Genomic DNA, 57,671 nt, shown 5'->3' on the forward strand with positions numbered 1-57,671 from the left:
TATTCAGTATGCTGGTGTACTGGAAACTGCCTCCTTGGATTGTTGTATTAGCAGGGGCCGTTGGCGGATGGATTTTATCAATCTTATAATGAAATGCCCGAAAACGCTGCCGAAAAGGCAGTGTTTTTTTATTAATTATGTTTTTGAAAAATAATTTTACATAAAAAAATGAATGGTTGCAAAAATACCATTTTCCATCTATAGTAAGTAAACGGTATTGGTTAAAATTAGAAATAAAAGCGGGAGGGTATGATTTATGGAAAATAAATTACCTCACACGTTTGAAGTCATTGATTTATGCTTGCGGGCAGGAAAAATCATGCTGCAGTGCGGCGCTGAGACCTATCGGGTGGAGGATACGATGACAAGAATAGCCGCATCGTTCGGCATTCCTCAATCACATAGTTACGTAACACCCACAGGAATTATTTTTTCGATTGATGGCACAGAGCCGGCAAAATTTATCCGAATATCTGAACGGACGACAGATCTCTATAAAGTAACATTGGTTAACAGCATCTCTAGAAAAATAGCAAGCGGGGATTTGAACGCTAAGGATGCATTAACTAGGCTCAAAGAAATTGAAGCAGCCAATTATGCTTTTCCAATATACCAGCAGATTCTGGCAGCAGCACTATCCAGCGGCTGTTTTTTATTGATGTTTATGGGCCTGTGGAATGATTTTATCCCTGCTGTTGTCACAGGGGGCTTAGGTTTTATCTGTTTTATCTATGTGCAGCAGGCAGTGAAAATTAAATTTTTCTCCGAATTCATCGCAGCCCTTGTCATTGGAATCAGTTCCTACCTTTTTGTCATGACAGGGATTGGTGCCCAGTTTGATAAAATTGTCATCGGTTCGGTGATGCCGCTTGTTCCGGGCCTCGTGATTACGAATGCTGTTAGAGATTTAGTGGCCGGACATTTAATAGCTGGCTTATCAAAGGGAGCAGAGGCTTTTTTAACAGCTTGCGCCATTGGAACTGGGGTTGCTGTTGTTGTTGCCTTTATGAGCTAAGGTTAACCAGCAGCTGGGTTTTATACGTTAATTTCATGCTATCGGGGGAAAAAACAAATGTTGGTACAATTAATCACTAGCTTTGTTGCTTCAGCCGCTTTTGCGCTGCTATTTAATGCGCCGAAAAAATCATTGTTGAAATGCGGGTTTGTTGGTATGGCTGGCTGGTTTGTCTATGTATGGCTAGTTGGCAAACATTATGATTCGGTGGTTGCTTCGTTTATTGCAGCGATAATCATAGCGATTATCAGCCAAATTTTTGCTAAGGTTTATAAGACACCTGTCATTATTTTCAGCATCTCTGGGATCATACCGCTCGTTCCGGGCGGTACAGCCTATGATGCAATGCGTAAATTCGTGGAAAATGACTATAATATGGCCATTCAGCTTGCGGCTAAAGCATTCATGATCTCTGGTGCCATTGCTGTTGGGCTAGTGATCTCTGAGGTTTTAAATCAGCTTCTTTTGAAGAAGAGATAATCAGACTAATAGAAAAAACGGCTGTTTATTCCCAACAGCCGTTTTTTCAATGTGTTCAGGAAGACATGACCTGCCCGCCGTTTACATGGATGGTTTGCCCTGTGACGAATCGTGAATCATCAGAGGCTAGATAAACATAAGCAGGTGCTAGTTCAAATGGCTGACCTTGACGTTTCATCGGGTTTCCTGCCTGTGTTACCTCATCGCTTGAAAAACTTGAAGGAATCAGAGGTGTCCAAACTCTGCCGGGAGCTACAGCGTTCACACGGATGCCTTTACCGACCAAATTGTTTGCTAAAGCACGGGTAAAGCCAATAATGGCTCCTTTTGTCGCTGTATAATCAATTAATTGTTCGTTTCCATAATAAGTAACAACAGAAGCTGTATTTATAATGGAGCTGCCGGCTTTTAAGTGGGGCAGTGCAGCACGGGTTGTATAAAAATGAGAATAAACATTTACTTTAAACGTTTGATCGAATTGTTCGTCGGTGATATCAAGCAAACTCAATTGCTGAAACTGGATCCCAGCATTATTACAAAGAACATCAAGACGTCCAAAAGTTTTAACAGTGTCTTCGACAATATCCTTGCAATGCTGTTTATCTCTTAAATCGCCTGGAAGCAATAAACAGCTCTGGCCAAGTTCTTCGATCCGTGTCTTTGTCCGGTTCGCATCTTCATGTTCGTCTAGGTAAGAAATCGCAACATGGCATCCTTCTTTTGCGAAAGCAATGGCAGCAGCTGCTCCAATTCCGCTGTCCCCGCCCGTTATCAATGCAGCCTTGCCGGCTAGTTTGCCAGAACCCTTGTAATTGGGGTTTTCAATTATTGGCCGGGGCACCATTAAGCTTTCTACACCAGGCTGACGGTACTGGCGCTGTTCCGGAACTGTAATAGGTACATCTTCATAACGTGTGATTTTTCCGTAATTAGGATACATCGGATAACCTTGAATCATGTTATCTTTGGGGTTATCTTTTGACATGTCCAATCCTCCTCAAAAAGTTCCATTTCCGGATACCATATGCACAAAAGTCCATTTGGTTCACGGGAGAATGGACAGGCTCTTTGCCGGCACATTTGAATATAGTAGGGTGAAAAATAAAATTTTTGAGGAGGAAAGCTGTGCAAAACTATTACTATGATCCTGAGGTAAAAATTCTATTAATAAATCAGTCTGATGAAAAAGTTCAAGTGCACTATAATGAAAGCTACACTTTTACATTGCCTTTCATTGGGATAAGACCGCCGTATTACATTCATCCGCGATATGAACCAGAATATCCGGTGATCTAGTAAAAGAAGCAGCTTGTGATTGCAAGCTGCTTCTTTTATGATTCTTACTAGAATAGCAATTGGCCACGACTGTATATTCTTAATAAAAATGCTCTCACAATTTGAATATAGAAAAAAGGTATTGTTATTTTTAGTAAATTCATTGATAATCATATATTGAGTTAAAAACTCACCTCTAGTATGAACCGAAATGGGGGATGATGATGAAAATTCGTGTTTCAGCTGTGCAGTATCATCTGCATACGATTGAATCATTTGAGGATTTTGCCAAGCAATGTGAACATTATATTAAAACCGCTCAGGAATTTGGATCTGAATTTATTTTGTTCCCTGAGTTTTTTACAACTCAGCTTCTGTCCATTGGAAATGGAAATGGACAAAGTCTATCCATAAATGAACTTCCAGATTTTACTGAACAATATAGAGAGCTATTTTCCAAGTTTGCTAGTGAGACAAACACCCATATCATTGCTGGTACGCATGTGCTAAAGAAAAATGGCCGCCTCTATAATGTGGCGCATTTATTTTATCCGGATGGCAGAATTGCCGAGCAGGCCAAGCTGCATATCACGCCAACTGAGGTGGAAGAGTGGAATATGTCGGCTGGCGAAGGGCTGCAGGTATTTGATACTGAAAAAGGCCGCATTGCTGTTTTGACATGCTATGATATCGAATTTCCTGAGATTGTCCGGATGGCAAAAGCAAAGGGAGCTGATGTTGTCTTCTGTCCATCTTGCACAGACGATCGCCACGGCTTCCACCGTGTTCGCTATACCTGTCATGCGCGTGCTATTGAAAATCAGGTATATGTGGTTGTAACAGGAACAGTCGGTTCATTGCCAACGGTTGATTTCATGCGCGGCAATTTTGGCCAGGCAGCTGTCATTTCTCCAAATGATGTTCCGTTCCCGCCAAAAGGGATTATGGTGGAAGGAGAAATCAACGATGACATGATCGTGACAGCGGATCTGGATCTTGACCTGCTATACGAGGTGCGAGAAAAGGGCTCAGTCACAACATGGCGTGATCGAAGAACAGATTTATATATTGATTGGGAAAAAGACGAGGCTTAAGTATGGCTTACCGGAATGAATTTTATGTATTTGATGATGGGAAGCCTGTACAAGCGGTTATTCGCAACTATACAAAAGATGATTTTCATGAATTGATTCAAATCCAGGCGGAATGTTTTCCGCCTCCTTTTCCATCTGAATTATGGTGGAACGAGGAGCAATTAACGAATCATGTAGCATTATTTCCAGAGGGTGCACTATGTATTGAGGTGGATGGCCAGTTGGCTGGATCGCTGACAGGTGTTTGTGTGGACTTTGATCCAAATCACCCGTCTCACCGCTGGGAAGATGCAACAGACAGCGGATATATCAGAAACCATAATCCTAAGGGAAATACCCTATACATTGTTGATATCAGTGTCCGTCCAAAGTTCCGCAAGCTTGGTCTTGGAAAACATATGATGCAGTCGATGTATCAGGTTGTTGTCCAGCTTGGCTTGGTGAGGCTGCTTGGCGGGGGAAGAATGCCTGGCTACCATAGGGCTGCAAACGACCTGGAGCCGTCGGAATATTTGGATAAGGTGGTGCAAGGTGAGCTGAAGGATCCGGTTATCACTTTTCTTTTACGTTGCGGAAGAACGCCTATTGCGATTGTTGAGAATTACTTAGACGATGAAGAATCGTTAAATCATGCTGTTTTAATGGAATGGAAAAATCCATTTAAATAAACGATGAAGGAGCAGTCACAGAGTGGAATATATCAGAATTACTAGTATTGAAGATCCATTGTTTACAAAAATGCATGATCTGATGAAGGAAGTTTTTCCTCCGGAAGAGGTATTAGAATTTGACTTATGGAAGGAACCGTTAGAGGATCCAGGCATCCGTGTCTTTGTGGCCGTTTTTGAGGATGAGGTTGTTGGAGCGACTGAGTATCGGTACTATCCTGACTGGAATATTGCCATGACTGATTTTACAATTGTTGGCCGTCAGGGTCTAAGCCTTGGACGCTTCCTAGCTAAAAACCGCGAAAACGATTTAAATGAATTGGCACGTGCCAACGGAAAAGAGCTTTTTGGCATGTTCGCAGAAATCTATGACCCATACCAAGTGGAAAACCATGAATTCGGCGGCGTAATGACAATGAATCCTTTTGTCCGCCGTGAAGTCCTGTCCCATCTTGGCTATAAGAGTTTGGATCTCAGCTATGTTCACCCATCATGGGAAAATAACGGAGAAGCCGTTAAAGGACTAAATTTCTGCTTTATGCCGACAGACGACGCTTTGACTGAAGTTTCGGCCAAGCTAGTCACAGACTTTTTAACAACCTACTACTCAGTGTTATCCAATAAACCGCAAGAATGGCTGGAAATGATTGAAGGTATTAAAAATAAGGAAACAATTCGTTTGCTTCCTTTGTAATAGGTTGATATAGGTAATATAGTTTAAGGGCCGTAATTTCGTTATGGCCCTTGTTTTATTTGATATTTTTAGGCAGTCAGAAAGAATGGGGTATTTAGACAGTTTTACAGAAAAATGAGTCTAGTCCAGTTAAAAAGAAGGGTCTATTCTGACAGCTTTTATAAAAAACGAGCAAGGCTAGTCAAAAAGAAGGGTCTATTCTGACAGAGTTAACTAAAAAACGAGCAAGCCTAGTCAAAAAGAAGGGTTGATTCTGACAGCTTTAACAGAAAACGAGTAAGCCCAGTCAAAATAAAAGGTCAATTCTGACAGCATCAACAGAAAACAAGAGAGTCCAGTCAGAACCTAACGTCTATTCTGACTGGTTAATCTAACTTTTTGCTCTTGCTGTCTATATCAACACATTTCGACCGATTACATTCTATGTACGCAGCAAATGATGAAGCAATCTGTCCTTATCATTAAAAAATTGCTTCATGATGCTATAATGATTGGTTTCTTCAAGTGTGGTTACTCTCGCCCCATCCTCTGTCATTTCAATAATTTTCGCATTCGGATAGGCCATAATAATCGGTGAGTGGGTGGCAATGATAAATTGTGAGTCTTGTTGGACTAACTCATGGATATGAGTTAGCATCGACAGCTGCCTTAAGGGAGATAAAGCCGCCTCAGGTTCATCAAGAAGATAAAGACCATTGCCGCGAAATCGATTTAGAAAAGTGGCCCAAAACGATTCTCCATGTGATTGCTCATGAAGGGAAACGCCGCCAAACGAATCAATAACCCGTGCACCAAATGCAGGCTCACTGTCAAGTTCCTCAATATTGGTGGCCACATTGTAAAAAGTCTCCGCACGAAGAAAAAATCCATCCCTTGGCTTTTGTACCCCTTTGATTAACCGAATATATTGATCCAGCGGTGAATGTGAATCATAGGTAGAAAATTGGAAATGATAGGATCCGCCTTCCGGGTTGAACCCTGCAGCAACGGCAATAGCTTCCAGCAAGGTTGATTTTCCCATGCCATTTTCCCCGACAAAATAGGTGACATTTGGATGCAGATGTAATTCGTCCAGAGTCTTAATGCTAGGCAAATGAAAGGGATAAGTGTTAAAGGAGGGTACCTTTTCACGCTCAAGCCGAACCCTTCTAATATATTGTGATTCATTAAATGTTTCCAACATGAACGCCTCCGTTCTTTCTGTTATTCTAATAATAAACTAATATTTGGAATAAATCCCATCTTGAAACTTTTTTTACTTCCCATTCGTTAATAAATTATAAAAGCAATTCCATTTGGGGGAATGTATGATTTTAAAGATGATTTTAGTGGCTCTGCTATCTTATTGCCTTGGAAGCATAAATGGTGCCTATTATATAACAAAATGGAAGACCAACATGGATATTCGGGAGCTTGGAAGCGGGAATGCTGGTGCCAGGAATGCTGGCAGACAGCTAGGGAAAAAGGGGTTTTTCTATACGCTGATTATTGATATCGTCAAGGTTATTGCTGCACTTTACATGACCGCTTTGATTTTTCCGAAAGATGAAATCATGCTTCAGGTTAGTGCATTCTTCTTACTAATCGGACATATTTGGCCGGTGCAGCTTGGGTTTAAAGGGGGAAAGGGCGTTGTTGTTTTTTTAGCCTCGACCCTTTATTTAGTGCCATTGGCTATTGTGGTCCTAGGAATATCCATGGGATTCTTTTATTTGCTTATTCGAAACTTTACGATTGCCGGGTTACTTTCAATGGTATCCATTCCTGTAACAGCCTATTTTTCAGGTGCACCGCAATACGCCATTGGACTTCTTATTTTGTTGATTATTGTAATCGTTTTGCATATTATAAGAAAATGATTTTTGCTAAGGAGGCAAAGTATGGAACGACATACTTTCACATACAAAATTGCATCAGAGCCTGAGGAAATGGAGCAAATTTATCAGTTAAATTATGAAACGTTTGTTGAGGAAATTCCGCAGCACCAGCAAAATGAAGACAGACGGCTGATTGATAAATTTGATCAGGAAAATTTATATATCATTGCAAAGAATAAGGAAGAGGTCATTGGGATGATTGCAGTGCGTGCGAATCGTCCTTTTTCACTTGATCAAAAGATTGCTAACTTAGATGATTATTTGCCGCAGAACGCAAATCCGTGTGAAATTCGGCTACTTTCCGTGAAAAAACAATACCGCAAGAGCTTGGTATTCTTCCAGCTGGTCAATATGCTTGTCAGCTATTGCTTGGAAAAAAACTATAATATGGCACTTATTTCAGGTACCGACCGGCAAATCAGGCTATATAAAAAGATCGGTTTTGAACCATTTGCCACGATGGTTGGAAAAGAGGGTGCCATGTATCAGCCAATGATTCTCACAAAAGAGAAATTTGCAGACACATCAAAGGCTTTTTCAAAAATAATGATAGAAAGAGATCACCAGCGAAAACCAATCCACCTTCTGCCTGGCCCCGTGGCCATACATAAAGAGGTAGAACAGGCATACAGCCAATCACCAATCTCTCATCGTTCCACTGATTTTATTGGAAAGGTTAAGAACGTTCAATCGAAGCTTTGCGAACTTGTCAATGCAAATCATGTACAAATCGCAGTTGGCACTGGAACGCTTGCGAATGATATCGTGGCAGCACAATTGAAATTGCTGCCTGGGAAAGGGCTTATTATTGCAAATGGGGAATTTGGCTACCGGCTAATTGATCATGCGAATAGGCAAGGTTTACAACACTATAAGCTGGAAAAACAATGGAATGAAAAAGTAGATGTAAATGAAGTTGAAAGTATAATTAAAACCTATCCTGACATAAGCTGGCTCTGGTGCGTTCACTGTGAGACGTCTACTGGCTATCTTTTTAATTTAAATAGAATTCTACCATTAACCAAAAAATATAATTTCAAATTATGTGTAGATGCATGCAGTTCTGTCGGAGTTGTCCCGGCAGATTTCAAAGATGTTTATTTAGCAAGCACCGTCAGCGGCAAAGGATTGGCATCCTATCCAGGATTGGCCATCGTTTTCCATCAAGAACCTGCTTCACCAAATAAGCAGATTCCGAGATATTTAGACTTAGGTCAGTATGCTGCGGCGGAAAGCGTTCCATATACGCATTCATCGAACCTCATTTTTGCCTTGGATGAAGCGATTCAAAGGTTGAATCTAGAACATAAGCCTATCCTTGCAAATAAAGTTAAGAACCTTCTGCGGGATGCGGGCTTTACAGTTTTGGGAAATGAAGAGTATTCTCCAGGTATTATGACAATACCGCTTCCAGAAAACGTTTCTTCAAAAATCATAGGGGATCAGCTGAAGGAAAAAGGAATTTTCATCAGTTATGAAAGTGACTATCTGCTCAATCGGAATTGGATCCAGATTGCACTGATGGGGAATCACACATTACAAGAGATTGAATTAGCCCTTTTAATTCTAAAACAAGTTTCGTCAGTGGATAATAATAATATTATGTAAACAAACATGAAAGCAGAGAACTCATTATATAATTGGCGCTTTACCCAAGGTGTGCTAAAATAATTTTAAGTGATAATAGAAGGGATGATGGGCGGACAATGGATAAATAATCTTATTTTTGCCATTTGAAATTGGATATTTCAAATCAAACGAAAATAGGATTAGTCTGCCCATTTTTCTATACCCGGTTGAGCTATTGGAGAAATAGCTTATTTGTGCACGACTAATCCTTCCAAATTCGGGAGGATTTTTTTATTCTCCCTTTAGTTAAGGGGATTGATTGTATGAAAGAACTGTTAAAATTGAAAAATATCAGTTATGAAATAAAGGATTTGCCTATTTTTAAGGATGTTCATGCGGATGTACAGGAAGGAGAGGTCATCGGTATCATAGGAAAAAATGGTGCTGGGAAATCGACGCTTCTCCAGCTAATCCATCATGATATCGTTCCGACAAACGGACAGATTCTTATGCTAAAAGATGGATTGAAAATCTCTTATGTGGAACAGGAAACTGATCATTATTCATTTGATGCGGTCACGTCAGCGGAAGAGGAACTGTTAAAAAAATGGCATGTGCCTATGAACGAATTTTCTCAACTGAGCGGTGGAGAAAAATTGAAAGCAAGGCTGGCAAGAGGACTTTCTGAGGATGCGGATCTGCTGTTGCTTGATGAACCAACCAATCATCTTGATGAACCAAGCATTGGGTTTCTTGTTGAACAGATCCATGCATATAAAGGCAGTATCATTTTGGTTTCGCATGATCGTTATTTTCTGGATGAAGTTGCCTCTAAGATTTGGTCACTTGAGGGGAAAAAGCTCATTGAGCACAAAGGCAACTATTCCAGCTATATGGAGTTTCGCCAGCGGATAAGACTTGCTCAGCTGCGTGAGTATGACAAACAGCAAAAAATGGCCGAGCGGATTGAAGCTCAAATCAATGAACTTTCTTCCTGGTCGCAAAAAGCACACGCTCAATCGACGAAAAAAGAGGGCTTTAAGGAATATCATCGCGTCAAGGCTAAGCGGATGGATGCTCAGGTAAAGTCGAAACGAAAACGACTGGAACAGGAGCTTGAAAAGGCAAAGGCCCAACGGGTGGAGCCAGATTATGAAGTTCATTTTATTATGAAAGCAAATGAAAAAGTTGGAAAACGATTCTTAGAGGTGAAAAAGCTGACGAAGTCCCTTGCAGGGCGCACACTGTTTAAGGACGTCAGTTTTACCATACAGCATGGGGAGAAAATTGCCCTCGTTGGTCCGAATGGCAGCGGAAAAACAACTTTATTGAAAATCATTATGGGTCAGGAAACAGCAGGTGGAGAGGTTTGGCTTTCTCCTTCTGCCAATATTGGCTACCTAACGCAGGAGGTATTTGATTTGCCGCTTGACCAAACACCTGAGCAATATTTTTACCGTGAGTCCTATGAAGCACGGGGGATGGTGCAGAATTTAATGAAACATTTAGGCTTCTCTGCATTCCAATGGAAGGCGCCTATTGGGCAGATGAGTATGGGGGAGCGGGTGAAATGCAAGCTGATGCTGTATATTTTAGAAGAAAAAGATGTCCTGATTCTGGATGAACCGACCAATCATCTTGATTTGCCATCAAGGGAGCAGCTTGAACATACGCTTTCCCAATATAATGGAACACTAATCATCGTATCCCATGATCGGTATTTTCTTGAAAAGACAACAAAACTTAAATTAGTTTTTGAAAAACAGCGCATCCAGAAGCAATGGGAAGAAGCACCACAGAAAAACGATGACGTGAAAGAATTGCGTCTTAAACTAGAAACGGAAAGACAAGAGGTTCTTGGGAAATTAAGTTTTATGACACCGAAAGACGTGGAGTATGCCCAGCTTGATCAAAGATTTAAAGAACTGACAAAACAAATAAAAGAGCTGTAACGGGACATTTTGTCCCGTCTTTTTTATATGATTATGGGAACTTTTTACATTATCTAACGTATATTTTATAGGGTAAAACTTTGTACTTCTCAAGGAAACTGTCGATATTATTCTAGGAGGTGGGTTATTTTTTGAGCAGATATATTGGAATTTTCCTCTCCATCATCGTTTTAAATATTGTGCTGTTTTTTGCTTTAGGGGCAGCAGGGATGCTGGATTATATTGATGGGATCGTTATGAGTGTAGGTATTCTATTAACCTTGCAGCTCGCTGTTGTCATTTGTCTATTAATTTATTTGATTGATCAGTTGAAAAGAAAAGGGTAGCATGGGACAATTGACCCGAAGGCAAAATTAAATAAAAGGTAAAGGGTGAACCTTTATGGTTATTAAAAGAAGCTTTCAGCAAAATTTATCCCTAATTTTACTTGTACTTGTTTTGGGCTCTAATGTAATGCTCTACCATACTGCTTTTGGAACAAGCATTCTTCCCGAGAATGCCAATGGTGTGGTGATTGGATCGATGATTGATTTGGCGCTCATTTCACCTGTGCTCTTTTTAGCATGGAAAAAAAGCTGGAACTGGAAAAGTCTAATCATTGGAATAGCCAGCGGTCTTATTTTAGTACGTATACTTATACCAATGGAATATTTAGCTCCGTTTGAAGCAATTACTTGGGCTGGCTTTGCTATTGAAGGGCTGCTGGTCTTAGCTGAATTGCTTTTTCTGGGAAGTTTAATGATATTTATGCCAAAAATTATTGCCACAGCGAAAAAAAGTTCCCTGCCAGTTTTATTCTCTTTTTCAAATGCCGTTGACAAGCATGTTAAACCAATTCCTATTATACGGATCATTTGTTCGGAAATGCTGATGTTTTATTATGCATTTGCGAGCTGGAGGAAAAAGTCGGTAATCGGCGTTAATATGTTTACCTTGCACCAAAAGTCCAGTTTAATTGCTTTTCAAATTATGATGATTCACGCCATTGTCATTGAAACGATTGGCATACATTGGTGGCTTCATGATAAATTTTTGATTCTTTCAATTATATTGCTAATACTTAATATTTACTCTGTGGTATTCTTTTTAGGTGATATTCAGGCTGTACGGCTTAATCCGCTTCAGGTTAGAGAGGAAGGGATTTATCTATCACTTGGTCTAGCAAAGCGGATGTTCATCAGATGGTCTGATATCGAAGAAGTAATCGATGAATCTGAAATTTTAAAACAAAAGCTTTCAAAAGACACCCTTGATTTCATTGCCCGAGATTTTGAAAGTGTTCAGCCGGATGTGATTTTTAAATTTAAAGAGCCAGTTGAAGCCTCATTAATCATGGGACTGAAAAAGAAGTTTAATAAAGTAGCGATAAAAGTTGACGATCCCTTAAAGTTTAAAGAAATAATAAAAGAATATATGTAAGATTTGGCGGGGTGGCTTTAATGACATTAGCTGTGAATAAAATGACTCGTGATTTTGCCATTGCAATATTGAATTGGAAATATGAACCGCCCTATGATTTTTATAATAACTCCGTTAATGATGAGGCTATTGAGGAACTAATGAATAATCCTTATTTAGCTGTTGTGAATGAACAAATGGAATTAGTTGGTTTTTTTTGCACAGGGGATTCAGCAAGAGTGCCATCAGGGTACGCTGCCGGAGCCTATCCAGGAAAGCAACTGGATATTGGAATTGGTATGAAGCCGGAGCTAACTGGTCAAGGGTTTGGGTCTGTCTTTTTTCCATTCATTCTGAATCATATTAAGGGAAACACTACACTGCCGCTTCGTTTGACCGTAGCAACCTTTAATAAACGAGCGATCCGCCTTTATGAGAGATTTGGCTTTGTAAAGAAATTGCAGTTTTCTCATAGGCAGACTGAATTTATGACGATGGTTAGGAACAATGAAGGTCAAATAGTAGATTAAACAGCCAGGGAATGGTCTTCAAAGCCCGAATTAGGCAAAACCAGGGTCCTTCATCAATCCAGTTCATGAAGGACCCCCAAACAGTCTACTCCTCATAAATCATTTTGATCGTCATCCCGCCATCAATGGTAAAATTCTGTCCAGTGATAAAGTCGTTTTCAGGCCTTGTCAGGAACAGGCAGGCTCTTGCGATGTCTTCGGGTTTTCCGACACGGCGGGCTGGGTGCTGGGCGTGATCCAACTCGCTTAGCTTCCTATAATCGCCAGTCTCGATCCAGCCTGGGGAAATGCAATTAACGTTAATGCCATCTGGTCCAAGCGAACGTGCCAATGCATGGGTGAGCGCAACAATGCCGCCTTTAGTGGAAGCGTAGCTTTCTGTGTTTGGCTCTGACATAAAGGCCCTCGTTGATGCCATGGAGACAATTCGCCCGCCGCCTTCGTTATTTTTCATATACTTTGCGGCTTCTCTGGAACAAAGAAAGACACTGCGCAAGTTTGTATTTATAATATCGTCCCACTCGTCTACTGTTGCATCATACGGAGAAACAGGAGCAAACTTTCCGGCATTATTAATTAAAATATCAATTTTCCCAAAACGTTCTGCCGCCTGCTGCATTAATGCAATGATTTGCTCCGGCTTTCGCACATCTGTTTCAACAAATATTGCCCGTTTGCCAATTTCATCAGCTGCTTTTTTGCCATCTGGATTCATATCGGCAACAACGACATTCGCTTGTTCTTTACCATACATCATGGCGACCGCTCGGCCAATTCCTTGTGCCGCCCCAGTAATCACAACGGTTTTTCCAGAAAACACAAATATCCCTCCTAAAAAGAATTCCACCTAAAAATTTTAAACGAAATGTTCTCCTAAGTAAAAAAAGACCGAGTAATATCACTCAGCCTCTGCTTTATAAAATAGAGTAAGCAAGAAAAATGCAATAAAGCTAATAAGCAAAGCTACACCGCCGGCGATATAGAAGATTAGCGTGAATCCTTGCGGCAGGTCAAATGGCTTGACCATGTAAAGCCACATTCCTAATGTTAAACCAGCCGATCCGATAATAGCTGTCCATACATGAATCTTGGTTAATATCGTCTGCTTTGTTTGGAAAACTTTATAAAAAACTGCCCAGGCAAATAGGCTTAACCAGCCAACAACTAGAATATGTGCATGAACAGGACGAAAAGCGTAGGATCCTGCACCAGCCATATGGGCGCCAAGAAAGGCACCAATCACGCCAAAAAGACCAGCAAATTTCAATAGGATTTGACTATTTTTGTTCATCAATCATTCTCCTCCGGGTTTTATCTATTTGTATATTGCTAATGTAAAAAACGAATATGAACGGAGGATGAACAACTGTTTACAAATTCTTCGCTAAAGGCATTTCAACGATGAAAGATGTCCCTTCGTTTTCTGTGCTTCTAACATGAATTTGCCCGCCATGTAATTTGACAATCACTGCCGCAATCGACAGACCTAATCCAGTGCCTTCAATCGAACGGGTACGGGCAGAATCTGCCCGATAAAAACGGTCAAATATTCTCTCAAGTTCTTCTGGTTTCATCCCGATTCCGGTATCCGAAAAACGGACAATCATATATTCCGCTTTTACATCAATCGAAAGATCAATGCTTCCTCCAGGATTTGTATACTTAATGGCATTGGTTAAAAGATTATCCCAAACTGTATTTAGCAGGGAAGGATCGCCAATGAATTCGATATCAGGCAAGGTATAGCTAAGCATAAGATCTTTTTCTTCGCCAAGTACCCATTGATACGTTCGTACCAAGTCTCTTAATTGCTGTCCAACATTAAAGCTCTTCTTCTTTAAAATATCCTCGTTGCGATCAAGCGAGGCGAGAAGGAGCATTTGTTTGGTTAAGCTTGACAGTCTGCTGATTTCATCATTAATGATGGAAATATACTGTGCTCTCATTTCAGGATTAGCATCTTCATTTTCCAATAGGTTGGTATAGCCTTTTATATTGGAGAGGGGTGACTGGATATCATGAGAGATGTTGGAAATAAATTCCTTCCTCATGTCATCAGCTTGTTCCAACTTTTTTGCCATTCGTAAAAAGCTTTTTGAAAGCTCGCCGATTTCATCGTGGCGGTATGTATCTAGCTCAACATCGTAACTGCCATTGGCCAGTAATTTGGTAGCTGCAGTTAATTTAGAAATTGGTTTCACTAAATACTTTGTACTAAATAGAACAAACAGGATACTTAATAGAATGGTTAAAGCAAGCAGCCACGCCAATAAAAGGTGCATTTCATTAAAGAGCAGCTTGATATCCGGACGGAGAAAAAGCGCATATTTCTTTCCATCATGAACCATTGGTACACCAATGGTATTCCTTAATTCATTAGCAAAGAATCCTGTAACAAACGTTTCTTGCGGGAAATGAAGAATGCCATGAAACGAAGTTCCATTTAATACATCCGATATTATGTTACTAGGAAGGGTTTTATCACGAAAAGGAGCGCCAAAAAACTTCCCTTTTCCTGATTGATCGACCAAGTAAAGCTGGTAGCCTATAGTGGATAGGTTTTCCATATATTCATCCAGGATCATGTCCGGATGAGCTGCAGTGAAACTTGTGATATTCAGCGCTATTTGCGTGTTCTTTTCATCGTTGAATGGTTTTAATTTTTGCTGATAATAGCTGTTAGAAATAATAAAGGCCGTAATACCGCTTAAAACCATAATCCCGATGGTTATAACGACAAACTTGACATATAGGGATTTCATCCGCGATTGGCCTCCAATAAATATCCAACACCGCGCACAGTTTTGATTTGAAAATCATTGGTTATTTTGGCAAACCGTTCCCGAAGTCTTTTAATATGAACGTCAACGGTACGTTCGTCGCCTTCATAGTCCAGTCCCCAAATTTGCTGGATAAGCTGGTCTCGTGAAAAAACTTGCATGGGACTGGATGCTAAAACATGAAGCAGCTCAAATTCTTTAAGCGGCAAAAGTACTATACGATCGCCTATTTGAACCTCATAGCTTTTTTTATTAATTATGGTGTTTCCAATCTTTATGGCTGAATCATCAGGCTCATTTTCATAGCGCCTCAGCAAAGCCTTAACGCGAAAAAGTAATTCTTTCGGTTCGAATGGCTTAACAAGATAGTCGTCTGTTCCAGATTCAAACCCTTTTTCTTTATCCTCAATTTCACTTTTGGCGGTTAAAAGAATGATTGGAATGTCATAAAGCCTGCGAATTTCTTTTGTCAGGGCAAAGCCATCCAGATAAGGCATCATTATATCAATAACCGCAAGATCGCATGGATTCTTTTTTAAGACATCTAATCCTTCGACCCCATCCCTAGCTTGGAATACCTTGAAGCCAGCATCGGTCAAGTGGATTGTGACCAGCTGTAATATATGGTTGTCATCGTCAGCAATTAAAATAGTTGTCATGATCGACTCTCCATTAATCAATGTATTTGCAGCATATATCGTACCATATCTTGGTGACAATAGTGGAAACTTAATTTTGAAAATTCCTTTATAGACTTGTATAATAGATATATACTCGATTGATTTAGGAGGTGCAATCTTGGAAAAAAGCAGTAAAAAGGAATTATACTCATGGATATGGTCATTAACACTTGCGATTGTAATCGCTTTTCTTTGTCGCACCTATATTTTCACGCCGACAACTGTTTATGGGGAATCAATGTCACCAACATTTGAAAATAAAGATCGGGTTTTAATCAGCAAGATTACGGATATCGAGCATTTTGATATGATCGTTTTTGCTGCGCCTGATTCGGATGAACACTATATTAAGAGAGTCATAGGCCTTCCGGGCGATAGCGTTGAAATGAGGGATGATGTCCTGTACATCAATGGTGAAAAGAAGGAGGAGCCATACTTAGAAAGCTCAAAAGAGGGCATCCTGTTTGGCAAATTGACAGGAGATTTTACCTTAGAGGAATTGACTGGCCACAAAACAGTGCCGGAAGGATCCCTGTTTGTCATGGGGGATAACCGGCTAATCAGCAAGGACAGCCGTTCTTTTGGGTTTGTGCCGATGGACTCTGTGGATGGGGAAGTTAAATTGCGAATCTATCCGTTGGGTGAGATCGGAATTCCTAAATAATAAATGAAAGAGCGGACCTTCAAACGGTCCGCTTTTTTTCATGATGATAAGGAAGAAAAGTACCATGCGATTTTTTTGCCTTGAAGGAAAAGACAGCTAAGTGGAGAAATAATAGCAATGACAATGCTGCAGGAAGAATGGAGCGGTAAATATGAGAATAGTTATTGCTGGAGGATCAGGTTTTATTGGCAGAAAGCTGACTGATCTGCTTTTGGAAGAAGGGCATGAAATCGTTATTTTAACAAGAAGAGAGGTCTCTTTTTCTAATCGTGTTTCATATGTAAAGTGGCTAGAGGATGGTATTTTGCCTGAAAAAGAAATAAAACATGCTGATGTGATCATTAATTTAGCGGGTGTATCGATAAATGACGGACGCTGGAATAACAGACATCAGAAGGAAATTTATGAAAGCCGGATGACTGCAACCGAAGAACTACTGCGAATCATCGGGGAAATGCCTGAAAAACCTTCAGTGCTGATCAATGCCAGTGCCATTGGAATTTATCCTGCATCTCTGGAGAGAACGTACACAGAGGAGGCGTCTGAAAGGGCCAATGATTTTCTTGGTAAAACTGTTAGGGATTGGGAAGCAAAAGCAAGTCAGGCGCAAAAGTTTGGCCTTCGCACAGTATTTATGAGGTTCGGAGTCGTACTTGGCAAAGAAGGCGGAGCACTGCCTCTGATGGCTTTGCCATATAAATTGTTTGCTGGGGGAACAGTCGGATCAGGAAAACAGTGGGTTTCTTGGGTACATGTGGAGGATGTCGCCCGTGCCATACTTTTTGCAATCAATAACGGCCATCTCCAGGGTCCAGTCAATGTTACATCGCCATCGCCATTGCATATGAAGGACTTTGGAAAATCCATAGGGCTTGTACTGAAACGGCCGCATTGGCTGCCGGTACCGGCTATTGCCATGAAATTGGCGCTTGGTCAAAAAAGTTCCCTAGTCCTTGAAGGTCAGCATGTCATTCCAAAGGTGTTATTGGAACAAGGATTTACATTCAAGTTTTCTAAGCTGACAAATGCTCTGGAAGACTTGCTAAAATAGAAATGGCTGGACAGGAAGGACTGTCTGCCATTTTTTTCTGCATTAACCCTTGCAATACGAGGTACATCGTATTACAATACAACCAGGAGATGGAAATGAGGTGAGTGTGGATGGATAAGGAAATGATGAAGGGAAGTGTGGATCTCTTGCTGCTATCACTGATTAAGCAGAGAGATTTATACGGATATGAAATGACGAAATTATTGAAACAGCTCAGTGATGATCAATATGAAATGAGCGAGGGGACACTATATCCTGCTTTAAAACGCTTGGAGCGAAAGAAATGGGTTGAATCCTATTGGTCAGAAACGCCGGCGGGAAGAAGGAAGTATTACAAAATGACGGAGGAAGGGTTAATGGAGCTGGAGAAAAAGCAAGCGGATTGGCAGAGGGTCAACCAATTAGTCCGCAAGAGCTCGGAGGGACATATATGAAATCAAAGCTCGAACAGTATGTTGAAAATATTGTCCGCCATACGGAGTGCTCGAAGCAAGAAAAAGAGGATTTGTATGAGGAGCTGCTGATTCATCTTGAGCTATCCCGCGATCAATTGATTGAAGACGGCATGACCTTAGAAGAAGCAGAGAAAAAAGCAATGCAGCTGTTCGGCAATGAGGGGGAAATCGGCAGCCAAATTCAGCAGTCTCTTTTTCCATATCGTAAGGAATTAATGCTGACGCTCGCTGTTTCATCGATTCTGTTTACCATCACAGTTTATTTAATAAACCTCTTTGTTGATGGTGATGCTCAAATTGGCTGGCTGACTATGTCTATGGCAATTGGGGCGATGCTTTTATTTTTGCCATTAAATCAATTTTTTCACTTGAATAAAAAACTTTGGCTAAACAGCCTGCTTATTATTCATGCACTGGCTGAACTTTATGGATGGCTGATTGTAAGCGGTTTAGATCATCCAGCAACAGTAGGCATGGTCATATGGGACTGGCTGAATATTGCTTTAACGATTGGACTTGTTTATCGGACCACGATTTATGACTACAGCCCGAATGAAAATTTTATGAAAATCCTTCACGGCTTAAATATTACGAGCGGCATAATTATTTCTGGCATAACCCTTTTTTTCTTAGTAGGAATGCTGATCATGATAGGCGAATTTCATCCTAGGATGCTCATTTTTATGAGTCCATTGGCTGTATGGATTGGCCTATATATTTTTCAATTAAAAATCGTAAACAAGAGCCGGAAAATGGCATTTTTACTAGGGCTTGTTCCTTTAATCATTATAGTTCTCCTATTTTTGTGGATATATTATCCGCAACTGGCTTACAGGTAAAAATCCTGTGAAGAAAGGAATGTATGATGAAGAAAAAAAATATCATAATTCTTATGCTATTCTTGCTGATCATCACAGCTGCATTGATTATCATAGGGTTTGTGTTTAACAAAACCGAAAATGAAAAACAAAATGGGCTTTCCAATCAATATGATGTCTCACCACAACACACGATTGCCTATGTATCATATCAAGAAGGAAAGCCTCAGCTGTTTTTGCAAAATGAAAACGAGACAACTGGCATTATGGCAGCAGAATTTGACGAGAATACGATGATTCTTGATCCATCATTCTCGAAAGATGGCGCAATTTTAGCATTTATTACTACAAATAAAGATAAAGAAACGAAACTGACAAGTACAGTTCATTTACTGGACTTACATACTAATGAAATCACAGAAGTATTCACGGATTCGTCAACGATTGCTGAGGTGGCGTTTCACCCACAAGGGTCATCCCTTTACTATTTGCGTGCAGGAACATTTGAAAATTATTCGCCAATTGCAGGAAAGCGGCCGCATGATTTTGATGTGTATGAGTTTCATTTACAGGATCAAACATTAAAGCGTCTGACTAACCTAAGTCAATACTCGATCCATTCCTTGTACGTTTCTTCAACCGGGGAGCGGGTATTCTTACAAAGGGATGATGATTCAAGTGTAGAGACACCTGAGGAGTCGTTCCAGGTAAAGGAAAGAATTTTTCAAATCCCATTAGACCGTCCGGAGAAGATGTCTGTCATATCCGATCCAAAACGAGAGGTCAGTGTTTTCAGCTTTACCATGACTCCATCAGAAAAAGAAATGATTTATCAATCGATCAGTAATCCTGATGAAGGCGGTACTTATAAATATGAGCTGTATAAATACAATGTGGAAACGAAAAAGGAAATACAGCTGACACATATAGGTGAATATGTTGGTGATCCTGTTGTAAGTGCCGATGGAAAAACGGTTTATTTCATGCTTGATAAAAAATTTGCCAAAGGCGCTCCCGAGTATCATCTATACAAAATGACCATAGATGGTGATAATATAGAAGAAATCAATTTATTTTCTTCATAGAAGGGAGCGGACGGGACAAGGGACCTGTCCCCTTGTCCGCTTTTTATGAACATTATTATAGTGATGGCAGGCGGTTTTGTCGGTGCCATTTTAAGGTATTTGGCTGGGACTTTGTTTACAGCAGGAAATGGGTTTCCGTTAGGGACATTTCTTGTTAATCTTGTAGGCTGCTTTGCTTTAGGCTGGCTGCTGACTTTTCTAATCAAAAGGAAGGATATCCGGCCTGAAATTTCGTTATTGTTTGGCACAGGTTTTCTTGGTTCTTTTACGACCTTTTCAACGTTTTCCGTTGAGACACTAGGATTGTTTCAGCAAGGATTGCCCATGCTAGCCATCGTGTACGTGCTCGCTAGTATCTTCCTTGGGTTATTATCATCTTTTTTGGGCTTCAAGCTGGCAAGTAAAAATGCAGGTAAAGTAGGTGAGTCCGCATGATTTGGCTGATTGGTTTTGGCGGTTCCATCGGTGCTTCTGTTAGGTATCTCCTGGCAGGATTTCTCAATAAAAAGTCACAGCAATTTCCATTAGGGACCTGGACAGTCAATATATTAGGTTCGTTAGTGCTGGGAATGCTGGCCCAATATCATCTGTCACACGGAATTAGTGATGGGCTTTGGTTTTTTTTAGGAGTTGGCTTTTGCGGAGCATTTACAACATTTTCTACTTTTGGCTTTGAAACAATCACTTTGCTTCAAACGAAAAGGATTAATAGTGCTGTAATGTACGTTTTGGCTTCAGTACTTATTAGCATTGCCGCGGCTGCCATTGGCTTTTACATCGTAAAATAAAAATAGCTTTAGGAGTGAAGTGTTTCTCCCAAAGCTATTTGCGTTTCTTAGATTTCCTGAACATATCTTTCGTCAGGGATTTCATTAAGCATGACATAAAGGCTGACATTGCCGCTACTTGTATTCTTGAATGCAAAATCATCTTCTCCGCTTGCACGGACAACCTCTTTTTCTGCTATTTCCGTTGGCTCTCCGTTAATCAGTAGTGTGCCATTTCCTTCAATAACCATTAAATACACTTCAGATCCAGGATGCTTATGGACGGGAAGCTCTTGACCAGGCATGAAATTAAGAACGAAGACGGTACTTTTTCCTTCGCGAAATAGTATCCTTTTTGTAAATTGTTTTTCATTGAATTCTTGAGCTGCAGAGATTGACTTTTTTTCCATTATGAAATCCTCCCCTATGTTTATCATGATTTTATTCTAGTCCTTTTTACATTTAAAATCCTTGATGCAGATCAATATTAACTGTCTTAGTATGGTCATTTGTAAAACTTTTACCAGCCATAAAGAGCAGGACTTTAGCAATACTATCAAATGTAAGGCAATTACTTGAAGAAAAGAGGGAGAAAACATGACAGTTGGAACACAAGTACAGCAAACAGTAGCAGGCTTAAAAAGTGCACAGGCAAGCTTTGAAGGCTTTGCATTACAAACTGAAAATAAACAAGCAAAACAACTGTATAAAGATGCTGCTCAAGCTACACAGGCGATCATTGATACAATATCCCCACGCTTGCAGCAAATCCAGAAAGAAGAACCACAATACAATTAGTAAATTGCCTTACCATGGCTGGCTTTTTTCAAAAAAAGCCAGTCATTTATTTTTCATATGGATTGTTTAAGCATTTTTACAAATACTATCATGTGAATAAAAAGGAGGGGGACAATGACAGTTATCTCCAATGTTAAGCAGTGCATGTCAACGATTAAAGGAATTGAAGCACAGCTGTCTATATTAGCATTAAATTCTCAAGATGATGAGGCACAGCGGGTTTTCCATGACATGATGAATGTAATGAATGAAGTAAAAAAAGATCTGCAGGTTCGTGTCAATGAGATCCTCTTTGAAGAACGGCAATATAAACAATCATAATGGGGTGATTTCATGTCAGAGTGGGCTCATATCTTTATCCGAGCCATTATTTTTATTACTGCGTTATTTTTCATGACAAAGATCCTTGGAAAAAAACAAATTTCTGAGATATCCTTCTTTGAATATGTATCCGGCATTACCATTGGAAGTATTGCTGGCGAAGTCATTATGGGACTTGAAAGCAATATAGGCCATGGAATTCTGGCAATCGGAATATTTGGCATAATAACTGTATTGATGGACTATTTATCCTTAAAGAGTAAGAATGTCAGGGATTTTATCGAGGGAAAAGGAACTATTCTTATTAAAGAAGGGAAAATCTTAGAGGATAATTTAAAAAATGAAAAATATACAACAGATGAACTAAGCTCAATGCTTCGGACCAAAAATGTGTTTAACTTTGCCGATGTGGAATTTGCTGTTTTAGAGCCAACAGGTGATTTATCCGTTCTTTTAAAGAGGGAGAATCGCCCGCTGACACCAAAAGATTTGAATATGAACATGCCGAAGGATAAGGTTCCGCAGACCGTGATTATGGACGGAAATATCATGAATGATCCGTTAGCTGCTTCAGGAAAAACCCGTGATTGGCTGCAAAATGAACTGGAAAAGATTGGTGTGACACTTGAAAATGTATTTTATGGCCAAGTCGATTCCTATGGCGAATTACATGTTGATATATATGACGATAAACTGAAGCAGCCAACACCGCAAACAAGACCATTATTAATGGCCATGCTAAAAAAATGCCAGGCAGATCTAGAGCTTTTCGAATTAGAAACACAAAACCAGGACGCCAAAAAAATGTACAAAAAAAATGCCCAAAAACTAGACCAAGCCATCCAAAAATTAGAACCATACCTCAATACATAGGGACAGGGGTAGGGACAGGGGGACAGGCACCTTGTCCCGGAACTCCCATCAAAAAAGACCAATCAGCAGATGATTGGACTTTTTCATAATTGATCAACAATTCTATGTGAATGGGAGTAAATATTAAAAGAATCACCGCGGACAAAGCCAATTGCAGTAATGTTAAGATCTTCTGCTAATTTAATGGCTAAATCAGTTGGAGCTGATTTTGAAAGAATAATACCGACACCAATTTTAGCTGCTTTTAATAGCACTTCAGAGGAGATTCTTCCGCTAAAGGCAATAATTTTGTCTTTTGCAGAAATTTTATTTTCTACACAATAACCTAAAATTTTATCGAGAGCATTATGGCGGCCAATATCCGTTCGGCAGACAATGATCTTGTCCCTAGAGAAAAGGGCTGCATTATGAACTCCGCCTGTATCTCTAAAAATAACACTTTGATCGTGAAGTTTCTTCATAATGGTTAGGCAGTTATCGGGAGTTAAGGTAATTTTAGATGTGGAGGTTTTCGCTGTCCGTGCATCATTGTGAAAATAAAATTGTCTGCTTTTTCCGCAGCATGACCCGATAAATCGCTTCGAATGGAACTCATGGCTAGCAGTGACTTTTACATGAAGGTCGACATGAGCAACCCCTTTATTTTCATCAATGATAATATCTTTAATCTCATCTTTTTGCCTAATAAAACCTTCAGAAGCCAGAAATCCAATCACGAGCTCATCTAAATGTTCTGGTGTACAGACCATGGTTGCGAATTCTTGTCCATTTAAAAAAATCGTAAGCGGACTTTCCCTCACAATTTCATCCTGCGTTTCCCGCAGTATACCGTTCTCATATTTAATTATCCGGCTATTTTGACTAATATTCTCCTCCATTTTTTCACCTGCCCAGTATTTCTCGATTAACAAAATAGTAGCACAATTTAAATGAATGGCAATAGTAATTAATATTGTCATAGTGATTAGTTGTAAAAAGGTTGTATATGAATGTTAAAAATGATAAAATTTAGAAAAGTGTATAAACTCAACATTTTGACACGTGACAGCGATCCTGTCAACGGTTAACAAATGTTACAATATGATATGAAAGATTTTCATTATTGGTGTATCGAAGTAAAAGGTAGTGGGTGCATGAATCGATTCGAAGCTGAATTTAGTAACCTAGTACGTTCCTTTCGTAAAAAACATATGGGTAAGGGACCTGGCAAAATTACAACCACCTTTTGCAAAAACTGGGCGATCTGTGAAATGGAAGGGAACCTGTCACCAGTTGAAAAATTTATTGCCAGCGCAGATGAAGGAAAACAAATGCTGCGTGCAGCCAGAACGGAAATGGTCAAGGAAATGTATAAAAAGAATCCCCCTGTGGAAATGGAAGAGTTTTTGCAGGTGAAATTTATTGATTTATTTGTTGATATTGATATTGAAAGAGATTTTGGTATGTCTATTTTTGTCTTTGATGAAGACATAGAGAAAAAATTCTCGCAAAAATAATAGTTGGCACTTGGCAGCGATCCTGCTAAAGACTAACCGCCAAACACTATGGAAGCATAGGCGTCGGGTGGTTTTTTTATTGGGAATTCGCGCCTTGAAGGACAACTGAAACAGGGGAAATGACCATCATCGAGGCTATGAAGGCCAAAGGGAAGCGATTTTCTAAGGGGAAAGTCCTTCATCGAGGCTATGAAGGCCAAAGGGAAGCGATTTTCCAAGGGGAAAGTCCTTCATCAAGGGTATGAAATACAAACTGAAGCAATTTTCCAAGGAAAATGTCCTTCATCATGGCAGCTAAAATATATTTTTGTAATAGGGTAAAAGCATTTAGTTAAAAAATAAAAAAGGGGCAGAGTGAATATGGGTTCAACTAAACATACAGGTCCAATTAAATTAGATACCTCATTAAAACCTTCACTTTGGGCGGGGAAATCGCCAATGGGGCTTGGCAAGGTAAAGCCTCACCATATAAGAGATACCATGAAGGTTGTCTGGGACAATAAAGATAATCTTCCCTATGCCTATCGGATTCTGACTCAAGGCGTGTGCGATGGCTGTGCACTTGGGGTTTCGGGCTTACAAGACCAAACGCTCACAGGTCCGCATCTTTGTACAACAAGACTGAATGTCCTTCGCCTAAATACCATGCCGGCGATTGATCCAAAGTGGCTGGAGAATATTGAAAAAATGCAGGAATTAGACAGTACCGAGCTTCGTAAGCTTGGAAGAATTCCCTATCCTTTATCAAGGAAAAAAGGAGAAAACAAGTTTACTAGAATCTCTTGGGATGAGGCATTGAACCGGATCGCCGCCAAAATTAAAAAAATTGATCCTAAACAGCTTGCCTTTTACCTAACCGCAAGAGGCATTACTAATGAAGTTTACTATACGGCTGCTAAAGTTGCCCGTTTCCTTGGCACAAATAACATCGATAACGCTTCTAGGATTTGCCACTCTCCTAGTAAAACGGCTTTAAAGCGTTCCCTAGGGATCGGTGCATCTAGCTGTAACTATAAGGATTGGATCGGTACGGATGTGCTGATTTTCTGGGGATCTGTTGCTGCAAACAACCAGCCTGTCTCTACCAAGTATATGTATGCAGCTAAAAAAGCTGGAACAAAAATTATCATGATCAACCCGTATCGCGAGCCGGCAATGGAAAATTATTGGATTCCATCCATTGCTGAAAGCGCTCTCTTCGGAACGAAGATTGTAGACGATGTCTACCAAGTTAATATTGGCGGTGATATTGCCTTCATGAATGGTGTGATGAAGCATTGGATAGAAATGGAGGAAAATGAGCCAGGTTCTGCGATTGATCATAAATTCGTTAATGAACACACGAATGGAATGGATGAGTTAAAGAAGCATTTGAAAAAACAGAATTGGGACCTCCTTGAAAAATCATCTGGCATGTCAAAAGAACGGATGCATGAATTTGCCGTACTATTAGCGAAAGCAAAATCTGGCGTCTTTGTTTGGAGCATGGGGTTAACCCAGCACCGCTTTGGCACGGATAATATTTCACAAGTTGCGAATCTTGCTATGCTGCGCGGTTTTGTTGGCAGAGAACATTGCGGAGTCATGCCAATTCGCGGTCATAGCGGGGTTCAAGGATCTGGTGAAATGGGTGCAGATCCGTTTGTCCTGCCGGGAAGCGACTTTGATGAAATCAATGCAAAGCGAATGGAGGAAATTTGGGGATTTTCTATCCCAAGTTGGCAGGGCGACACGGTTGGTCAAACGTTGGAAAATGTGCTGCTGCCAGATGATCATGAACGAAAGGTGAAGCTGTTCTTTACAAGTGGAGGAAACTTCCTTGAAACAATGCCGGATCCGGAATTTATTAAGGAAGTTCTTGAGAATGTAGAGCTCCGTGTCCATCAAGATATTATTTTTAATACCTCAACGCTTGTTGAAGCAAAGGAGGAGGTAATCGTTCTGCCGGCAATGACTCGCTATGAACAGCCAGGTGGCGGAACTTCTACCAGCACGGAGAGAATGGTCTATTATAGTCCGGAAATTAAAGGTCCTAGAATCGGCGAAGCCCGTCCAGAATGGGAAATCTATGTTGATTTGGCTTCAAGAGTGTATCCGGAGAAAAAGCATTTAATATATTTTAAAAAGGCCGAGGAAATCAGAGAGGAAATTGCTGTTGCCAACCGAAATTATGATGGGATACAGCATTTGAAAAATCGCGGCGATGTCTTTCAATGGGGTGGAGCTTGGCTTTGTGAAGGGGGCATTTGTCCAACGCCTGATGGAAAGGGCAACCTTCTAGCGATTGAAATCCCAGAGCTTCGCAAACCTGAAGGTCAATTTTATGTAACGACTCGCCGCGGCAAACAATTCAACTCGATGATCTATAGTGAGCAGGATCCATTCAACGCTGCAGACCGCTATGACATTATTATTAACCAAGAAGACGCAAAAAAATTAAATATCCGCAAGGGAGAGCCTATCGTAGCCTATAATAAATTCGGAACATTCCAGGGCAGAGCGAAATTCGAAAATGTAAAAACCGGAAACATTGCCGTATACTGGCCGGAGGGCAACGTCCTAATTCCAAAAGGCGTTTACGAAAAATATGCCGAAATTCCAGAATATAACACAGCAGTAATCATCGAAAAAGCTGAAACCTTCCACGCACAAAAAGACCAAAGATATGTAGAAAAGAGAATTGAAGAATTGGAAATGTCCATCGATTAACAAGTTTCTATTTTATATAAGAAGAGCTGATCATGACGATCAGCTTTTTTTGTTGTGATATGCTAATTTATAATTTTAATATTTTAACAAAAGATTAGTGAATCGCAGCCCCCTATGACGAAAATCAACCGGAATAGCAGCCAATTTGGTAATAGCTGGGACCATTTGAAATACTTTTGTAATATAACTAAAATCCCCCTGTTAAATAAGAATGCTATAATCGTCAGTGTAAACAAAGACACGAGATGACATAATTCTACAATCTTCTAATCTTAAAATGTACACAATCTTAAGTGATTATACATATGCCATGGAGGCAGCACGGTGATTTACATATGGAAGGCAGGCTGTAAAAATGAAAAAAAAACTAGTAATCTTAAATACGACATTCATGCTTGGACTAAGCAGTGCATTCGCAATCCCATCAGTTAAGGCGGATACTTTACATAGTCAGAACGCTCAAATCCAGCAGCAAAGAGCTGCACTTTCAACAAACCTATCAAAGGCTGAAAAAGAATTAAATGCCATTCTTGAAGAACAGGCAAGGCTAAATGAACAGATCAGCCGCGTAAATCAAGCAATTACAGATAATAATAATATGATTGTAAAGACTGAAAAAGATATTGTCAGCACTAAGGCTGAAGTTGAGCAATTAAAAAAGGAAATAGCAGTCATTCAAGAAAGAATTGATAAGCGTACTGAAATTTTAAAAGGCCGTGCGGTTTCATACCAAGAAAATGGCAATAGTCCAATTGGTTTCGTAGAGGTCCTTCTAGGGGCAACAGACTTTGGAGATTTCATTGAAAGAGTAGGGGCAGTTACAAAAATTGTCGAAGCAGATCAGGATATCTTAACACAGCATGATCAGGATAAAAAATTATTAGAAGAAAAACAATCTTCCGTTCAGAACAAATTAGCTGAATTAGAAGGAATGAAAACAGAGCTTCTAGGCATGAAGGCGCAAATGGAAGAGCAGAAGCAACAGACTGTTCAATTAAAAAATGAACTAAATGCTAAACAAGAAAAAGTAGCATCATTAAAAGCTGATCTAAAAATGCAGGACAGCACATTAGCTTCAAAGCAGGCAGAAATTCAAAACCGAATTGAGGCTAGCCGCAAAGCTCAGGCTGCAGCGGTGAAATCATCCTCATCCAGTAAACAAGCCAGCACTAGCAGCCGCGCGGCAATCAGCCAATCAAGCAGCCCTGCTATTAATATGGCTACACCGGCAGCTTCTGGAGATATTAATACAGTACTTAAAGCGGGCAATAAATATATCGGAAACTCTGTTTATGTTTTTGGTGCTGGAAGAAGTTCATATGATGTAGCAAATGGAAGATTCGATTGCTCAGGCTTTGTTTCTTGGGCATTTTCACAAGCGGGAGTAAGCCTGCCAGCTTATACAGGTGCTCTAACAGGCGTTGGAACACAAGTATCAGCAAGCTCAATGAGACCTGGGGATCTAGTATTCTTTGATACTTACAAAAGAGATGGTCATGTTGGCATCTATCTTGGCGGCGGTAAATTTATCGGTTCCCAAAGCTCAACAGGCGTTGCGGTTGCTAACATGAGCAGTGGCTACTGGAAGAGTAAATTTAATGGACGAGTAATAAGAGTCATGTAATAGAGAAGAGAGGACTTTCCTTTGGGGAAGTTCTTTTTTTTTGCAGTAAACTAGAATATTTTACCTTATATCATTTGTATATATTATGTTTTCTGTAAATTCTAAATACTCATTGAACTTTGCGGGTTTGAGTGGTTTAATAAAGGTAAACAACCACACACACGAAAAACTAAAAACGCTGTTTCTTATTACGAAACGAATAGGGGAGCTGGTAATGATTACAGCAGAATTATTAACGGAATTGACCTCAAAATTATCAGGTGTAAAGGCTGCAGCAGGAAAGGATACAGACCATCCGCTCGGTAATGGCGGAAATGTGACTCTATATCCTGCAACAGAGGAGGAAATATCCTCCATACTGGCATATGCCAATAAGTATAAGCTGACAGTTTCAATTATGGGTGCTGGGACAAAAAGAGGCTATGGCGGTCAAAGAGAAGCCTGTGATCTAATGCTGTCATTAGAGAATTACCGCGGGATTGTCGAACATACTGTTGGCGACATGACGATAACTGTAAAGTCTGGAACAACTATCCGGGAGCTCCAAGACCATCTGGCTCGATCAAACCAGCGGATATCCATTGATCCATTCTGGCCGGAAGACGCCACAATTGGCGGCGTGATTGCTGCCAATGACAGTGGTCCAAAGCGGCTGCGTTATGGTTCGGCTAGAGACGCTGTGATTGGCTTGCGCACGGTTTATCCCGATGGAACCGTCATTCGTTCTGGCGGTAAAGTGGTAAAGAATGTGGCTGGGTACGATATGAATAAACTATTCATTGGCTCGATGGGCACGCTTGGCGTCATATCTGAAGTGACAATGAAATTGCGTCCTCTAGCAAAATATGAATCGCTTGTACTGGTCCCATTTTCCGAGAATCAATTGAATGAAATCCGTCCTTACTCAGTTAAGGTGCTTGACTCATATGCTGAGCCAGTATGCATTGAACTGTTAAATCCAACCCTTGCTGAAAAATTAACCGGGGTTCACCAATTTACATTGGCAATCGCCTTTGAAGATGTGGAAACCTCTGTTCAATATCAGGAGGATATCCTAAAACAGCTTCTTCCGGCAAACACACAGTCGGTTATCTTGGCAAAAGAAGAAGCACATGAATTCTGGAACCAATTTTATCGGATTTGCCCGAATGGGAAAACAGCGGGAGCTGAAAATGAAGCATTGGCAGCAATTAAGATTGGCGTAGTCAATCTAGATATCATCCGGCTCTTGCAGGACATTAATAGTCTGCAAGATTTAAATAATGTGCAGATTTACGGACATGGCGGTTTAGGACATGGATTAGGCCAAATCATCATCAGGGGAGCTAAAGAAGATGTGACTTCGGTCATTCATCACATAAGATCATCAGCACAGCAATTAAACGGATACGCGGTTATAAAGCATCTGCCGCAAGAGCTGCGCAAAGAAATAAATGTCTGGGGGCAAAATCCAGCCTATTTTCGCCTTTTTGAGGGTATTAAAACGAAGATAGACCCTAATAGGATTTTGAATCCGAATCGTTTTGTGGGAGGGATCTAGTATTGAGTGTCAGGGAAAGTGATTTAAATCAAAACCTGCCATGTTCAGCGAATCTGGGAAATTATCTTTGGAAGGATCCTCCGGATGAGAATAAATGGGCAGATTGTGTACACTGCGGGATGTGTCTTGAATCGTGTCCAACCTATGAGCAAACGGGGCAGGAGCAGCATTCGCCAAGAGGGCGGGTATATTTAATCAAAGCAGTGGCTGAAGGAAAACTGGAGGTTAATGACCAGTTTTCTGATCCTGTATTTGCTTGTCTGGACTGCCGGGCCTGTACAACGGCATGTCCAGCAGACGTGGATGTCGGCGGTTTAATTGAAGAGGCGCGCGGGCAGATTCGTCAAGCGATGCCATTAGCAGGCTGGAAAGGGACAGTCAGCAAATTCTTCCTTCATGGGATGTTTCCAGATCACAATCGACTAAACAAATTAGGCAGTCTGGTGAGATTCTATCAAAAAAGCGGATTGCAAAGGGCGATCCGCAAAACAGGGCTAATCAATATCATGCCAGATCACTTGGTCGATATGGAATCCATCATGCCTGAAGTCAAAGAGCCTGTACGCAAAAGGTATAAAAACCAAAAAGTCATTAAAGCACAAGGGGAGACGAAACGGGAAGTAGCTTTTTTAACTGGCTGCATTATGGATGTCATGTTTAGCGATATTAACCAGTCTACCATCAATGTTCTTACCCGAAATGGGAATGATGTAACCATTCCAGATGCTCAAACATGTTGCGGGGCTTTACATGTACATGCTGGTGATCGTGAAATGGGCAGGAAGCTTGCTAAGCAAAATATTGAAGCGTTCGCAGATGCAGAACATATTGTCGTTAATGCAGCCGGCTGCGGATGCATGATGAAAGAATATGCTGAATTATTCCGCGAAGAGCCAGAATGGCGGGATCGTGCAGAAAAGTTTTCGGAAAAGGTTCAAGATATATCAAAGTTTCTTCATGACACAGGCTATGAAAAGCCAAAAGCAGAATTAAAGACAAGAATCACTTACCATGATGCTTGCCACCTTGCCCATGGCCAGGGGGTTCGCCAAGAGCCTAGGGAAATTCTTCTTGATATACCAGGGATTGAGATGGTCCATATGCCAAATGCTGACCGATGCTGCGGAAGTGCCGGAATTTATAATATTACGAATCCAGAAATGGCAGGTGCAGTTCTTGAGAGCAAAATGGAAAATGTCCCCGAAGATGTTGAAATGATCTCAATGGGCAATCCAGGCTGTATGCTGCAAATGGCTGTTGGCGTACAGAAATATGGAAGAAATCAAAAAATTGTTCATACCGTTCAGCTTCTAGATTGGGCCTATCAAAAAGAATTGGACGGGAAGGAGAGTGAGAGTGATGAAAACAAAATTTAAATCAAATGACAGACATATTCAACAGCTGGCAGATATCGTTGGCGGCGCAAAGTCCATCCTTTATCAAAAAGAGGATTTAATCGCCTATGATTGTGATGGTTTCACCCTTCACAAGCATTTGCCAAAGGCTGTTGTTTTTCCGAAAAATGCTGAAGAGGTTTCAGAAATCGTTAAGTATTGTGCAGAAAATAACCTTCCATATTTAGCACGCGGCGCTGGAACGGGCTTGAGCGGCGGAGCCATTCCGCTTAATGGAGAGGTCATAATTAGCCTGGTCAGGATGAAAAGGCTTATTAGTGTTGATCTTGAGAACCGTAAAGCAGTTGTTGAACCGGGGTTTGTTAATTTAAAGCTGACCAACTCGATTTCCGATAAAGGCTACTATTATGCTCCAGATCCATCAAGTCAATATTGCTGTACGATTGGCGGGAATGTTGCTGAAAATGCCGGAGGAGCCCATTGTCTAAAATATGGAGTAACAACCAACCACATTCTCGGGCTTGAAGTGGTTTTACCAGATGGTGAAATTATACAAATCGGCAATGACGGGATTTTGGATCAGCCAGGCTACGATCTCCTTGGCCTTTTAACAGGATCTGAAGGGACATTAGGGATTGTCACAAAAATAAGCGTCAGAATTTTGAAAAATCCAGAAGGCAAACAAACAGTTCTTGCCTATTTTGACAAGGTTGAAGATGGGAGCAGGGCTGTTTCGGAGATAATCTCTGCAGGGATTGTACCCGCAGCACTTGAAATGATGGATAAAATTGCCATAGAAGGAGTCGAAGCCGCTGCGTTCCCGGTAGGGCATCCGCTGGATATTGAAGCGGTCCTTCTCATTGAAGTTGATGGGATTGCCGCAGGAATTGATGAGCAAATCAATCAGATTCTTGATGTATGCCGGGCCTGTAATGTCCGCGAGGTAAGGGCAGCAAAGGATGAAAAAGAAAGAGAACGCTGGTGGGCGAATCGGAAGACAGGCTTCGGTGCTATGGGAGCCATTTCTCCAGATTACTTAGTTCAGGATGGTGTAATTCCAAGAAGTAAACTGCCGGAGGTTCTTAATCGGATTAATCAAATTAGCGAAGAGTCAGGACTGCGCATTGCCAATATATTTCACGCAGGGGATGGTAACCTCCATCCGCTGGTACTATTTGATGCAAGAAAGCAGGGTGAAATCGAAAAGGCCCTTGAAGCAGGAAGTGCCTGTTTAAAGGCATGTGCAGATGTTGGCGGAACAATCACTGGCGAGCATGGTGTAGGGATTGAAAAACGCGAGGAAATGCGCTTTGTTTTTAAAGATGAGGAAATCATTGCTCAGACCAATATTCGTGAGGTCTTTAATCCTGATAATTTGCTAAATGCCGGAAAGCTATTTCCGTCACCTGGCCGCTGTGCCGAAATAAAAAGAGAAATGAAAGAAGCGGCAATGAGCAAGTAGTTTTTTGAAAATTATTGAAATAGCATGATTTCATGTGCTATTCTTTTTCTAACGATAGAATGGAACAGTGTTTCGTAATAACAAACAAAGAGAAAGAAACATTGTGACAGAGGGGATCCTTTTTTAAAAAAAGGAGGATATAATCATGACAAATTACAAAAAGACTGGAAATTTACAGGTAGCTTCAGAGCTTTATGAATTTATTAATATGGAAGTTCTACCAGGAAGCGGCGTCAATCAGGAACAATTTTGGAATGGATTCGAGGGAATTGTTGATGATTTAACCCCAAAGAATCAAGAACTGCTTAAAGCAAGAAGTGAGATGCAGAAGAAAATTCACGCATGGCACCGCGAAAATCCATCAGGGGAATTTACCAGCTATAAAGCTTTTTTAGAGGGAATTGGCTATCTAGAAGATGAGAGTGAAGATTTCACTATCACTACGGAAAATGTTGACGATGAGGTCGCTGTTCAGGCAGGGCCCCAGCTTGTTGTACCAGTTAATAATGCCCGTTATGCGCTCAATGCTGCTAATGCCCGCTGGGGAAGTTTGTATGATGCCCTATATGGTACAGATGTCATCAGCGAGGAGAATGGCGCGCACAGAAGCGGCGGATACAATCCTGTCCGCGGCGAAAAGGTCATTGCTTTTGGAAGAGATTTTCTTGATCAAACTGTTCCATTGAAAGAAGGCTCGCATAAAGATGCAGCACAATATCAGGTTTCCAATGGGAAACTAGCAGTCGTCCTTTCCAATGGGAATGTAACAGGGCTTGCTGACGAAAAGAAATTTGCAGGACTTCAGGGAGACCCCGAAGATCCGTCTGCCGTTTTACTGGAAAATAATGGCCTTCATTTCGAAATTCAAATTGATAGAGCCCATCCAATTGGAAAAACAGATGCTGCTGGTGTTAAAGATATTCTTTTAGAAGCAGCACTATCGACGATTATGGATTGTGAGGATTCTGTCGCGGCTGTTGATGCAGAAGATAAGGTCGCAGTCTACCGGAACTGGCTAGGCTTAATGAAAGGAGACTTGACGGCCAGCTTCGAAAAGGGCGGCAAAACATTGACAAGAACAATGAATCCAGACCGCACCTACCAAGGCCCTGACGGAACAAGCTTCACGCTGCCTGGACGATCCCTTATGTTTGTCCGCAATGTCGGCCACTTAATGTCAATTAATGCTGTACTTGATAAAGATGGAGAAGAAATTCAAGAAGGCATCTTAGATGCAGTTGTAACTGGATTGATAGCCAAACATTCCTTGAACAGCAACGCAAAATATCAAAATTCAATAAAAGGGTCAATTTATATTGTTAAGCCAAAAATGCATGGTTCGAAGGAAGCGGGATTTGCCAATGAACTATTTAGCCGTGTTGAAGACCTCATTGGTTTAGAAAGAAATACGCTAAAAATTGGTCTGATGGATGAAGAACGAAGGACTTCTTTGAACTTAAAGGCGTGTATCCGTGAAGTTAAAGAACGGATTGCGTTTATTAATACTGGATTTCTTGACAGGACTGGCGATGAAATGCATACATCCATGGAAGCGGGTCCTATGATTCGTAAAAATGAGATGAAAGCATCTGCATGGCTTAATGCTTATGAAAAATCCAATGTAAATAACGGATTAGCTTCAGGCTTCCAGGGACGTGCGCAAATTGGCAAAGGTATGTGGGCAATGCCAGATATGATGGCAGACATGGTGAAGCAAAAAATTGGTCATGTTAAATCTGGAGCTAATACAGCATGGGTGCCATCACCAACGGCTGCAACGCTTCATGCTCTTCATTATCATCAAGTGAATGTATTCGAAGTGCAAAGAAATCTGCTTGATCAAATCAAGGATCTGCGCGATGAGATCCTTCAAATTCCAGTTGCAGAAAACCCAATATGGAATCCGGGTGAAATTCAGCAGGAGCTTGATAATAACGCACAAGGAATTCTTGGCTATGTAGTTAGATGGGTAGATCAGGGAATTGGCTGTTCAAAAGTGCCAGATATCAATAATATTGGACTGATGGAAGACCGGGCAACCTTAAGAATTTCCAGCCAGCATGTAGCAAACTGGCTGCATCATGGAATTGCCACCAAGGAACAAGTGATGGAAACACTAAAGAGAATGGCAAAGGTCGTTGATGAGCAGAATGCAGGGGACCCTGCCTATCGCCCTATGTCTGATGATTATGAGCAATCGGAATCCTTTCAGGCAGCCTGTGATCTCATTTTCAAAGGCTATGACCAGCCAAACGGCTACACAGAACCAATTCTCCACCATAGACGCCTGCAAGCAAAGGCAAAATATGCAATCCAACAATAAGCAAATGGGAGGTAATCGGTTTTTCCGATTACCTTTTACAATCCTTTTATGAAATAAGGTGAAGTACATGGAACGAGAAAACATGGTGAAATCCGTGAGCCGCGCACTCGATATAATGTTGCTAATCAGCATGAAAAAAAGCGGGCTCGGCGTAACAGAGATTGCCAGACAAATCGATATTAACAAGAGCTCCGTCTATCGTATTCTTTCAACTCTTGTTCAATACGGGTTCATTGAACAGGATAAAGAAACTGGACGGTACAAGCTCGGATATAAATTTCTTGAAGTCAGCTCAAGGCTTCTCGAGTCCATTGACCTGCGAGAAGAAGCACGGCCATTTCTAACCGAGCTGGAAAAAGAAACAAATGAGGTTATTCACCTGGTTGTCTATGATCAAGGGGAAGTTGTCTACATTGAAAAGTTAGACGGAAACGAAGCACTTAGAATGCATTCCAAGGTGGGAAAACGAGCTCCTATGCATTGCACTTCTGTAGGAAAAGCCATTCTTGCCTACTTACCTGCAAATATTGTTGCAGGCATACTTGAACGAAAGGGCATGCCAGTCCATACAGACAGGACAATTATTAATCAGGATGAATTCCTTAAAGAGCTTACACTAGTAAGAGAAAAGGGCTATGCCTTAGATGATGAAGAAAATGAATATGGCATTCGCTGTCTTGGTGTTCCGATATTCGATCATCTTGGCCAAGTTGCAGCTGCAATCAGTATCTCTGGCCCGACTATTAGAATGACGGATGAACGACTTCAGCAGCTTCAGCCGAAAATCCTCTCCATTGGAAAAAAAATCTCCAAAAGAATTGGTTATCTATAAATCAATCAAAAAAACGTCTCTTATTGAAGAAAGGGACCTTTTTTTTGCCTTTGTTTGTAATTTCCAATATTTTGAATAGTATTATAGATAAACACAATATTTAATTTTCAGAAGATTATTGATATTCTAATAAATGCTCGTATAATAAATCATAGGCATAATGTTTTAGAAAAACATTGTTTTGTCATAAGCAACAAATGTCATTATACGTCCATATTCAAAAAGAGAAAGGGGAAAAGACTTATGAGTACAGGTATGCTTGCATTATTATCGTTGCTTCCGATCATAGCCGTGGGAGTTTTTCTGGTAGGTCTAAGATGGCCGGCAAGCAAAGCGATGCCAATTTCTTATTTAGTTGCTGTTGGCTTGGCGCTTTGGATATGGAAAGTTCCATTTGCTAATGTAGCTGCGGCATCAGTTAATGGATTAGTAGTTGCTATTACATTATTGTACATTATTTTTGGTGCCATCCTGCTGTTAAACACTTTGCAGGAAAGCGGCGGTCTTAGTACAATCCGTCAAGGTTTCACAGATATTTCTGCCGACAGGCGTGTGCAAGTTATCATCATCGCCTGGTTATTTGGATCGTTTATCGAGGGCTCTTCTGGCTTTGGTACACCTGCAGCGGTAGCGGTTCCATTAATGGTTGGATTAGGATTTCCTGCCATGGCTGCAGTTGTCGCGGGGATGGTTATTCAAAGTACGCCTGTTTCCTTTGGTGCGGTGGGAACACCGATTCTTGTGGGTGTAGGAACAGGTTTGGGAGCTGATGCAAGCCTCGCGGATCAAATGGGGACTCTTCTCCCGCTAATTGGCGGCAAGGTAGCGATGCTGCATATGATCGCTGGAACACTTGTGCCATTGTTCGTTGTCTCCCTCATGACAAGGTTCTTTGGTAAAAATAAGTCATTCACAGAGGGAATTAAAGTATGGAAGTTCGCTCTTTTTGCTGCATTTGCAATGACAATCCCGTATGTCATTGTTGCAAATACACTGGGTCCTGAATTCCCATCAATGGTTGGAGGGTTAGTTGGTCTTGCAATTGTTGTGTTTGCAGCGAAAAAAGGTTTCCTTATGCCTCCAAAAGAAGAGACATGGGATTTTGAAGAAAAATCAAAGTGGGATCCGGAATGGAACGGAAAGCTTGAAATTACAAACGTTGTTCATAAAAGCGGCGGCATGTCAATGGTTAAAGCGTGGTCGCCTTATGTGCTTGTTGGGCTTTTCCTAGTGCTGTCAAGGTTAAAGTCATTGCCATTCGAGGGTTGGCTTAAGTCAGTAGTTATTAGAATTGAAAACATCTTTGGCTCTGGAATTACATCGAGTTTTGAAATTTTATTTTCACCGGGAACCATCTTTATTGTAGTTTCGATACTGACCTTCTTTATTCACGGAATGAATGGAAAAGCATACAAAAACGCGTGGGCACAATCAGGAAAAACGGCGATTGCTGCATCTACTGCGCTCATATTTACAGTTCCAATGGTTCAGGTATTTCTGAATACCGGAGGGGGTGCGGCAGGCTATGAAAGAATGCCAATTGAGCTTGCTAATGGAGTTGCTGCGCTTGCCGGCGAATATTGGCCGTTCTTCTCGACTTTTATTGGAGGACTTGGTGCATTTATTGCTGGCAGTAACACGGTAAGTAATATGATGTTTGCGCTTTTCCAGCACGATGTTGGTTTACAGATTGGCGTAGATGCAACATGGGTTGTTGCACTGCAGGCAGTTGGAGGTGCAGCCGGCAATATGATCTGTGTTCATAACGTTGTAGCTGCATCTGCGGTTGTAGGATTATACGGAAAAGAAGGAATAGTCATTAGAAAAACATTATTCCCATTTGCCTACTATGCCTTATTGGCAGGATCGGTTGGCTACTCAATCGTTTGGTATTCACAAAAAGGGATTTTCAATATCGGATCGATTATTGCTGTTCTTATCGCAGTTGCGGCCGTCTACATTATTGCAACTAATAATAGAAGAGCCAACTTGCTGATAACACCTGATTCATCGGTAAAATCTGATAAATAATATGTAAGTCATGGCCAGAGCAATCTGGCTTTTTCTTTTGTAATTCCCTATTAAATTGGCTATTTCGTATTGTATAATATAGGTATATTTTGAATATTCCGATAGATAAGGGGTATTCAAAATAGGGGGATGGTTTTATAAATTTATATAATGGGAGGTTGAAGAATGGGAGAGGCTGCGAAGATAAAAACTGTTTGCGGCTACTGCGGCACTGGCTGCGGGCTTGTTCTTGATGTACAGGACAATCGAATTGTCAAAATCCGGGGGGATAAGGATGCACCTGTCAACAAGGGACAAACCTGTGTAAAAGGTTCATTTGCCTATGAGTATGTCCACGCAAAAAGCCGGCTAACGTCACCGCTAATCCGCAAGGCTGGGGAGCTTGTGGAAGCGACATGGGAAGAGGCTTACGAATTTATCGCAGAAAACTTAAAAAAGATCAAATCAAACTTTGGCCCGGATGCCATCACGATGTTTGCTACGGCCAGAAGCACAAATGAAGTAAACTATGTGACGCAAAAGTTCATGCGTACGGTCATTGGAAGCAATAATATCGACGGATGCAACCGAACATGACACGCACCAAGTGTTGCCGGTCTGGCAACTGTGTTTGGCAGCGGGTTTCCTACAAACTCGCTGGAGGACTTTGAACAGGCTGAAGTGCTGCTTTTAATGGGTTCTAATACAACAGAAGCCCATCCAATCATTGCTAATCGCATAAAAAAAGCAGTGAAAAACGGTTTGAAAATCATTGTTATTGATCCAAGAAAAATTGATATGGTCAAGCGTGCCCATCGGCATTTGCAAATCCGTGTGGGAACAGATATTGCCTTAATGAACGCGCTAATTCATGTCATAATCAATGAAGAGCTATACCATCCAGCTTTTATTAATGAATGTACAGCTGGTTTTGATACATTAAAGGAACAGGTAAAAATGTACACACCTGAATATGCAGAAAAAATATGCGGGGTTTCGGCTCAAGCAATAGCTGATACAGCAAGGGAATACGCGAATGCAGGCAAAGCCATGATTGCCTATACACTGGGCATTACTGAGCATCACTGCGGTGTAAATAATGTATTTGATATTGCGAATCTTGCATTGCTCACTGGTCATATTGGGAAAGAAGGCAGCGGCATTATGCCATTGCGAGGTCAGAATAATGTTCAGGGTGCCGGAGATATGGGGTGCTTGCCGAACCAGCTGCCGGGAGGTGTCAGCATAACTAATGCTGAATACCGGGGCCGTTTCGAAAAAGCCTGGAACATTGACATCAACCCAATTGCCGGAGATACGCAGACAAGGGCGTTTGAAAGAATGGAATCCGGAAAAGTGAAAGCGCTTTATTGTATCGGAGAAAACCCGCTGATGGCAGATGTTCATTTAAATCACACAAAAAAACTGCTCGAAAAGCTTGATTTATTAGTTGTCCAGGATATTTTTCTCACAGAGACGGCAAAGCTGGCAGATGTTGTTTTGCCAGCGAGGTCATGGGGAGAAGTGGAAGGGACATACACAAACACAGACCGCAGAATTCAGCGTGTCAGGAAAGCAGTTAATGCCCATTATCAAACAAAGGACGACTGGGAAATTCTTTGCGAGCTTGCAACTCGGATGGGTTATCCCATGAACTATTCAAGCAGTGAAGAAATATGGGATGAACTTCGGACACTTGCATGGGAAATGTATGGGGGCATGTCATATGAAAGACTTGATAAGTTCTACAGCCTGCAGTACCCATGTCCAGAAGAATCCCATCCTGGAACTGCCATTCTTCATACTAGATTTCACGAAGAAAAAATGGAGAATATCAGACAATCGATGTTTGTGCCAGTAGACTACACAGATCCGATTGAAATGCCGGATGAGGAGTATCCTTATACATTGACGACCGGGAGGCGGCTAGAATCTTATAATACCCATACACAAACCCGTTACTATGCTGCTGGGGTAAAATTAAAGCAGACGGAAGAAAGTGCTGATATCCATCCAGATGATGCGGGGAAATTAGGAATTGAAACCGGCGATCTAATAGAAGTCAGCTCTAGACGGGGCAGTGTTCAAGTGAAGGCAAAGGTAACTGAACAGGTAGCACCAGGATTGATCTTTATGAGCTTCCACTTTAGCGAGGTGCCGACAAACGTGCTGACAATCAATGAATTTGACCCAATTTCCGGCACAGCCGAATTTAAAGCATGTGCAGTAAATATTAAACGGCTGAGCCGATGATAAAAAGGGAAGGTGACAAAATAGTCATCTTCCTTTTAATTTTTTACAGATTAAACCTCATTATGGATATATTTCTAATTTGATTGGAGCGGAAAATTAGAAAAGTGTAGGCGACTGTTCAACTTCGACAGACGTTGGAGAGCCAGCCTTGCAAATCCTGGTTTTGGATTTGTAGGGATGGATCGAAACGGCCGAGAAGTTAGGAGCCGCAGCTGGACAAATCAACGGCCAAATTTAACAGAGCAATAAAAAAATTACCAAAAAACCTCTTCCATTTTTTATACGCTTATAATATAATTCTATCTGTATTAACTGTACTATGTATCGTAGTACACTACATACAGTTAGGAGTGTCACAGTATGTTTGAGCTGGATGTGAGAAGCCGTAAGCCCATATATGAACAATTAGTCGAGCGGCTTAAAGAGCTGATAATAACAGAAATACTAAAACCAGATGAACAGCTGCCATCCGTGAGAACACTGGCTCAACAGCTGACAATCAATCCAAATACGATTCAAAAAGCTTATCGGGAGCTAGAGAATCAAGGATACATATATTCGATTAAAGGAAAAGGGAGCTATGTCAGTCCAGCAAGTCCTAAACCGAATCAGGAAAAGCTTAAACAGGTCAAGGATGAGCTTATCAAATTGATCTCTGAAGCGATGTATTTGGGAATGACGGCAGACGATCTATACCACATTATTAAGGATTTAGAAGCTTCTATTGGAGGAGGGGATGAAAAATGATCAAAATCAGTCATGTGCGTAAATCATTTGAGGACTTTGAGGCAGTAGAAAACGTAAGCATTGAGGTTAATAGAGGGTCTATTTATGGGCTGCTCGGATCGAACGGTGCTGGTAAAACGACATTGCTCAAGCTGCTGGCAGGGATTTATATACAGGATGAAGGGTCAATTTTGATTGACGAGCAGAACGTGTATGAAAATCCGGATATCAAAAATAGAGTTTTCTTTATCCAGGATATTCCTTTTTTTATTCCCCAATACTCTATTAAGCAGATGGCACAATTCTATGAAAATATCTATGCACATTGGGATAATGATCGTTTTGTAGAGCTTGCTGCTTCATTTGATTTAGATATACATAAGAAGATTCATAAATTCTCTAAAGGAATCCAAAGGCAGGCTGCCTTTGTTCTTGGCCTTTCTGCACATCCAGAAGTATTCATTCTAGATGAGCCGTTAGATGGGCTTGATCCGGTGATGAGGAAAAAAATCAAGGGCCTTATTATAGAAGATGTTGCCGAAAGAGAAATGACGGTTTTAATTTCCTCTCATAATCTTAGGGAAGTCGAGGATCTATGCGATCATATTGGCATTATGCATAAAGGCAAAATGATGATTGAAAAGGAACTGGATGATTTGAAATCAGATACACATAAAATTCAGCTGGCCTTTAAAGGGCCGATTCCTGAAACAATCTATCATCATATGAAGGTTCTTCATAAAGAAATACGGGGAAGTATAATGCTTTTGATTGCCAAAGGTAATGAAACGGTGATTACTAGACAAATAGAAAAGCATGAGCCAATCATATTCGATATCCTGCCGCTAACACTAGAAGAAATCTTTATTTATGAAATGGGGGATGTTGGCTATGCGGTCGAAAATATCCTTGGTTAACAAAGAAATAGGGAAAACAATCACAAGGAGCGCAGGCTGGGTATCCATTATTTATTTTCTCGGTCTGTTTATTACAGTGCCTTTGGAAATGATAATGACCCTATCTTCAGAACAATATCGAAAATATGTCCAAATTAAAAGTCTTTTTGATTTTAACGCGGAGATTCAAACCATTTTAGGACTGGCCATACCAGTGATTTCAGCTGTATTTGTTTTCCGCTTCCTGCAGGTGCGGTCTTACAGTGATTTTATCCATAGCCTGCCGATAAAAAGGGAAAGAATATTTTATCATTTCAGTTTATCAGGCTGTATGCTGCTTATTTTTCCGGTGGTGCTTAATGGTTTAATTATTTTCCTGCTCTACCAGCCTCTGGGCTTAGCAGATTTCTTTGCGGCCACAGCCATCTGGAAATGGATGGGAACAATAATTCTATTTAATCTGCTAATCTATATGGCTGGCGTATTTATCGGAATGCTGACAGGTCTGTCGGCCGTGCAGGCGGTTCTTGCCTATATTGTCTTGCTGCTCCCTGCTGGTTTGCTGATTTTGCTAGCTTTTAATTTGCCTTTTTACCTTTATGGTTTTCCCGATGAATATGTGACAGCGGGCGGGTTGGAATCTTTTTCTCCTTTAGTAGCCTTATCTTTCTTAAATCAAAGGATGATTACCCAGGCTGAAATATATATTTATATTGTGCTTACAATTCTATTATTCCCAGCTTCTTTATTGGTTTATAAACATAGAAAGCTGGAAGCAGTCTCGCAGGCACTCATTTTTCCGTTCTTGAAGCCTATCTTCAAATATGGTGTAACTTTTTGTTTTATGCTTTTTGGAGGTTTGTATTTAGGAAGAATGGAAACAGACCTGGTTTGGGTGTATGCAGGCTATCTTTTTGGCGCACTGTTAGGTTATTTTATTGCAGAAATGGTGCTGCAAAAGTCGTGGAGAATTGTTATTCATGTAAAAGGCTTACTTATATATGCATGTTTAATGGCATTGCTGGTCGTGCTCTTCCAATTTGACTTTTTGCGCTACGAAAATAATATCCCAATGGCCAGAGAAGTTGAAGCGGTTCATTTTAGTGATGGTTATTATCGCTATATGGACACAGAAGAAAAGCCATTTTATCTGAAGGAGCCAGAAAATATTGATCTAGTAACAATGCTGCATCATGATATTGTTAAAAATAAAACGGTAACAGAAAAAAGTGGGAAAGATCAAGCATTTTTCGTTTATGAATTAAAGAACGGCAAAAGGCTAGTGCGGCACTACCAAATCGAGAAAGCAAAGTTTTCCCAGTACTACAAGATGATCTACGAATCTGCTGAATATAAGAGAGTGTCTAATCAAATCTTTCAAATTAATGCTGAACAAATTGAAAAGATTACGATCCATCCTAGCGGACCTGCTAATAAAAAGGCGGTTATTATCAACCAATCTGATATACAGGATGCCGTGAAAGTCTTAAGAAATGAGATTAACCAGGCTTCATATGAGGAGATGGTTGACCGCCGGGAACCGAACGCCTATATCGAATTCAGAACAGGCTCAGAAGAAAATATGATTCATATGGAGTGGCCTGTAACCTATATGAAATTTGAAGAATGGCTTGAAGAAAAAGGTCTGCTTAATGATGCAAAGATTCATCCATCCGATGTTTCCGTTGCTTATATTGTCAGACAGGACCTGCTAAGCTCAAATTTATCACAGGGATTTTCCTATGAGGATTTATTTGAGGAAATGAAGAAGAATGTGAATGCACTTAAAGTAACAGATAAGGAAAAATTGAAAGAGTGCCTTGAAAATGATCTAGGATATTTCGATGAAAAGTATGTTATTGCCTATCAATACATGGATGGTTCAACTGATATTAAAAGCTTTGATGAAGAGTATGTTCCTGATTTTGCCAAAACATACTTTCAAAAATGATCATACGAGAGGAGGGGAAAGAGTGTGGATACCTGTTCGAAGGATATGAGAAAAATATGCGAAACATATAATAATCGCTTATTCCGTGTGGCCTATTGTATAACAAGGGACCATTACTTAGCCCAGGATGTTGTTCAGGAAACGTTCATCAAGGCCTACTTGAAAATGGATATGGTGGAAGATGAGGAGAAGCTTGGGGCATGGCTGAGTGCGATTGCGACAAGAACAGCAATTGATTTTATCAGGAAAGAAAAGAAAATAAACGAGCGGAGTGCCATGCTTGCTGATATTGAAAATACTGCAATAAAGATGGATCAAAATGTTGAACAGGAAGTAGAGATGAATCTGCTGAACGAAAAAATCGGGGACTTCATTGGCACTCTCTCCTCTGACCAAAAAAAGGTGTTTCTTCTCAAAATTAAGCATGGTTTAAAGGAGAAAGAAATTGCCGAACAGTTAAAAATAAATCAAAATACGGTAAAAACAAGGATATACCGTGTAAGAAAGCAGCTGAAGGAAGCTTTTGTGGAACAAGGATTAGCTTAATAAATGGATGGCCCTTCCAATAGTGGAGGGGCCTTTTTTTATTCAAGTAGGAACTCTATGACTATTTTAAAGGTATTTGATTCTGCGCTGGGAATATAATGTACAAAAGTTTGAATTAGGAAAGGATGCTTGCCTTGTTAGAAGGAGTGCGTATAATTGATTTCACGAATTATCTGCCTGGACCCTATGCGACAATGAGATTAGCGGACATGGGGGCAGAAGTCATTAAGATTGAATCTGTTAAAGGAGATCCGGCGAGAGAATTAGGGGTAAAAGTGAATGGAACGGGCACACTATTTCTTGCCTACAATCGCAAGAAGAAAAGTGTGGTCTTAAATCTAAAGGAAAAAGAGGGACGGGAAACTGCTGAACGATTAATCGCGTCTGCGGATGCGGTCATTGAAAGCTTTCGTCCAGGTGTCATGAAAAGGCTCGGTCTTGATTATGCTAGCGTTGTTAAGTATAAAGAGGATCTTGTCTACTGTTCCATTACAGGGTTTGGCGAATCTGGCTCCTTAAGCCGACTTGGAAGCCATGATTTGAATTACATGGGTATGAGCGGTATTCTTGCCCAAATAAAGGATTCTGCTGGAAAGCCAGTCCATCCAACCTTTCAATTTGCTGACTACATTGGCGGACTAGCAGCAAACGAAGCTGTTCTGGCAGGACTTATTTCTAAATGGAGGACAGGAATAGGGAGTTATCAGTGCATCTCGATACCTGAAGTGATGGTTTCCATGATGGGGAGCCACATGTTAATTAAAGGTGAAACTGGGGCTCCAGATGGCCTGAGCGAATTAAATGGCAGGTGTGTATGTTATGCTATTTATGAAACAAAAGATCAGCGGTATATCACCCTTGGTGCTCTTGAAAAAGGGTTCTGGAGAAATTTTTGTGAGGCGGTGGACCGGAAAGAATGGATCGATCAGCAGTTTTCAATAACAGAGAAAAACAACAAGATTTACAAGCAAATAAATGAACTATTTAAAAGCCGCACATTTAATCAGTGGATAGAATTCAGCCAAAAAGTCGACTGCTGCATGGCCCCTGTCTTAGAACCAGATGAGCTTGCTGATTATCCTTTTTACAAGGAGAGAGGATTGATTAATAAAAAGTGCAATGGAGAAATTCAAGTAAAAATAGCAGGAAGCGGTGCGAGTGAAATTCGAGAAGTACCGTTTTTAGGCGAACACACAAAAGAAATCTTGAAATAAGAAAAATGAAAGGGTACTATAAATTATGCATCTTATTCTTTGATATAAATAGGAGAGAGTTTCTTGCGAATAGCTAAAATGATTCCTAATGGGTTTACATTGGGAAATTTGTATTGTGGTTTTTTATCTATTGGTTTTGCTGCGAATGGTGAATATAAAAATGCAGCGATACTAATTTTAATCGGTATGATGCTTGATAGCATGGATGGCAGATTAGCAAGGATGCTGAATGTGGACAGTTCCCTAGGGAAAGAACTGGACTCCCTTGCCGATATTGTTACGTTTGGGGTTGCACCGTCGTTTTTAGTTTACTATACATATTTTTTTCAATTCGGCCTGTTAGGATTAGGGATTGCAGGCTTGTTCCCGCTATTTGGCGCATTCAGGCTAGCTAGGTTTAACATCAGCACTAATAAAACATCTTTGCATTATTTTGTTGGTGTACCAATTACGGCAGCCGGGGGAATCCTGGCGATTTTGACGCTTTTTGGTGATAAGATTCCACACCTTTTTACAAGTGTTGTTTTTACCGCATTATGTTTTCTAATGGTAAGCAAAATTAGAATTCCGAGTTTAAAAGAAGTACCACTTCCAAAATACGGTACAATTGTGACGATTTTTTTAGGCTGTTTGGTTTATCTTATTTATGTAAAAGGAACAAAGGGACAGTTTCCGTATTTAATTTATATAGCAGCCCCGCTTTATGTTGCTTATTTGGCATACCGATTTGTAAAGAAAAGCAAAAGAGAGTAGACGACAAAGCTCGCACTCTCTTTTTTTATATTTAAATAATAAAAATTCCTCGAGTTACACGGAAAACAATGGATGTTCCCCTATACTCTCTTGTGATTTCTCTATATTGAAATAACAACAAATTAAACGAAGTGACAAAATTCGAAAAAACAGAAAATTAGGTTATTGACTAATATCAATATTCGTATTAGTCTTATTAATATATTTTTATGACTGTATACCGTATACCGTCGACGAAGAGGTGTATATTCAAAAATGATTAAGAGAAGAAATACGCTGCTTGATCAGGTATATGAGTATTTACGAGACCAAATCATCTCAGGAGGGATTGAGCCAGGTCAAAGATTAATAGAAGAAAAGATAGCAGAAGAACTTGGGGTAAGCCGAAGTCCAGTCCGGGAAGCTATCCGCCGCTTAGAAAAAGATGGACTTGTTTCTGTTCAGCCTTTAGGCGGGGTTACTGTTTTCAATCCTACTATACAAGACTATCAGTACCTATTTGAATGCCGGTTTCACCTCGAACCATTAGCGGCAAAATACGCTGCCCAGAGGAGAACACAGCAGCAAATTGAAGATATGGAAATTATTTTACATAAAACAGCAATGGGGCTAAATGATCATGATCGGAAGATGATACATGAACTAAATCAAAGCTTTCATCAAATTATTGTAGAAGCATCGAGTAATCCTTTTTTAATCAAGATGATTACTGAATTAAGAGGGGTTATAAGCTTTTACAGGAGCAGCATTTTAGAAATTGATCCGCTGCGCAAGGATACAGTAGTCAGGGACCATTACGATATTTTTCAAGCGGTGAAGGAAAACGATACAAAAAAGGCAGAAAAAAGTATGAAAAAGCATCTTGAAGCAGATTATCAGCTATACCTAAAGACCATTCAAACATGAGAGGAGGATGCAGACATGACAAAGAAAATGCCGCTGGATGGAGTCAGAATATTGGAATTAGGCAATCTAGTCGCGGCGCCGTTTGCAGGTAAAATATTTGCTGAATTTGGTGCTGAGGTTATAAAGGTGGAAGAACCTAAAAATGGCGACCCGCTGAGGAAGTGGCGAGTTATGCATGGTGAAAATTCCGTTTGGTGGTATATCCAGTCCAGAAATAAAAAGTCTATTACGATTAATTTGCGTGATGAGGACGGCCAGGAAATTGTCAAAAAGCTTGCTAACGAAGTGGATGTAGTATTGGAAAACTTTCGTCCTGGAACATTGGAAAAATGGGGAATTGGCTATGAGCATTTAAAAGCAATCAACCCAAGCCTGATTATGACAAGAATTTCTGGATATGGACAAACTGGACCATACAGTCAAAAGCCTGGATTTGGCAGTGTTGCAGAAGCTTATGCAGGATTACGCTATCTAACGGGATATCCTGACAGGCCTCCAGTAAGGGTAGGGATTGCGATAGGTGATATCATCGCAGGCTTGTACGCTGTTATCGGAACCATCATGGCGATTAGAGCCCGTGATCATGACCCAGACAGAAAAGGTCAATTGATTGATGTTGCTTTATACGAGGCAGTCTTCAGTCTCATGGAGGGAATTCTTCCTGAATATGATTTGAAAGGCATCATCCGTGAAAGAACAGGAAGTACTTTGCCGGGGATTGCACCCTCTAACACCTATGTATGCGGGGATGGGAAATACCTAGTCATTGGAGCGAACGGAGACAGCATTTTTAAACGGCTGATGAGAGCAATCGGCCGAGAGGATTTAGCCAATGATCCCAAGCTGTCTGATAATCAAGGGCGTGCTGATCACTCAGACCTTATCGATGAAGTGATTGAAAGCTGGACCAAACAGCGTACATTAAAAGAAGCTCAAAAGCTATTAGATGAAGCTGCTGTTCCAGTTGGACCAATTTACAGTATTGAAGACATAGTTGAGGATGAGCAATACAAGGCTAGGGGCATGCTGGAACCTGTTGTTTTGCCGGATGGCAAGGAGGTCTTATCGCCGGGCATTGTTCCTAAACTATCAGAAACACCTGGCCAGCTGAAATGGGTTGGTCCTTCATTAGGCGAACATAATGAGGAAATTTATGAAAAGCTTATAAAAATGGCGCCAGAAAAAATAGCTGCCTTAAAAGATACAGGCATTATCTGAAGAAATGTCGAAAGATTTCTATATTTCTATTAGTCTTGCTGCTTTTAGCAGCATCTAATATATAAAAATTACACTTCACAAGAGTGAACCAACAATTTAAGGGGGATTAAAATGAAGAAAATAACAAGCAGCTTTTTAGCCATTATTCTTTTAATGGGCATATTAGCAGCATGCGGAGGCGGACAAGCTGCCAAGGAACCTGCAGAGCCTGCATCCACAAATGAAGGAAGTTCTGATCAAGCTAGCAGTGATGAATACGAAGAGGCAACGATCCGCTTAGCATACAATTTACCTCAAGACCACCATATCTCTATTGGTATTGAAGAATTTGCTAAACAAGTAACAGAAAAATCAGGCGGCAAAGTTAAAGTTCAAGTGTATCCGGCTGGCCAGCTTTTAAGCGATAAAGAAATGAACCAGTCTATTTTAACAGGCGGAGTAGAAATGGGTGTGAACTCTTCTACACTATGGGCGTCAACTGTCCCTGCAATGGGTATTTTTGACGTACCATATGTTTTTCCAAACTATGAAGTAACTGGACAAGCCCTTGCTGGTGAAATGGGTAATAAGTTAAAGACGGCAATGGAAGAAAAAGGTGCCAAAGTATTAATGTTTGCAGACTATGGTTATGTTCAATTCGCTAACAACAAAAGACCTCTAAAATCACCAGCTGATTTCGAAGGTTTAAAGATTAGAAGTATCGGTGATATCCCATCAGAATTGATTAAGGCTTATGGCGCCTCCCCTGTATTTATGGGCGGCGGAGAAGTTTACATGGCTTTACAGCGTGATACCGTTGATGGTGCAACTTCAGGTACTACAGCGATGCTTCAAAGAAAATATAATGAAGTGGTTAAATATTTAACGGTTAATAACTATGCATACCTTGAATTTTTATTAGCAGTGAACAAGCCATTCTGGGATAATCTTCCTGAGAAAACTCAAAAGCTTATTGAAGAAACGGCTGCTGAAACTGAAACTTGGATTCGTCAAAAAGCTGAGGAAGAAGATGCTAGAACAGCTAAAGAACTAGAAAAATTAGGAATGGAAGTTTACTATGTTCCTGAAGAAGAGCTTGGAGAATGGAAAGAAGCTGCAGCCCCTGTATACGATGTATACCTTAAACAAGCAGGAGATCTTGGCAAAGAGCTTCTTGATATCGCAGAAAGTATGAATAAGTAATAGATAAATGACCAATCACCTGGCGGGGGCCTCTTCCCACCAGGTGATTCACTACATAATGAGATGGACTACATAGAGTGGAGGCAAACATGAGTTTTCTTAAATTATTATATAGAAGTGTTGATAAAGTCATTAGTTTTGGGGGCATCATTTCCGGTATTTTCGTTTTAATTGCAACGGGTATGACTTTTTATGAAGTTGTTTCACGTTCATTCTTTAATAAACCGACGATTTTTGCAACCGAACTATCCATTTATGCGGTTATTGGCAGCTGTTTTATTGGTGCGGGATATGCTTTAAGAACATTTTCACATATTACAGTTGACCTTTTGACCAATGCTGTTCCGCCAAGGGTACAAAATGTTTTATCTATTATTTCAAATTTATTAGGTTTGCTATTTAGTGTGATTTTTACTTGGTATGGCATTCATCATGTGCAAGGAACCTATGCTTTGGGTATTACCTCATCTTCCTTATTAAGGGTTCCAATGTATTTGCCTGAGCTGCTTCTTCCGATAGGCGGTTTGGTATTATCACTTGCCTTCGTCCTGCAAATCATTGATTGCTTTAGCAAGAAAGGGGAGACACAATCATGAATCTATTCTTTCTCGGCGGTATGGGTACTCTCCTCTTAATTGGTTTGCCTGTTGCCTTTACACTTGGATTATTGTGTATTGGAGGAATGTATTTTTTTAATGGCGGAACTATTGCATTTAACCAAATACCAATTATATCCTATAAAGCGCTAGATTCTTTTGAGTTGACGGCTTTGCCGATGTATGTCTTAATGAGTCAGATATTGCTCGTTTGCGGTGTCGGAAAAGACCTTTATGAAATGGCTAGTAAATGGTTTAGGCATTTGCCTGGCGGACTTGCGATTGGAACCATTTTCTGCTGCGCAATTTTTGCTGCTATATCTGGATCTAGTGTCGCGACTGCCATAACTGTTGGTTCTGTTGCTATTCCAGAAATGGTTAAACGCGGCTATCCTAAAAAATATGTACTTGGACTTGTTGCTGCTGGCGGTACCCTTGGAATCCTTATCCCTCCAAGTGTTCCAATGATCATTTATGGAAATATCACTGGTGAATCTGTCGGTAAACTATTTATCGCAGGTATTGTTCCAGGTGTTTTGCTGACATTAATATTTATGGTGTTTGCTTCATGGCAAGCGAGACATATAAAAGATAAGCCAGCCACTTGGGCTGAAAGAATGGAAGCTTCAAAGAAAGCTGTTTGGGGATTAATTTTGCCAGTGATTGTCATTGGCGGTATTTATTCTGGTATTTTTACCCCTACAGAGGCGGCTGCGGTTGGGGTTGTCATCAGCTTTTTAATAGCTGGTTTGGCTTACCGAAATTTAACCCTGAAAAACTTGAAGGAAATCATCCTGTCAACTGTCCAAACAAATGCCATGATTCTATTTATCATTGTTGGTGCAATGCTTCTTGGCTTTATCCTTACAGTTCTTAGAATTCCGCAAAACATCACTGAAGCGGTTACTACGTGGGATGTATCGCCATGGGTTATCTTTATCCTAATCAATATTGTTTTGCTAGTATTAGGATGTTTCTTGGAGACTGTTTCAATTATCGTTATTACTGTGCCAATATTGTATCCAATTATTACTGCACTTGGCTTCGATCCAATTTGGTTTGCAATTATCATGGTGATCAACATGGAATTAGCGCTGATTACACCGCCGGTTGGTCTGAATTTATTCGTCCTTAAAGGTGTAGACAAGACAAGCTCGATGTCGGAAATTGTCAAAGGGGTATATCCATATGCGATTATTATGGTCTTGCTTATCGCTTTGTTAGCGTTTTTCCCAGAAATTGTAACATTCATGACTAATACTGGAAACATTAAATAATTTCCGTAAGACAATGCCGGCAATCCTAATCTGGATGCCGGTTTTGTACTTTTTTAAGCTGGCATGGATTAAATTTCATCCAAGCTGCATAGTAATTGTATAGTCCTATATTTCTATTAATATTATTTATAATATCAAGAAGGAGAAAAGTCATACCCGAAGAATATATTTAATATTCAAAATATTATGTAATGTAACCGATTACATGAAAATTGGGAGGAGATATCTGGGTGGGGATTTTAGAAATAAAGGATATTACATTGCGTTTTGGCGGGGTTGTTGCCCTGGACAATGTTTCCTATGAGGTTCAGGAAGGAGAAATCTTTTCTTTGATTGGTCCAAACGGCGCTGGAAAAACAAGTATGCTAAATTGTATCAGCGGTTTATATCGTCCTGCTTCTGGATCAATTTCATTTAAAGGGGAAAATATTACCCATTTAAAGCCTCATAAAAGGGCAAGCCTGGGCATTGCAAGAGCCTTTCAAAATATTGAACTGTTTCCTCATCTTTCTGTTTTGGATAATCTTATGCTCGGCCGGCATGTGCGCATGAAAACAGGCGTCCTATCTGGCGGCATCTATTGGGGAAAAGCTCAAAAGGAAGAGGTTGAGCATCGCAGAAAGGTTGAATATGTGATTGATTTTTTAGAAATCGAGCATATTCGAGATTTGCCGGTAGGCACCTTATCTTACGGCCTGCAAAAAAGGGTAGAGGTAGGCAGAGCCCTTGCTCTAGAACCTGAGATCCTCTTATTAGATGAGCCGATGGCAGGTATGAATACGGAGGAAAAAGAGGACATGGCCCGCTATATCATTGACATACATGAAGAAATGAAAACAACAATAATTCTGATTGAACACGATATGGGTGTGGTGATGGATTTATCTGATCATATTGCTGTTCTTGATTTCGGCAAGCTTATTGGCTATGGCACACCAGGAGAAATTCAAAATAATCCAAAAGTTATCGAAGCCTATTTGGGTGAGGAGCATGCAGGATAAACAAAAAATCGAAACGCCTGCAGATAGAAGTGCTGGATTATTTAAAGGGAGGCTGACAATTGCATGTCCAACTCGAACCAAACCTTTCCTCAAAGCTTAATTGAGTGGGCAAATAGGGCTGGGTCAAATGTTGCTTTAAGGGAAAAGGATTTCGGCATATGGAACGAAATCACCTATCAGGAATATTTGCAGGAGGTGAAATTCCTTAGTCTTGGATTATCACAATTAGGATTTAAACGGGGAGATAAACTCGCTATTCTTGGTGATAATCGCCCGGAGTGGGTCATTTCAGAGCTTGCTGCGCAATCTCTTGGCGGGGTGTCAGTCGGGATCTACCAGGAATCCCTGCCAAACGAAATTGCCTTTATACTTGATCATTGTGATGCTTCGATCGTTGTTGTTGAAGACCAGGAACAGGTTGATAAGCTTTTTGAAATAAAGGATCAAATTGAAAAGGTGAAGAAAATTATTTATTACGATCCTCGAGGGATGAGGAATTACAAGCATGAGGATTTACTTTACTTTAAGGATGTACAGGAACTTGGAAAAACATTTGATAAAGAAGATGAGGGATATTTTTTACAGGAAGTCAATCAAGGAAATGAAAATGATATAGCAATTTTTTCCTATACATCAGGTACAACAGGCAATCCAAAAGGAACAATGCTCACATACAAAAACCTTCTAGATATGGCAAAAAATCTTTCTGCCATAGATCCGCTAACAGAAAAAGATGAATACGTTTCATTTTTACCCCTGGCATGGATTGGAGAACAAATGATGTCAATGGCAATGGGATTTTACAATGGGTTAACCATTAATTTCCCTGAAGAGCCTTCCACAGTCTTACAAGATTTAAGAGAAATCGGACCTCAAGTGATGTTTTCACCGCCGCGAATATATGAAGATATGCTTTCAAAATTTCAAGTGAAAATCCAAGATGCAGGCTGGCTGAAAAGGAAAATTTATCATCTTTGCAAACCAATTGGTGAAAAGGTTGCTAAAGCCCATTTTCAAAATCAGCCGGTCTCATTTGGTACAAGGATGATGTATAAGTTCGCCGATTATTTTATGTTCAGTGCAATCAGAGACCATTTAGGCCTTTTAAAGATGAAGCGAGCCTATACCGGTGGAGCGCCATTAGGCCCAGATGTGTTTGAGTTTTTCCATAGTATCGGCGTAAATGTCAAAAGCATTTATGGTCAGACGGAAGTGTCCGGTATTGCCATTGTTCATCGTGATGGAGATATTAAACTGGACAGTGTTGGGATACCTTTGCCTGGCACCGAGGTGGAAATTTCTGATGAAGGAGAAATTCTCATTAAAAGCACAAGTACCTGTCTTGGTTATTACAAAAATGAAAAGTCTACCAGCGAAACGATTGTTAATGGCTGGCTGCGCACTGGTGATGCTGGTTCATTAGATGAAAAGGGGCATTTGTATGTTATAGACCGGATTAAGGATGTGATCCGCCTCGATTCGGGAGAAATGTTCTCCCCGCAATTTATAGAAAATAAGCTTAAGTTCAGTTCGTACATTCAAGAAGCGGTTGCTATTGGAAAAAATCGTCCATATGTCGTTGCCATGATCAATATTGATATGGAAAATGTCGGACGGTGGGCAGAGAAAAACCAAATAAGCTACACCACCTACACCGACCTTTCCTCAAAGCCGGAGGTATTGATGCTGATTCAAAAGCAGGTGAACGAAATTAATCAGACGCTTCCAGAAAAAGCACGTGTGAAGAAATTCGTCCTTCTTTATAAAGAACTTGATGCAGATGATGAGGAGCTGACAAGAACGAAAAAGGTCCGCAGGCAATTTGTGGCCAAAAAGTACGAGGATCTTATTGATGGATTGTATACAGAAGAAGAGCGGATCAATGTCGAAGGTAAAATTCGGTATCGCGATGGCAAGGAACAAACGATCCGCACGACACTTCAGGTGATCTTTATGGATGAAGGAGAGGGAGCTGCTTAATGGCGTTTTTTTTGCAAATGCTTGTCACTGGCATTGTGGTTGGAAGTGTATATGCCTTAGTTGCATTAGGGTTTGTGCTGATTTATAAATCCAGTGATGCCATCAACTTTGCCCAAGGTGAGTTCCTGCTTGTCGGGACCTATGTCTGTCTTACCTTAATAACTGCTTACAATATTCCTTTCATCGCAGCGCTTTTCATTGCCTTATTATTTAGTGCAGTGCTTGGCTTTGTCATTGAGAGAATTGTGTTAAGACCATTTATTGGTGAGCCGGTCATATCCATGATTATGGCAACGATTGGATTATCTAGCGTATTAGCTGGAATAGTTCATATTATTTGGGGACACGAAACACGTGTATTTCCGAAGATCTTTTCAGAAGCGCCTGTGCGTTTAGGTGAGGTCGTTGTGGCCCCGGTTTACTTATGGTCATTGTTGATTGTCGTGATTATGCTTGTGATCTTTACAGTCTTTTTCAAGTATTCAAAGCTTGGCATTGCTATGCGGGCGACAGCAGATGATCAGCAGGCTGCACTGTCAATGGGGATAAGCGTTAAAGCGATTTTTGCCGTTGCTTGGGCAATTGCTGCTGTTGTTTCAGCGGTCGGCGGGATATTGCTTGGAAATATAAACGGGGTTAATGCTTCCTTATCAGCTATTGGACTAAAGGTGCTTCCTGTTGCGATTTTAGGGGGATTGGACAGTATTCCAGGTGCCATCTTAGGCGGTTTAATCATCGGAGTAATTGAAAGCATGACAGGCGGTTATTTGGACCCGTTAGTCGGAGGAGGTTTAAAGGAAGTCATGCCGTTTGTTATCCTGGTGTTCATTTTAATGTTTAAGCCTTACGGTCTGTTCGGCAAAAAAGAAATTGAAAGGGTGTAATCGGATGAGAAATCCATTCGTCATGGACTGCGGGGAATTCCATGTCAATTATAAACAAGATATGGCCATATGGAAAATTACCCGTGTCAGAATGCGAGTTCTTATTTTGCTCGCATTGCTTGCAATCTTTCCGCTCGTTGCTTCCGATTACATCATTGGGCTTGCAACACTTTGTGGAATCGCTGCTATCGGTGCCATCGGGCTAAATATTTTAACAGGATTTACCGGGCAAATTTCAATTGGGGTTGGAGCCTTCCTGGGTGTCGGCGGCTATACTTCAGCAATCCTTACTGCAAAGCTGGGACTAAGCTTTTGGATTGCGATGCCTATTGCAGGACTTATTACAGCTATTGTAGGCGGATTATTCGGTTTGCCGTCTTTAAGACTAAAAGGTCTTTATTTGGCAATTGCTACTCTTGCTGCACAAGTGATCATCCTATTTGTCATTTCCCGCTGGGATTCGCTTACAGGCGGTACGGCAGGGATGGTACTTTCTCGGCCGGAAGTAGGCGGATTTGTTTTTTATAGCGAGCGAAGCTATTTCTATTTGATGTTTGTCATTTTAATAATCACAACGCTATTTTCCTTAAACCTATTTCGCTCAAGGGTCGGCCGGGCCTTTATCGCTGTCAGGGACCGTGATATTGCAGCAGAAGTAATAGGCATTGATTTATTTAAATATAAGGTACTTGCTTTTATTGTCAGCTCGTTCTTTGTCGGGATTGCCGGTGCATTGCTTGGCCACTATACGATGATTGTCAGTCCAGAGCTTTATAGCATTACTGTATCTATTGAATACTTGGCGATTATTCTTGTTGGCGGTCTCGGCAGTGTATTTGGCTCCATCTATGGCGCTGTGTTTATCACCCTTCTTCCCGTATTTCTCCGATCTGGTGTCGAGTTCCTAAGCGGGTATTTTCCAGGCTTATCCGAGTTATTTGCGGGGATGAAAGAAGTGATATTCGGTCTCGTCATTATTTTATTCCTCATCTATGAACCTCAAGGCTTAGCGAAAATTTGGAAAAATATTAAAGACTATTTTAGGCTTTGGCCATTTTCGTATTGAAAAAATAGTTTAATACCTTGGTAATGTTGAAAGTAATGCATGTCATTATTTTCAATAATTAATATTAATTTTTCAAATATAAGGGGGAGAAAAATGAAAAAGATTTGGGCCAGTTTCGCAGCGTTATTGTTAGTAATTGGTGTGCTCGCGGCATGCTCTGGAGGCAGTCAATCTTCTGGACAGCAGGAAAACTCAGGTACAAGCGGGTCTTCTGGTGAAAAAGAAAGCACTGGTGACAGTGAATCCGGCGGTGAGGCAAAAGGGACGATAAAAATTGGCGGAATCTTTGATCTTACCGGAGGTACAGGGGATGTTGGGACACCATATGCAGAAGGAGCAGAAGCATTTTTCGAATTCATTAAGGATGAGCAAATTAATGGTTACAATGTGGAGTTAATTGGCGATGACTATGCATATAAGATTCCAGAAGCACAAAAAATGTATCAAAAACTGAAATCAAAGGATAAAGTTGCTGCGATTCTTGGATGGGGAACAGGGGATACAGAAGCACTGCGTCAGCAAATTGCTGCTGATAAACTCCCATATATTTCCGCGTCCTACTCGGAGAACTTAAAAAACATTGAAGAAAGCCCATATAATTTCTTAGCAGCAGCCTCTTATTCTGACCAGGCAAGATCGGTTATTAAATGGATCAAGGAAAATCATACGGGCGGAACACCAACTTTAGCATTTCTCTATAATGATACAGCGTTTGGTAAATCGCCAATTGAAGACGCAAAAGAATTTGCAGCAGAAATGGGTGTTGAAGTAGTCGATGAACAAGTGGTAGATTTACAGGCACTGGATGCCACATCACAATTGTTAAACATGGAGAAGAAAAATCCTGACTATGCGATTATTCAGCAGACATGGGGTGCGACAGCTACGATCTTAAAGGATGCGAAGAAGCTTGGCATTGATACGCAATTTATCGGTTTGAACTGGGCTGCAGGTGAAGGCTTGCTTCCAGTTGCTGGTGATGCGGCAGAAGGCTTTATCGGTGTCATCACGCATGCATTCCCATATG

General features: G+C 40.6%; 57 protein-coding genes (2 of these 57 running past the window's edge). 49 read left to right on the forward strand and 8 right to left on the reverse strand.

What is annotated here, in order from left to right:
* The 3 genes from AC1Q59_RS05605 to AC1Q59_RS05615 form a co-directional block, all read left to right on the forward strand.
* On the forward strand, positions 1 to 89 hold the end of the coding sequence (locus AC1Q59_RS05605; RefSeq protein WP_492364808.1) for a chromate transporter. It extends 1,108 nt beyond the left edge of the window; only the last 89 of its 1,197 coding nucleotides appear in the window; its start codon lies off the left edge, out of view; its stop codon occupies positions 87 to 89.
* A 167-nt stretch (positions 90 to 256) separates the two neighbouring features.
* Positions 257 to 1,015, forward strand: a complete 759-nt coding sequence (locus AC1Q59_RS05610; protein ID WP_492364809.1) for a threonine/serine exporter family protein — start codon at positions 257 to 259, stop codon at positions 1,013 to 1,015.
* A 57-nt stretch (positions 1,016 to 1,072) separates the two neighbouring features.
* Entirely contained in the window at positions 1,073 to 1,495 is a 423-nt protein-coding gene (locus tag AC1Q59_RS05615) for a threonine/serine exporter family protein (RefSeq protein ID WP_492364810.1), read from the forward strand.
* Between the two features lie 55 nt (positions 1,496 to 1,550).
* On the opposite strand, the gene AC1Q59_RS05620 is transcribed toward AC1Q59_RS05615, so the two are convergent.
* Positions 1,551 to 2,480: an SDR family oxidoreductase gene (locus AC1Q59_RS05620; RefSeq protein WP_492364811.1), complete on the reverse strand. Its 930-nt coding sequence runs from the start codon at positions 2,478 to 2,480 to the stop codon at positions 1,551 to 1,553.
* A 140-nt stretch (positions 2,481 to 2,620) separates the two neighbouring features.
* Here AC1Q59_RS05620 and AC1Q59_RS05625 point away from each other — a divergent pair, with 140 nt between their 5' ends.
* The 4 genes from AC1Q59_RS05625 to AC1Q59_RS05640 all read left to right on the forward strand — a co-directional run bounded on the left by AC1Q59_RS05625 (position 2,621) and on the right by AC1Q59_RS05640 (position 5,226).
* Positions 2,621 to 2,791, forward strand: a complete 171-nt coding sequence (locus AC1Q59_RS05625) for a hypothetical protein (protein WP_492364812.1) — start codon at positions 2,621 to 2,623, stop codon at positions 2,789 to 2,791.
* Positions 2,792 to 2,994: 203 nt separating this feature from the next.
* Positions 2,995 to 3,864: a carbon-nitrogen hydrolase family protein gene (locus AC1Q59_RS05630; RefSeq protein WP_492364813.1), complete on the forward strand. Its 870-nt coding sequence runs from the start codon at positions 2,995 to 2,997 to the stop codon at positions 3,862 to 3,864.
* A gap of 2 nt (positions 3,865 to 3,866) precedes the next feature.
* Positions 3,867 to 4,532: a GNAT family N-acetyltransferase gene (locus AC1Q59_RS05635; protein ID WP_492364814.1), complete on the forward strand. Its 666-nt coding sequence runs from the start codon at positions 3,867 to 3,869 to the stop codon at positions 4,530 to 4,532.
* Positions 4,533 to 4,554: 22 nt separating this feature from the next.
* The gene (locus AC1Q59_RS05640; protein ID WP_492364815.1) at positions 4,555 to 5,226 is read left to right on the forward strand and encodes a GNAT family N-acetyltransferase; all 672 of its coding nucleotides are present in this window, start codon (positions 4,555 to 4,557) and stop codon (positions 5,224 to 5,226) included.
* 421 nt (positions 5,227 to 5,647) lie between these two features.
* Here AC1Q59_RS05640 and AC1Q59_RS05645 read toward each other — a convergent pair whose 3' ends face one another.
* Positions 5,648 to 6,409 (reverse strand): AAA family ATPase, encoded by a 762-nt coding sequence (locus AC1Q59_RS05645; RefSeq protein WP_492364816.1) that lies wholly within the window; start codon positions 6,407 to 6,409, stop codon positions 5,648 to 5,650.
* A gap of 124 nt (positions 6,410 to 6,533) precedes the next feature.
* On the opposite strand from AC1Q59_RS05645, the gene AC1Q59_RS05650 reads away from it, so the two are divergent.
* The 6 genes from AC1Q59_RS05650 (at position 6,534) to AC1Q59_RS05675 (ending at position 12,552) form a co-directional block, all read left to right on the forward strand.
* Entirely contained in the window at positions 6,534 to 7,085 is a 552-nt protein-coding gene (locus AC1Q59_RS05650; RefSeq protein ID WP_492364817.1) for a glycerol-3-phosphate acyltransferase, read from the forward strand.
* Positions 7,086 to 7,106: 21 nt separating this feature from the next.
* Entirely contained in the window at positions 7,107 to 8,711 is a 1,605-nt protein-coding gene (locus AC1Q59_RS05655; RefSeq protein WP_492364818.1) for an aminotransferase class V-fold PLP-dependent enzyme, read from the forward strand.
* Positions 8,712 to 8,995: 284 nt separating this feature from the next.
* Positions 8,996 to 10,624 (forward strand): ribosomal protection-like ABC-F family protein, encoded by a 1,629-nt coding sequence (abc-f, locus tag AC1Q59_RS05660; RefSeq protein ID WP_492364819.1) that lies wholly within the window; start codon positions 8,996 to 8,998, stop codon positions 10,622 to 10,624.
* A gap of 131 nt (positions 10,625 to 10,755) precedes the next feature.
* Positions 10,756 to 10,950 (forward strand): hypothetical protein, encoded by a 195-nt coding sequence (locus AC1Q59_RS05665; RefSeq protein WP_492364820.1) that lies wholly within the window; start codon positions 10,756 to 10,758, stop codon positions 10,948 to 10,950.
* A gap of 55 nt (positions 10,951 to 11,005) precedes the next feature.
* Positions 11,006 to 12,043, forward strand: a complete 1,038-nt coding sequence (locus AC1Q59_RS05670; RefSeq protein ID WP_492364821.1) for a beta-carotene 15,15'-monooxygenase — start codon at positions 11,006 to 11,008, stop codon at positions 12,041 to 12,043.
* A 20-nt stretch (positions 12,044 to 12,063) separates the two neighbouring features.
* Positions 12,064 to 12,552 (forward strand): GNAT family N-acetyltransferase, encoded by a 489-nt coding sequence (locus AC1Q59_RS05675; RefSeq protein ID WP_492364822.1) that lies wholly within the window; start codon positions 12,064 to 12,066, stop codon positions 12,550 to 12,552.
* An 85-nt stretch (positions 12,553 to 12,637) separates the two neighbouring features.
* On the opposite strand, the gene AC1Q59_RS05680 is transcribed toward AC1Q59_RS05675, so the two are convergent.
* The 4 genes from AC1Q59_RS05680 to AC1Q59_RS05695 form a co-directional block, all read right to left on the reverse strand.
* Positions 12,638 to 13,372 (reverse strand): SDR family NAD(P)-dependent oxidoreductase, encoded by a 735-nt coding sequence (locus AC1Q59_RS05680; RefSeq protein WP_492364823.1) that lies wholly within the window; start codon positions 13,370 to 13,372, stop codon positions 12,638 to 12,640.
* Positions 13,373 to 13,450: 78 nt separating this feature from the next.
* Positions 13,451 to 13,843 (reverse strand): hypothetical protein, encoded by a 393-nt coding sequence (locus tag AC1Q59_RS05685; protein ID WP_492364824.1) that lies wholly within the window; start codon positions 13,841 to 13,843, stop codon positions 13,451 to 13,453.
* Positions 13,844 to 13,922: 79 nt separating this feature from the next.
* The gene (locus tag AC1Q59_RS05690; RefSeq protein ID WP_492364825.1) at positions 13,923 to 15,314 is read right to left on the reverse strand and encodes a HAMP domain-containing sensor histidine kinase; all 1,392 of its coding nucleotides are present in this window, start codon (positions 15,312 to 15,314) and stop codon (positions 13,923 to 13,925) included.
* Positions 15,311 to 15,991 carry a response regulator transcription factor gene (locus AC1Q59_RS05695; RefSeq protein WP_492364826.1) on the reverse strand — a complete coding sequence of 227 codons (681 nt, stop codon included), beginning with the start codon at positions 15,989 to 15,991 and terminating at the stop codon, positions 15,311 to 15,313. The genes AC1Q59_RS05690 and AC1Q59_RS05695 overlap by 4 nt, the downstream gene beginning before the upstream one ends.
* Before the next feature lie 139 nt (positions 15,992 to 16,130).
* Between AC1Q59_RS05695 and lepB the strand changes: the two genes are divergently transcribed.
* The 7 genes from lepB to crcB (AC1Q59_RS05730) all read left to right on the forward strand — a co-directional run bounded on the left by lepB (position 16,131) and on the right by crcB (AC1Q59_RS05730) (position 20,873).
* On the forward strand, positions 16,131 to 16,676 hold the full coding sequence (gene lepB / locus AC1Q59_RS05700; RefSeq protein WP_492364827.1) for a signal peptidase I: 546 nt from the start codon (positions 16,131 to 16,133) through the stop codon (positions 16,674 to 16,676).
* Between the two features lie 151 nt (positions 16,677 to 16,827).
* Positions 16,828 to 17,727, forward strand: a complete 900-nt coding sequence (locus tag AC1Q59_RS05705) for a TIGR01777 family oxidoreductase (protein WP_492364828.1) — start codon at positions 16,828 to 16,830, stop codon at positions 17,725 to 17,727.
* 110 nt (positions 17,728 to 17,837) lie between these two features.
* Positions 17,838 to 18,161, forward strand: coding sequence for a PadR family transcriptional regulator (locus tag AC1Q59_RS05710; RefSeq protein ID WP_492364829.1), 324 nt, complete (start codon positions 17,838 to 17,840; stop codon positions 18,159 to 18,161).
* On the forward strand, positions 18,158 to 19,021 hold the full coding sequence (locus tag AC1Q59_RS05715; protein WP_492364830.1) for a permease prefix domain 1-containing protein: 864 nt from the start codon (positions 18,158 to 18,160) through the stop codon (positions 19,019 to 19,021). Before AC1Q59_RS05710 ends, AC1Q59_RS05715 begins: the two co-directional genes overlap by 4 nt.
* A gap of 23 nt (positions 19,022 to 19,044) precedes the next feature.
* Positions 19,045 to 20,085 carry a TolB family protein gene (locus AC1Q59_RS05720; RefSeq protein WP_492364831.1) on the forward strand — a complete coding sequence of 347 codons (1,041 nt, stop codon included), beginning with the start codon at positions 19,045 to 19,047 and terminating at the stop codon, positions 20,083 to 20,085.
* Positions 20,086 to 20,130: 45 nt separating this feature from the next.
* Complete coding sequence (crcB, locus tag AC1Q59_RS05725) at positions 20,131 to 20,520, forward strand: fluoride efflux transporter CrcB (protein WP_492364832.1); 390 nt, start codon at positions 20,131 to 20,133, stop codon at positions 20,518 to 20,520.
* Positions 20,517 to 20,873, forward strand: a complete 357-nt coding sequence (gene crcB / locus AC1Q59_RS05730) for a fluoride efflux transporter CrcB (RefSeq protein WP_492364833.1) — start codon at positions 20,517 to 20,519, stop codon at positions 20,871 to 20,873. Before crcB (AC1Q59_RS05725) ends, crcB (AC1Q59_RS05730) begins: the two co-directional genes overlap by 4 nt.
* 47 nt (positions 20,874 to 20,920) lie before the next feature.
* Here crcB (AC1Q59_RS05730) and AC1Q59_RS05735 read toward each other — a convergent pair whose 3' ends face one another.
* Positions 20,921 to 21,262: a cupin domain-containing protein gene (locus AC1Q59_RS05735; RefSeq protein ID WP_492364834.1), complete on the reverse strand. Its 342-nt coding sequence runs from the start codon at positions 21,260 to 21,262 to the stop codon at positions 20,921 to 20,923.
* A 187-nt stretch (positions 21,263 to 21,449) separates the two neighbouring features.
* Between AC1Q59_RS05735 and AC1Q59_RS05740 the strand changes: the two genes are divergently transcribed.
* The 3 genes from AC1Q59_RS05740 to AC1Q59_RS05750 all read left to right on the forward strand — a co-directional run bounded on the left by AC1Q59_RS05740 (position 21,450) and on the right by AC1Q59_RS05750 (position 22,844).
* Positions 21,450 to 21,650: a DUF1657 domain-containing protein gene (locus AC1Q59_RS05740; protein WP_492364835.1), complete on the forward strand. Its 201-nt coding sequence runs from the start codon at positions 21,450 to 21,452 to the stop codon at positions 21,648 to 21,650.
* 114 nt (positions 21,651 to 21,764) lie between these two features.
* Complete coding sequence (locus AC1Q59_RS05745; protein ID WP_492364836.1) at positions 21,765 to 21,971, forward strand: DUF1657 domain-containing protein; 207 nt, start codon at positions 21,765 to 21,767, stop codon at positions 21,969 to 21,971.
* Between the two features lie 12 nt (positions 21,972 to 21,983).
* Positions 21,984 to 22,844 carry a DUF421 domain-containing protein gene (locus AC1Q59_RS05750; protein ID WP_492364837.1) on the forward strand — a complete coding sequence of 287 codons (861 nt, stop codon included), beginning with the start codon at positions 21,984 to 21,986 and terminating at the stop codon, positions 22,842 to 22,844.
* A gap of 83 nt (positions 22,845 to 22,927) precedes the next feature.
* Here the strand turns inward: AC1Q59_RS05750 and fdhD are convergent, their stop codons facing one another.
* Positions 22,928 to 23,722 (reverse strand): formate dehydrogenase accessory sulfurtransferase FdhD, encoded by a 795-nt coding sequence (gene fdhD / locus AC1Q59_RS05755; protein WP_492364838.1) that lies wholly within the window; start codon positions 23,720 to 23,722, stop codon positions 22,928 to 22,930.
* A 255-nt stretch (positions 23,723 to 23,977) separates the two neighbouring features.
* On the opposite strand from fdhD, the gene AC1Q59_RS05760 reads away from it, so the two are divergent.
* The 26 genes from AC1Q59_RS05760 to AC1Q59_RS05885 form a co-directional block, all read left to right on the forward strand.
* Positions 23,978 to 24,340 (forward strand): Na-translocating system protein MpsC family protein, encoded by a 363-nt coding sequence (locus AC1Q59_RS05760; protein ID WP_492364839.1) that lies wholly within the window; start codon positions 23,978 to 23,980, stop codon positions 24,338 to 24,340.
* Positions 24,341 to 24,700: 360 nt separating this feature from the next.
* Positions 24,701 to 27,049, forward strand: coding sequence for an FdhF/YdeP family oxidoreductase (locus tag AC1Q59_RS05765; RefSeq protein WP_492364840.1), 2,349 nt, complete (start codon positions 24,701 to 24,703; stop codon positions 27,047 to 27,049).
* Positions 27,050 to 27,404: 355 nt separating this feature from the next.
* A complete protein-coding gene (locus AC1Q59_RS05770; RefSeq protein WP_492364841.1) occupies positions 27,405 to 28,673 on the forward strand; it encodes a coiled-coil domain-containing protein in 1,269 nt (422 codons plus the stop codon).
* 214 nt (positions 28,674 to 28,887) lie between these two features.
* On the forward strand, positions 28,888 to 30,213 hold the full coding sequence (locus tag AC1Q59_RS05775; protein WP_492364842.1) for an FAD-binding oxidoreductase: 1,326 nt from the start codon (positions 28,888 to 28,890) through the stop codon (positions 30,211 to 30,213).
* 2 nt (positions 30,214 to 30,215) lie between these two features.
* A complete protein-coding gene (locus AC1Q59_RS05780) occupies positions 30,216 to 31,589 on the forward strand; it encodes a (Fe-S)-binding protein (protein ID WP_492364843.1) in 1,374 nt (457 codons plus the stop codon).
* On the forward strand, positions 31,573 to 33,030 hold the full coding sequence (locus AC1Q59_RS05785) for an FAD-linked oxidase C-terminal domain-containing protein (RefSeq protein ID WP_492364844.1): 1,458 nt from the start codon (positions 31,573 to 31,575) through the stop codon (positions 33,028 to 33,030). Before AC1Q59_RS05780 ends, AC1Q59_RS05785 begins: the two co-directional genes overlap by 17 nt.
* Before the next feature lie 145 nt (positions 33,031 to 33,175).
* The gene (locus tag AC1Q59_RS05790; RefSeq protein ID WP_492364845.1) at positions 33,176 to 35,353 is read left to right on the forward strand and encodes a malate synthase G; all 2,178 of its coding nucleotides are present in this window, start codon (positions 33,176 to 33,178) and stop codon (positions 35,351 to 35,353) included.
* A gap of 67 nt (positions 35,354 to 35,420) precedes the next feature.
* Positions 35,421 to 36,185, forward strand: coding sequence for an IclR family transcriptional regulator (locus tag AC1Q59_RS05795; RefSeq protein ID WP_492364846.1), 765 nt, complete (start codon positions 35,421 to 35,423; stop codon positions 36,183 to 36,185).
* Between the two features lie 243 nt (positions 36,186 to 36,428).
* Positions 36,429 to 38,216 (forward strand): L-lactate permease, encoded by a 1,788-nt coding sequence (locus tag AC1Q59_RS05800; RefSeq protein WP_492364847.1) that lies wholly within the window; start codon positions 36,429 to 36,431, stop codon positions 38,214 to 38,216.
* Positions 38,217 to 38,381: 165 nt separating this feature from the next.
* On the forward strand, positions 38,382 to 40,448 hold the full coding sequence (gene fdhF, locus AC1Q59_RS05805; RefSeq protein ID WP_492364848.1) for a formate dehydrogenase subunit alpha: 2,067 nt from the start codon (positions 38,382 to 38,384) through the stop codon (positions 40,446 to 40,448).
* 360 nt (positions 40,449 to 40,808) lie between these two features.
* Positions 40,809 to 41,195 (forward strand): GntR family transcriptional regulator, encoded by a 387-nt coding sequence (locus tag AC1Q59_RS05810; RefSeq protein WP_492364849.1) that lies wholly within the window; start codon positions 40,809 to 40,811, stop codon positions 41,193 to 41,195.
* Positions 41,192 to 42,091 carry an ABC transporter ATP-binding protein gene (locus AC1Q59_RS05815; RefSeq protein ID WP_492364850.1) on the forward strand — a complete coding sequence of 300 codons (900 nt, stop codon included), beginning with the start codon at positions 41,192 to 41,194 and terminating at the stop codon, positions 42,089 to 42,091. Before AC1Q59_RS05810 ends, AC1Q59_RS05815 begins: the two co-directional genes overlap by 4 nt.
* On the forward strand, positions 42,066 to 44,021 hold the full coding sequence (locus AC1Q59_RS05820; RefSeq protein ID WP_492364851.1) for a DUF6449 domain-containing protein: 1,956 nt from the start codon (positions 42,066 to 42,068) through the stop codon (positions 44,019 to 44,021). The genes AC1Q59_RS05815 and AC1Q59_RS05820 overlap by 26 nt, the downstream gene beginning before the upstream one ends.
* 24 nt (positions 44,022 to 44,045) lie before the next feature.
* Positions 44,046 to 44,567 (forward strand): RNA polymerase sigma factor, encoded by a 522-nt coding sequence (locus AC1Q59_RS05825; protein ID WP_492364852.1) that lies wholly within the window; start codon positions 44,046 to 44,048, stop codon positions 44,565 to 44,567.
* Between the two features lie 125 nt (positions 44,568 to 44,692).
* Positions 44,693 to 45,781, forward strand: coding sequence for a CaiB/BaiF CoA transferase family protein (locus AC1Q59_RS05830; RefSeq protein WP_492364853.1), 1,089 nt, complete (start codon positions 44,693 to 44,695; stop codon positions 45,779 to 45,781).
* A gap of 63 nt (positions 45,782 to 45,844) precedes the next feature.
* Positions 45,845 to 46,534: a CDP-diacylglycerol--serine O-phosphatidyltransferase gene (gene pssA / locus AC1Q59_RS05835; protein ID WP_492364854.1), complete on the forward strand. Its 690-nt coding sequence runs from the start codon at positions 45,845 to 45,847 to the stop codon at positions 46,532 to 46,534.
* A 255-nt stretch (positions 46,535 to 46,789) separates the two neighbouring features.
* Positions 46,790 to 47,440, forward strand: a complete 651-nt coding sequence (locus tag AC1Q59_RS05840) for a GntR family transcriptional regulator (RefSeq protein WP_492364855.1) — start codon at positions 46,790 to 46,792, stop codon at positions 47,438 to 47,440.
* A gap of 15 nt (positions 47,441 to 47,455) precedes the next feature.
* On the forward strand, positions 47,456 to 48,658 hold the full coding sequence (locus tag AC1Q59_RS05845) for a CaiB/BaiF CoA transferase family protein (protein ID WP_492364856.1): 1,203 nt from the start codon (positions 47,456 to 47,458) through the stop codon (positions 48,656 to 48,658).
* Between the two features lie 105 nt (positions 48,659 to 48,763).
* Positions 48,764 to 49,840, forward strand: coding sequence for a TRAP transporter substrate-binding protein (locus AC1Q59_RS05850; protein ID WP_492364884.1), 1,077 nt, complete (start codon positions 48,764 to 48,766; stop codon positions 49,838 to 49,840).
* 89 nt (positions 49,841 to 49,929) lie between these two features.
* Entirely contained in the window at positions 49,930 to 50,436 is a 507-nt protein-coding gene (locus AC1Q59_RS05855) for a TRAP transporter small permease (RefSeq protein ID WP_492364857.1), read from the forward strand.
* On the forward strand, positions 50,433 to 51,713 hold the full coding sequence (locus AC1Q59_RS05860) for a TRAP transporter large permease (protein ID WP_492364858.1): 1,281 nt from the start codon (positions 50,433 to 50,435) through the stop codon (positions 51,711 to 51,713). Before AC1Q59_RS05855 ends, AC1Q59_RS05860 begins: the two co-directional genes overlap by 4 nt.
* A 230-nt stretch (positions 51,714 to 51,943) precedes the next feature.
* Positions 51,944 to 52,714: an ABC transporter ATP-binding protein gene (locus tag AC1Q59_RS05865; RefSeq protein WP_492364859.1), complete on the forward strand. Its 771-nt coding sequence runs from the start codon at positions 51,944 to 51,946 to the stop codon at positions 52,712 to 52,714.
* A gap of 63 nt (positions 52,715 to 52,777) precedes the next feature.
* Complete coding sequence (locus AC1Q59_RS05870; RefSeq protein ID WP_492364860.1) at positions 52,778 to 54,694, forward strand: AMP-binding protein; 1,917 nt, start codon at positions 52,778 to 52,780, stop codon at positions 54,692 to 54,694.
* Positions 54,694 to 55,578 carry a branched-chain amino acid ABC transporter permease gene (locus AC1Q59_RS05875; RefSeq protein WP_492364861.1) on the forward strand — a complete coding sequence of 295 codons (885 nt, stop codon included), beginning with the start codon at positions 54,694 to 54,696 and terminating at the stop codon, positions 55,576 to 55,578. The genes AC1Q59_RS05870 and AC1Q59_RS05875 overlap by 1 nt, the downstream gene beginning before the upstream one ends.
* 4 nt (positions 55,579 to 55,582) lie before the next feature.
* Positions 55,583 to 56,644, forward strand: coding sequence for a branched-chain amino acid ABC transporter permease (locus tag AC1Q59_RS05880; RefSeq protein ID WP_492364862.1), 1,062 nt, complete (start codon positions 55,583 to 55,585; stop codon positions 56,642 to 56,644).
* A gap of 93 nt (positions 56,645 to 56,737) precedes the next feature.
* Positions 56,738 to 57,671 carry the 5' portion of an ABC transporter substrate-binding protein gene (locus tag AC1Q59_RS05885; protein ID WP_492364863.1) on the forward strand. The gene runs 314 nt beyond the window's last position, so only the first 934 of its 1,248 coding nucleotides appear in the window; it begins with the start codon at positions 56,738 to 56,740; the stop codon falls past the right edge of the window.

The organism is Cytobacillus sp. MT66 (assembly GCF_058792595.1).

What these genes read in the sequence shown, in the direction of transcription:
- AC1Q59_RS05610 (WP_492364809.1), top strand. Translation starts at nt 257, where the DNA reads ATGGAAAATAAATTACCTCACACGTTTGAAGTCATTGATTTATGCTTG.
- AC1Q59_RS05615 (WP_492364810.1), top strand. Translation starts at nt 1,073, where the DNA reads ATGTTGGTACAATTAATCACTAGCTTTGTTGCTTCAGCCGCTTTTGCG.
- AC1Q59_RS05620 (WP_492364811.1), bottom strand. Translation starts at nt 2,480, where the DNA reads ATGTCAAAAGATAACCCCAAAGATAACATGATTCAAGGTTATCCGATG.
- AC1Q59_RS05630 (WP_492364813.1), top strand. Translation starts at nt 2,995, where the DNA reads ATGAAAATTCGTGTTTCAGCTGTGCAGTATCATCTGCATACGATTGAA.
- AC1Q59_RS05635 (WP_492364814.1), top strand. Translation starts at nt 3,867, where the DNA reads ATGGCTTACCGGAATGAATTTTATGTATTTGATGATGGGAAGCCTGTA.
- AC1Q59_RS05645 (WP_492364816.1), bottom strand. Translation starts at nt 6,409, where the DNA reads ATGTTGGAAACATTTAATGAATCACAATATATTAGAAGGGTTCGGCTT.
- AC1Q59_RS05650 (WP_492364817.1), top strand. Translation starts at nt 6,534, where the DNA reads ATGATTTTAAAGATGATTTTAGTGGCTCTGCTATCTTATTGCCTTGGA.
- AC1Q59_RS05655 (WP_492364818.1), top strand. Translation starts at nt 7,107, where the DNA reads ATGGAACGACATACTTTCACATACAAAATTGCATCAGAGCCTGAGGAA.
- abc-f (WP_492364819.1), top strand. Translation starts at nt 8,996, where the DNA reads ATGAAAGAACTGTTAAAATTGAAAAATATCAGTTATGAAATAAAGGAT.
- AC1Q59_RS05670 (WP_492364821.1), top strand. Translation starts at nt 11,006, where the DNA reads ATGGTTATTAAAAGAAGCTTTCAGCAAAATTTATCCCTAATTTTACTT.
- AC1Q59_RS05675 (WP_492364822.1), top strand. Translation starts at nt 12,064, where the DNA reads ATGACATTAGCTGTGAATAAAATGACTCGTGATTTTGCCATTGCAATA.
- AC1Q59_RS05685 (WP_492364824.1), bottom strand. Translation starts at nt 13,843, where the DNA reads ATGAACAAAAATAGTCAAATCCTATTGAAATTTGCTGGTCTTTTTGGC.
- AC1Q59_RS05690 (WP_492364825.1), bottom strand. Translation starts at nt 15,314, where the DNA reads ATGAAATCCCTATATGTCAAGTTTGTCGTTATAACCATCGGGATTATG.
- AC1Q59_RS05695 (WP_492364826.1), bottom strand. Translation starts at nt 15,991, where the DNA reads ATGACAACTATTTTAATTGCTGACGATGACAACCATATATTACAGCTG.
- AC1Q59_RS05705 (WP_492364828.1), top strand. Translation starts at nt 16,828, where the DNA reads ATGAGAATAGTTATTGCTGGAGGATCAGGTTTTATTGGCAGAAAGCTG.
- AC1Q59_RS05710 (WP_492364829.1), top strand. Translation starts at nt 17,838, where the DNA reads ATGGATAAGGAAATGATGAAGGGAAGTGTGGATCTCTTGCTGCTATCA.
- AC1Q59_RS05715 (WP_492364830.1), top strand. Translation starts at nt 18,158, where the DNA reads ATGAAATCAAAGCTCGAACAGTATGTTGAAAATATTGTCCGCCATACG.
- AC1Q59_RS05720 (WP_492364831.1), top strand. Translation starts at nt 19,045, where the DNA reads ATGATGAAGAAAAAAAATATCATAATTCTTATGCTATTCTTGCTGATC.
- crcB (WP_492364832.1), top strand. Translation starts at nt 20,131, where the DNA reads ATGAACATTATTATAGTGATGGCAGGCGGTTTTGTCGGTGCCATTTTA.
- crcB (WP_492364833.1), top strand. Translation starts at nt 20,517, where the DNA reads ATGATTTGGCTGATTGGTTTTGGCGGTTCCATCGGTGCTTCTGTTAGG.
- AC1Q59_RS05735 (WP_492364834.1), bottom strand. Translation starts at nt 21,262, where the DNA reads ATGGAAAAAAAGTCAATCTCTGCAGCTCAAGAATTCAATGAAAAACAA.
- AC1Q59_RS05740 (WP_492364835.1), top strand. Translation starts at nt 21,450, where the DNA reads ATGACAGTTGGAACACAAGTACAGCAAACAGTAGCAGGCTTAAAAAGT.
- AC1Q59_RS05745 (WP_492364836.1), top strand. Translation starts at nt 21,765, where the DNA reads ATGACAGTTATCTCCAATGTTAAGCAGTGCATGTCAACGATTAAAGGA.
- AC1Q59_RS05750 (WP_492364837.1), top strand. Translation starts at nt 21,984, where the DNA reads ATGTCAGAGTGGGCTCATATCTTTATCCGAGCCATTATTTTTATTACT.
- fdhD (WP_492364838.1), bottom strand. Translation starts at nt 23,722, where the DNA reads ATGGAGGAGAATATTAGTCAAAATAGCCGGATAATTAAATATGAGAAC.
- AC1Q59_RS05760 (WP_492364839.1), top strand. Translation starts at nt 23,978, where the DNA reads ATGAATCGATTCGAAGCTGAATTTAGTAACCTAGTACGTTCCTTTCGT.
- AC1Q59_RS05765 (WP_492364840.1), top strand. Translation starts at nt 24,701, where the DNA reads ATGGGTTCAACTAAACATACAGGTCCAATTAAATTAGATACCTCATTA.
- AC1Q59_RS05770 (WP_492364841.1), top strand. Translation starts at nt 27,405, where the DNA reads ATGAAAAAAAAACTAGTAATCTTAAATACGACATTCATGCTTGGACTA.
- AC1Q59_RS05775 (WP_492364842.1), top strand. Translation starts at nt 28,888, where the DNA reads ATGATTACAGCAGAATTATTAACGGAATTGACCTCAAAATTATCAGGT.
- AC1Q59_RS05785 (WP_492364844.1), top strand. Translation starts at nt 31,573, where the DNA reads ATGAAAACAAAATTTAAATCAAATGACAGACATATTCAACAGCTGGCA.
- AC1Q59_RS05790 (WP_492364845.1), top strand. Translation starts at nt 33,176, where the DNA reads ATGACAAATTACAAAAAGACTGGAAATTTACAGGTAGCTTCAGAGCTT.
- AC1Q59_RS05795 (WP_492364846.1), top strand. Translation starts at nt 35,421, where the DNA reads ATGGAACGAGAAAACATGGTGAAATCCGTGAGCCGCGCACTCGATATA.
- AC1Q59_RS05800 (WP_492364847.1), top strand. Translation starts at nt 36,429, where the DNA reads ATGAGTACAGGTATGCTTGCATTATTATCGTTGCTTCCGATCATAGCC.
- AC1Q59_RS05810 (WP_492364849.1), top strand. Translation starts at nt 40,809, where the DNA reads ATGTTTGAGCTGGATGTGAGAAGCCGTAAGCCCATATATGAACAATTA.
- AC1Q59_RS05815 (WP_492364850.1), top strand. Translation starts at nt 41,192, where the DNA reads ATGATCAAAATCAGTCATGTGCGTAAATCATTTGAGGACTTTGAGGCA.
- AC1Q59_RS05820 (WP_492364851.1), top strand. Translation starts at nt 42,066, where the DNA reads ATGCGGTCGAAAATATCCTTGGTTAACAAAGAAATAGGGAAAACAATC.
- AC1Q59_RS05830 (WP_492364853.1), top strand. Translation starts at nt 44,693, where the DNA reads ATGCTTGCCTTGTTAGAAGGAGTGCGTATAATTGATTTCACGAATTAT.
- AC1Q59_RS05840 (WP_492364855.1), top strand. Translation starts at nt 46,790, where the DNA reads ATGATTAAGAGAAGAAATACGCTGCTTGATCAGGTATATGAGTATTTA.
- AC1Q59_RS05845 (WP_492364856.1), top strand. Translation starts at nt 47,456, where the DNA reads ATGACAAAGAAAATGCCGCTGGATGGAGTCAGAATATTGGAATTAGGC.
- AC1Q59_RS05855 (WP_492364857.1), top strand. Translation starts at nt 49,930, where the DNA reads ATGAGTTTTCTTAAATTATTATATAGAAGTGTTGATAAAGTCATTAGT.
- AC1Q59_RS05860 (WP_492364858.1), top strand. Translation starts at nt 50,433, where the DNA reads ATGAATCTATTCTTTCTCGGCGGTATGGGTACTCTCCTCTTAATTGGT.
- AC1Q59_RS05870 (WP_492364860.1), top strand. Translation starts at nt 52,778, where the DNA reads ATGTCCAACTCGAACCAAACCTTTCCTCAAAGCTTAATTGAGTGGGCA.
- AC1Q59_RS05875 (WP_492364861.1), top strand. Translation starts at nt 54,694, where the DNA reads ATGGCGTTTTTTTTGCAAATGCTTGTCACTGGCATTGTGGTTGGAAGT.
- AC1Q59_RS05880 (WP_492364862.1), top strand. Translation starts at nt 55,583, where the DNA reads ATGAGAAATCCATTCGTCATGGACTGCGGGGAATTCCATGTCAATTAT.